The organism is Aureimonas sp. ME7, from assembly GCF_903970965.1.
Classification (GTDB): domain Bacteria; phylum Pseudomonadota; class Alphaproteobacteria; order Rhizobiales; family Rhizobiaceae; genus Aureimonas.
On record NZ_CAJCKW010000005.1, the window covers coordinates 229398 to 284625 of the forward strand.

Below are 55228 nucleotides of genomic sequence, written 5' to 3' on the forward strand. Positions count from 1 at the left end.
GAGGACGGATCGCACCGTTCAAGGTACAAAAGCCAACGCACCTACAGCGTCGACGACGCGGCATCTCTGATACGCAGGTTCGGAACGCTTCCTTTCGAGCAGGTCGAGCGTTTGATGCGGAAGGATGGGATCTAAAACAATGGCGATCGGAAGCTCTATCCTGTCCTGATGAACACCGTTTTCGTCACCATACCGACGGGTCTGATTTCGGATTGGGCCTCCTTCCACGAGGTCTTCGACCATGCCTTGGGGTTTCCATGGTTCTACGGCGCAAACATGGACGCGTGGATCGATTGCATGTCGTGTGCGGATCAGCCGAGCGCGGAGATGCTGATCAAAGCAGTCCAGCCCGGCGAACTCCTGGCCCTTCGGATCGACGATGTGGAGGACTTCGCACGTCGTTGTCCCGACCAGTTCAAGGCGCTGCTGGATGGCACCGCAGTCGTGAACCATCGGCGGATCGCGGCTGGAGAGCAGCCCGTTCTCGCCCTGCTGATCTCCGGTCATCTTCCATAGGCGGAGGTACCGCATTCGACCCTTCCACGACGTTGGTGTTGAGATTGGAGGATCCCAGAACCGGAAGTGGGCAAACGTGGTACCCTGCGTCAGCAGCACAACGTGAGGGGACTGGATGGCAGCAACGCATCGTGGGCAGATCGGAACAGCGATCGCCTTGATCCTGATCTCCGTCTTTTTGCTTTCCGGTGCCGATGCCGTCGTGAAGGCCGTTTCAGCCGACTTTCCCCTCTGGCAAATCTATGTCGCCAGATCCCTGTTCGCCGTTCCGATCCTTATCGGTCTCTCGGTACGTTCCGGGATTGCGCAAGCTGCCCGGATCGTCCAGCCTTGGATCGCCCTGCGCTCGGTCCTTCTGACAGGCATGTGGATCGCCTACTACACCGCGCTTCCGCACATGGACCTGTCGATTGCGGCGACGGCGCTCTACACGACCCCTCTGTTCATCGCGGCGTTGTCGGCTGGATGGGGAAGCGAAACTGTCTCTCGCCGAACGCTTATCGGGATCTGCCTTGGGTTCGTTGGCGTCCTCGTCATCCTGCGGCCAACGGGCAGCGACTTCACGTTCTGGACCTTGCTCCCGGTCCTGGGCGCCGTGTTCTATGCGGGCGCGGCAGTGCTGACGCGAACGCGCTGTGCAGACGAAAATCCCATCGTTCTGGCGCTTTCGCTCCATGGATGTCTGCTGGCCGCAGGCGTGCTTGGCGGTCTCATCGCAACCCTTCAACCGTTCGGCACATCCGACCCTTTCCTCTTCGGAGGCTGGAGGTCGATGGAAGGGGCGGACTGGTTGCTGATGATCGGCTTAGGCTGCGTGATGGTCGCGGTGGCGCTCGGCGTCGCGAGAGCCTACCAAAGCGCGCCTCCAGCCGTCGTTGGGACGTTCGACTACGCCTACCTCGTCTTCGCCGCAGTGTGTGGCGTATCCTTCTTCGGGGAGCGGCTCGACGCTTTTACGCTGGTCGGCATAGGGCTGATTTTTGCCGCAGGCGTGCTCGTCGTGTCCCGCTCCGAACGGAGGACGCGAATGGCAGCTACGGGCCTTTCTCGCTCCGAAGCAGACTGACGGGTTTCCACCCGATCTTGCCAACACCGCCTATCGTGCCAGATCGCCCGCATGATCACGATCCACCATCTCGAAAACTCCCGCTCGCAGCGCGTCCTCTGGCTCCTGGAGGAGCTCGGTGTTCCCTACGACGTCAAGCGCTACGAGCGGCTTCCTTCGCTTCAGGGGCCGCCGGAGCTGAGGGCCGTGCATCCGCTCGGCAAGTCGCCCGTCCTGACCGACGGCGAGTTGACGATCGCCGAGACGGGCGCGATCGTGACCTATCTCCTCGACCGCTACGGCGAAGGACGCCTCGTCCCGCCGCAGGACAAACCGGAGTATTGGCGCTACCAGCACTTCCTGCATCATGCGGAAGGCTCCGCCATGCCGCCGCTGTTTCTGAAACTCGTTCTGTCGCGCATCCCGCCCGGCGTGCCCTTCTTCGTCAGGCCTATCCTCGCCAAGGCGATGCAAGCGGTGGACGACCGGCTTCTGGACCCGCAGATCGCCAACCTTCTCGACTACTGGAACGAGGCGCTCGCCGACGGCTGGTTCGCGGGCGCCGAATTTTCCGCCGCCGACGTGATGATGAGCTTTCCTTTGGAGGCCGCCGGAGCCCGCATCGGCTTCGGCAACCGCCCGCGGCTTTCCGCCTTTCTGGCGAAGATCCACGCGCGCTCAGGCTACGAAGCGGCCCTCCAGCGCGGCGGACCCTACGCCTACGCTTGAGAGCTCACCTCCAGGCGACGAGCACCGTGCCGCCGGCGATCAGGAGAACGCCCGCCCAATTCACCGGGCTGAGGCGCTCGGCTAGGAACAGCGTTCCGAACACGGCGACGAGGACGACGGAAAGCTTGTCGATCGGAGCGACCTGCGCCGCTTGGCCCATCTGGAGCGCGCGGTAGTAGCACAGCCAGGAGGCGCCGGTCGCCAGACCCGACAGGGCGAGAAACGCGAGCGAGCGCGTCGGCACTTCGGCCGGGGAGCGCCAATGACCGCCCACCGTGACGATGCCCGCGATCAGCATGAGGATTACCAGCGTTCGCAGAAAGGTCGCGTAGTCCGACTGGATGCCAGCCACCCCGACCTTGCCGAACACCGCCGTCAGCGCCGCGAACCCGGCCGAAGCCAGCGCCCAGCCGAGCCAGCCCATCAGGCGCGCGCCAGAAGGATATGCACCGCGAAGGCGGAGAACACGCTCGCGAACAGCCAGTCGATGAAGCGCATCACGCCGGGCCGGCGCTTCAGCGTCGCCGCGATCCGGTCGGCCGCCAGGATCATCGCCACCGTGATCGGCGTCGCGACCACGAGGAAATAGACGCCTAGAAAGAACAGCTTGCCCCCTGCGTGGATGTCGCCCGCCGCCACGAACTGCGGCAGGAAGGTCACGAAGAACAGGATGATCTTGGGGTTCAAGAGATTGACGCCGACCCCCGTCATCCAGTTCGTGCGGAACGACTGGCGCGGCTTAAGGGTCCGCTCCACCGAGAACGACGATCCCTTTCGGATCGCCTGGACGGCCAGCCACACGAGATAGGCCGCGCCCACGACTTTCAGCGCCATGAAGGCTTCCGGCGAGGCCGCGATCAGCGCCGAAAGGCCGACCGCGGCCAGCGTCGTATGGATCAGCGATCCCGTGCAGGCGCCGAGATAGGCGGCAAAGCCCGCCGCGCGCCCTTGCGCGAGCGTGCGCCCCAGAAACAGCGTCATGTCCGGCCCCGGCGTGATCGTCAGGATCACGGCCGCGAGCGTGAAGGCGAGAAACGCGGGCGCGTCCGGGAGGAAGGTCATCGGGAAACTCGGGGCGAGAAGCGGCAACCTCCGATCGATACGACGATCCCGAGCCTCCGGCAATCGACGCTTGCGAACGGCGCCAAGTTCCGTCAGATCGCTCTGAACGCATCGCTCATCCAACCCGGGACCTCGATCAGCATGGCTCTTCCGCGTGACGTCAAGAAGGTCGTCCTCGCCTATTCCGGCGGGCTCGACACCTCCATCATCCTGAAGTGGCTGCAGACGGAACTGGGTGCGGAGGTCGTCACCTTCACCGCCGATCTCGGCCAGGGCGAAGAGCTGGAGCCAGCGCGCCGCAAGGCCGAGATGCTCGGCATCAAGGAAATCTTCATCGAGGACGTGCGCGAGGAGTTCGTGCGGGACTTCGTGTTCCCGATGTTCCGCGCCAACGCCGTCTATGAGGGCGTCTATCTGCTGGGCACCTCGATCGCGCGGCCGCTGATCTCCAAGCACCTCATCGACATCGCCGAGAAGACCGGGGCGGACGCCATCGCGCACGGGGCGACCGGCAAGGGCAACGACCAGGTCCGCTTCGAGCTTTCGGCCTATGCCTTGAACCCGGACATCAAGATCATCGCGCCGTGGCGGGACTGGGCGTTCAAGAGCCGCACCGACCTTCTGGATTTTGCCGAGAAGAACCAGATCCCGGTCGCCAAGGACAAAAAAGGCGAAGCGCCCTTCTCCGTGGACGCCAACCTTCTCCACTCCTCCTCGGAAGGAAAGGTTCTGGAGGACCCGAGCGTCGAGGCGCCCGAATACGTCCACATGCGCACCATCTCGCCCGAGGCGGCGCCCGACAAGGCGACCACGATCACCATCGGCTTCGAGCGCGGCGATGCGGTGTCGATCGATGGGCAGCGCCTGTCGCCGGCGACCCTCCTTGCCCGGCTCAACGATCTCGGTCGCGACAACGGCATCGGCCGTCTCGACCTCGTGGAAAACCGCTTCGTCGGCATGAAGTCGCGCGGCGTCTACGAGACGCCCGGCGGCACGATCCTGCTCGCCGCTCACCGCGCGATCGAATCGATCACGCTCGACCGGGGCGCCGCGCACCTCAAGGACGAGCTTATGCCGCGCTACGCCGAGCTCATCTACTACGGCTTCTGGTTCGCGCCTGAGCGCGAGATGCTCCAGGCCGCGATCGACCACAGCCAACGCCATGTCGAGGGCGAGGTCACGCTCAAGCTCTACAAGGGCAACGTGATGGTGACGGGGCGCTCTTCGCCGAAGTCGCTCTATTCCGACAAGCTCGTTACCTTCGAGGACGATCAGGGCGCCTACGACCAGAAGGACGCCGCCGGCTTCATCAAGCTCAACGCCCTGCGCCTGCGCACGCTCGCCAAGCGCAACGCGCTCTGAGCGCCGCGGGAGAAGGTGAAACGGAAGGCGGGCGGATCGTATGGAATGGACATGCGATCCGCACGGACGTCCCAGGCTTCCAGGCATCCACGACGCGACGCTTCGGAACCTCGATCTCGATCCCGCCGCCAACCGTCTTGCCTTTTGCCTGAACGGGGCCGCCGGCGAGCGGCTTCGCTTCACCTTCGAAGCCGTCGATACGCTGAACATCCGGCAGCTCGGGGAAGCGATGATCGTGGACACGATCTTCGTTTGGCGCGTGTCGCAGGTGCCGCCGTCCTTCGACGCGGATGCGAGCGCGGGCTGGCGGCACCTTCTGCAGGGACGCGTGCCGGAGGGCGAAGCCCAGGTGCGCGAACGCGCGCGGCTGCGGGCAAAACTGCCGAACGGCATTCTTGCGACAGTCGTCGGCAGTTACGGCGGCGAATTGTCGGTTCTCGCCGGCTCGCTGCAGATCGACGAATGGAACTGACGGTGAGCGACCCCGCATCGAACGCCGCTGCGCGCAGGAAAGGAAGCGATGGTGGCGCAGTGGAACAGTGAGGGATCGACGGCGCTCGACTGGCGCCCCGTCGCGTCCGTGGCCGTCCTCGTTCTCGTGCTTCTTCTGGGGAGCACCCTTCCCCTGCCCGGCCTCGACCCCGTCGCGTTGCAAAACTATCTGCAAGCCTCCCCGGACGGTTCGGGACGCGTGTCCGTTCTGGCTCTCGGGTTGGGCCCGCTCCTGTCGGTTCTTCTCGTGTTCGAAACGCTGAAGCTATTCAGCCCCGCATTCTCGCGGCGGATCGCGCGTTCGCCCGGTAGCAGGGCAAAAACGGCGCTGGCGATCCGGGGGGCGATGCTGCTGGTGGCGGCGCTGCAGGGGCTCGGCATCCATGCGGCGCTGGCCGAGATGGGATTCGTCGAAAACGACCCCCTCGCCAAGCTGGCTGTCGTAGCCTCGTTGGTGGCGGGTGTTGGGGTTCTCGCTTTCGCGGCCGAGCAGGTTCGCCTGCCGCTCCTTGCCGATGCGGGCTTCTGGGCGATCATCTCGCTGCCATGGGTGGAAAGCATCGTCGCGACGTTTCTCGAACTTATGGAATACGCCCGGATCGGAGCGATCGGGCCGGAGGCCGTCGTTGTCGCCGCCGCCTGTCTCGCGGCCGCCGTCGCTTCGATCGTTTTCGCCACGACATCGCTGCGCAAGCGGGTCCGGGAAGCCGGCGGCAGCATGTTGCGGTGGAGCCCGATCCTTGTTTGGCCGCCGCTCCTGGCAGGCGCGGTTGCCAACATCCTCGCCGGACTGGCCTACGAATTCGCCGTGACGCGGATCGAACCCACGGTCGCGCTGTATTCCGTCCTGTGGACGATCCTGTTCGCCCTGATTCTGCCAGTGGTTGTGTTTCTCTACGCGCGCTCGATCGCCAAAACCTTCGAGGAGCCGGATTGGCCCGGTCGCCGAGCGACGCTCGCCCTTCTCGCACTCACCCAGATCGGGGTTTGCGCGGGCCTTCTGATGGCATCGGATCAGTTCGCGGTTGCTCTGAACGGCTCCGCCCTGATCACACTCGTCGTGTTCCTTTGGGCACTCGGTCAAGCGGTCTTCGCCAATCGGGATGCGGGGCGCACCGGACTGTAGACGAGAAGGCGTCGGCGCTTGGTTCTATGCCATGATCGCCAGAACGGGCCGGTTGGCGACGAAAGGCTTCGGCTCGGGTTTCGAACTCTCGTCCGCCGTCATGTCGCGCAGCACGAGGCGCGCGATCACGGTTTCCGGCGTCACACCCATACGCATCGCCTTTTCCGACACGAACTGGTGGATCTCCTTGGAAACCCGGATCCGATAGCCACCCATTTCAACCTCGACGCGTTCCCCATATCGGTCTTCAACGAGCCGGGAAACGATTTGGGTCCCTTCAAGCGGGAACCTGCGAAACATCGTGGTGACCAAACGGTAAAGGCCTGCGGTCGCTTCCGGGTTGGAAGCCTCCCATCGCAGCCGCCGGGGGAGGTTAAGAACACCTCGCTTTCCCCCAGCCTTTCCTTTCGGCAGCGACCAGGCTTGGCCTCCCGTTCACCGCGTTGGCGGGCCCGCCGACAGCGTCGCCTCCGGCACGAGGCTCGTGAACGGGGGTACATAGGCCTGCAGCGTCACCAGCCCGCCGACGAGAAGCGCCAGCACGACGGAATGGAGGAAGACGTAGCGCAGGATCGGTCCTTCGCCGTTGCGCCAACCCGTGGCGGTGGAGGCGACCACGATCGATTGCGCGTCGATCATCTTGCCCATCACGCCGCCCGACGAGTTGGCCGAGGCCATCAGGACGGGGTTGAGGTTGAGCTGCTCGGCGGTGATGCGCTGGAGACCGCCGAAAAGGACGTTGGACGCCGTGTCCGACCCTGTCAGCGCGACGCCGAGCCAGCCCAGCATCGTGCCGAACAGCGGATAGAAGACCCCGGTGTGGGCGAAGGCGAGGCCCAGCGTCGCGTCGAGGCCCGAGTAGCGCGTGAGATAGCCGAGCGCCAGCATGATGGCGATCGTCAGGAGCGAGAAGCGGACCCGCCAGATCGTCTGGACGTAGATGCGAATGAGCTGCCCCGGGCCGAAGCCCATCGCCAGCCCGCCGACGATCGCGGCGGCCAGGATCCCCGATCCTGTCATCGACAGGTAGTTCAGGTTGAACACCGCCGCCTCGATCACCGGCTCGGCCACCACGGGGGGCACCTTCTGCACCGTGTTGTGCAGCCCCTCGAAGGGTATCTTCGGGGCGTGGATCCCGTCCAGCACCGCCTTCATCTGCGGAATGCCCCAAAGGAAGACGAAGACGGTGAGGATCGCCCAGGGCATCCAGGCGCGCAGCACCGCCGAGCGGTCCTCCATCATCACGGCCGCCCCGCCGCCCGTCACCGCGATGCCGCCGCCAGAGCCCGAGCCTCCGGTGCCGCCCGTCCCGTCCACGCCGACAGGCCCGGCCGACAAGCCCATGGAGCGGCGAGCTTCCTCCTCTTCCCTCGCCTTCCCGAGAAGCGCGGTGGAGCGCCACACGGTCTTCGGGCGCCACACGCGAAGAAACGCCACGAGCGCCAGCATCGATGAGATCGCCGCGACGATATCCACGAGCCAGGGGCCGTGGAAGTTCGAGACCAGGAACTGGGGAACGGCGAAGCTCACGCCGCAGACGAGGATCGCCGGCCAGATCTCGATCATCCCCCGCCATCCGGCGAACGCCCAGATCAGCCAGAACGGCACGAGCAGCGAGAAGAACGGAAGCTGGCGCCCGATCATCGCCGAAAGCTCGAAGAGGTCGAGCCCGGTCACGGCCGCCAGCGCGATCACCGGGGTGCCGAGCGCGCCGTAGGCGACGGGCGCGGTATTGGCGATGAGCGACAGGCCGGAAGCCGCCAGCGGCGAGAAGCCGAGGCCGATGAGGAGCGCCGCCGTCACCGCGACCGGTGTCCCGAAGCCCGCGGCCCCTTCGAAGAAGGCGCCGAAGGAAAAGGCGATCAGGAGAAGCTGGATGCGCCGGTCGTCCGAAACGCCGGCGATGGAGTTCTGCAGGATCTCGGAGGAGCCGTTCTCCACCGTCAGCCGGTGGAGGAAGATGATGTTGAGGACGATCCAGCCGATCGGCATCAGCCCGTAGGCCGCCCCGTAGCCCGCTGCCAGCGCCGCCTTGTCGGCCGGCATGCCGAAGGCAAGAACCGCGATCGCGAGCGCGGCGACGAGCCCAGCCAGCGCGGCCATGTGCGCGCGCATGTGCAGAAAACCGAGCCCCACCAGCATGACGACGACCGGCACGGCCGCCAGAAGAAAGGACAACGGCAGACTGCCGAACGGATCGTAATTCTGGCTCCAGACCGTATCCACCCCGACGCCTCCCAACATCGCCCGGCGTCCTGTCGCCGTGGGCCGAGTGTTTCGGCAGCCTTGCGAATTTGCAACCCAAGCGTGCTCACAGCCCCGTGAACGGGAAGAAGGGGCGGGTCACCACTTCAAATGCGTCCCGCGTGCTCCCAACTGACGGGAAACGATATGGAAGCCGAACCATGATCCCTTATTCCGTACTCGACCTGTCCCCCATCCCCGAAGGCGGCACGGCGGCGGACGCCTTGGCCAACTCGCTCGATCTGGCCCGCGCGGCCGAGGCGCGCGGCTACAAGCGCTTCTGGCTCGCCGAGCATCACAACATGACCGGCATCGCCAGCGCGGCGACCTCGGTGGTGATCGGGCACGTGGCGGGGGGAACGCAGCGCATCCGCGTGGGCGCCGGCGGCATCATGCTGCCCAACCACGCGCCGCTGGTGATCGCCGAGCAGTTCGGAACTTTGGCGACGCTGTATCCCGATCGCATCGACCTCGGTCTTGGGCGGGCGCCCGGCACCGACATGCTGACGGCGCGCGCCATGCGCCGCAGTCTCGACAATTCCGACAACTTCCCGCAGGACGTCCTGGAGCTGATCGGCTACTTCTCCGACGAGGCGGCCAACCAGCGCCTTCGCGCGGTGCCGGGTGTCGGCACCCATGTGCCGGTCTGGATCCTCGGCTCCAGCCTCTACGGCGCGCAGCTCGCGGCCCATTTCGGCCTGCCCTACGCCTTCGCCTCGCATTTCGCGCCCGGCGCGCTGGACGAGGCCGTCGAGGTCTACCGCGAAACGTTCCGCCCGTCGCAAACGCTGGCGGAGCCCCATTTCATGCTGGCGATCAACGCCTTCGTGGCGGACACGGATGCGCAAGGACGCCGGCTCCAGTCCTCCATGCAGCAGGCCTTCGCGCGGTTGCGCTCAGGGCACCCCGGTCCCCTGCCCCGCCCGGTGGACGATATCGACGCGGTGCTCGACGCCGGTGCGCGGGCCATGGTGGACGAGGCGCTGCGCGTTTCGGTGGTCGGCTCGCCGGCGACGGTTCGCGAAGGGCTGCGCGCCCTCGTCTCGCGCTACCGCCCCGACGAGGTCATTCTCACCGGGCAAATCCACGATCACGCCGCGCGCGTACGCTCGTTTCAGCTGGCGGCGGACGCGATGGACGAGCTGGCGGCGGGAGAGCGGGCGGTGGCCGCGGAATAGCGGCTCAGCGCTCGCCCGTCCCGCCCTCGGCGCCGGGCGGTTGCGGATGAAGGAGATCGACCGGCTCGTTCAGAAGCGGATCGCTCGTCAGGTTGCTGCGGATCTGGCGGAGCACTTCGGCGGCCGCGTCCACCGCCTCGCGCGAAAGGCCGCGGGTGGCGAAGGCGTAGATCCGGTCGAACAGCGGGTCGAGTTCCTGGAAGATCCGGAACGCGTCGTCCGTCGGCTCGATCAGCTTGGCCCGGCGGTCGCTCGGGTCCATCGTGCGCAGGATCAGCTTGCGGCTTTCCAGGCGGTCGAGATAGGCGGACAGCGTCATCGGCTCGACGCCCATCCGTTCCGCCAGGATCGCCTGGCGGGCGCCGCGAAAACGGATCACGAAACCGAGCGCGCGGATTTCGCCGGGCGTCAGCCCCAGCCCGTTTTCCGCCACCGTCTTTTCGAAATGTTGCCGAAACAGGCGCGACGTGTCGGTCAGCAGGAATCCGAACGTGTTCCCGGTTGTCAGATCTGGCACTAGGCGTCGCCTTCCTTGAAGAAACCCGTTTGCGCACGCACATCCTTCGCGATCGTCGCAAACTCACGTATCTCCAGGAGGATGTCTTTCATTTGCTGCGCATCGGCAAGGGAAGAATAGCCTCGAAAAGGTCGAACCATGCCGGAAACGTCGCTTATTTCTTTCGATTCGCGCTTTGCCTTTCCCGAAGGGAAACCCCTCCCGGACTTTTCCGCGCTGACGGCGTCGGACTACGCCGATGCGTTCGATCGCGCGATGGCAGCGCACGGCGCCGAGATCGATGCGATCGCGGGCGATCCCGAGGCACCGAGCTTCGAAAACACCATCCTCGCGCTCGAGCGCGCCGGGCGTCCGCTGTCGCGCGTCGCGTCCCTGTTCTACGCGCTGGCCGGCGCCCATACCGACGACGCCATCCAGGGCGTCGAGCGCGACGTTTCCCCTAAGCTCTCGCGCCACGGCTCACGCGTCTCGCTGAACGCAGCCCTCTTCGCGCGCATCGACGCCCTGTTCGAGGCGCGGCACACGGCAGGTCTTGATGCCGAGGCGCTTCGCCTCCTAGAGCGCACCCATGCCGGCTTCGTGCGCTCGGGCGCCCGGCTGGAGGGCACCGCGCGCGAACGCTTCGCCGACATCAACGCCCGTCTCGCCGAACTCGGCACGCGCTTTTCGCAGAACGTGCTCGCCGACGAGCGCGCCTATGCGCGGCCCGTGACAGAAGCCGAGCTGGAAGGCCTGCCGCCCTTCCTCGTCTCGGCCATGGCGGACGCGGCGGAGGAGCGCGGCCTGACGGGCCACGCGGTCACCCTGTCTCGCTCGATCACCGTGCCCTTCCTGTCCTATTGCCCGAACCGGGCCTTGCGCGCCGAGATCTTCGACGCCTGGACCCGGCGCGGCGAAACGGCTGGGGAACGCGACAACCGCCCGGTCCTTGCCGAAATCCTGGCGCTGCGGGCTGAAAAGGCTGCGCTTCTCGGCTTCCCGTCCTTCGCCCACTACAAGCTCGACGACACGATGGCCAAGACGCCGGACAGTGTCGAAGCCCTTCTGCGCCGCGTCTGGGGCAAGGCGCGCGAACGAGCGCTCGCCGACGCCGACACGCTCCGCCAGCTCGCCGCCGACACCGGCGACAACGCGCCCTTCGCCGCGTCCGACTGGCGCTTCTATGCCGAGAAGCGGCGGCAGGCCGAGTTCGCGATCGATGAGAGCGCGCTGAAGAGCCATTTCCAGCTCGACCGGATGATCGAGGCCTCATTCGACGTCGCCGGCCGCCTCTTCGGCCTCCGCTTCGAGGCCCTGTCGGACGCCAAGGCCTGGCACCCGGACGCGCGCGTTTGGCGCGTCCTGGACGCCGACGGCGCGGAGCGCGGCCTCTTCGTCGGCGACTACTTCGCCCGCGCTTCCAAGCGCTCCGGCGCATGGATGAGCGCGCTTCGCTCGCAGCACGGGATCGACGGCGGCCAGACGCCGGTGATCTACAACATCTGCAACTTCGCCAAGCCGGCGAAGGGCCAGCCCGCACTCCTGTCGGTGGACGACGCGCGAACCCTGTTCCACGAGTTCGGCCACGCCCTGCACGGCCTTCTGTCGAACGTGACCTACCCCTCGCTCGCCGGCACGGCGGTGGCGCGCGACTTCGTCGAGCTGCCCTCCCAGCTCTACGAACACTGGCTGACCGTTCCCGCCATTCTCCAAAAGCACGCCTTGCATGCCGTGACGGGCGAGCCGCTGCCGCAAGCCGAGCTCGACAAGCTTGAGGCCGCGCGCACCTTCGACGCCGGCTTCGACACGGTGGAGTTCACCTCCTCCGCCCTCGTCGACCTCCTGTTCCACAAGGAGGGGCAAGCCCCCGCCGACCCGATGGCGCGCGAGGCCGAGATCCTGTCCGGCCTCGGCATGCCGGCCGAGATGGTGATGCGCCACCGCTCGCCGCACTTCGCCCATATCTTCTCAGGGGACGGATATTCGGCGGGCTACTACTCCTACATGTGGTCCGAGGTGCTGGACGCTGACGCGTTCGAGGCCTTCGAGGAAGCCGGCGACGCCTTCGACCCCAAGACCGCCGCTCGCCTGCGCACCCACGTCTATTCCGCCGGCAACTCCGCCGATCCGGCCGCTCTCTACGAGGCGTTCCGGGGCCACGGCCCGGATCCCGACGCCCTGATGCGCAAGCGTGGATTTGCCGCCTGACCGACCTATCTTTCGCTCCCGCGAAAAATCCGCTATGGAGCGGCCCAATGACCCGCGCCGTCCTTGGGCCGTTTCCGTTGAAACGCGCCTCCAAACGCGTTTCAACCCTTCGGTGACCTTATGAAGCTTCGCAACATCGCGATCATCGCGCACGTCGACCATGGCAAGACGACACTCGTCGACAAGCTCCTGGCGCAGTCCGGATCGTTCCGCGAGAACCAGCGCACCGAAGAGCGCGCGATGGACTCCAACGACCTCGAAAAGGAGCGCGGCATCACGATCCTCGCCAAGGCCACCTCGGTGGAATGGAAGGACACGCGCATCAACATCGTCGACACGCCGGGACACGCCGACTTCGGCGGCGAGGTCGAGCGTATCCTCAACATGGTGGACGGCGCAGTCATCCTGGTCGACGCCTCCGAAGGCCCGATGCCGCAGACCAAGTTCGTGCTCGGCAAGGCGCTGAAGGTCGGCCTGAAGCCGATCGTCGCGATCAACAAGATCGACCGCCCGGACGAGCGCCACGAGGAAGTGCTGAACGAGATCTTCGATCTCTTCGTCAATCTCGACGCCACCGACGAGCAGCTCGACTTCCCCGTTCTCTACGGCTCGGGTCGCGGCGGCTGGATGGCCGAAGCCCCCGAAGGCCCGCAGGACAAGGGCCTGGAGCCCCTGTTCGACCTCATCGTCAAGCACGTTCCCGAGCCCGACACCGCCGGCAAGGACGAGCCCTTCAAGATGATCGGCACGATCCTCGAGGCCAACCCGTTCCTGGGCCGCCTCATCACGGGCCGCATCCAGTCCGGCTCGATCAAGCCGAACCAGTCGATCAAGGTGCTGAACGGCGAAAGCCAGCAGCTGGAATCGGGCCGCATTTCCAAGATCCTCGCCTTCCGGGGCCTGGAGCGCACGCCGATCGACTACGCCGAGGCCGGCGACATCGTCGCCATCGCGGGCCTCCAGAAGGGCACGGTCGCCGACACGTTCTGCGACCCGTCCGTGTCGGAAGCGCTCACGGCCCAGCCGATCGACCCGCCGACCGTCACCATGAGCTTCATCGTCAACGATTCGCCGCTCGCCGGCACCGAGGGCGACAAGGTGACGAGCCGCGTGATCCGCGACCGCCTCCTCAAGGAAGCCGAGGGCAACGTCGCGCTCAAGATCGAGGAATCGGAGGACAAGGACTCCTTCTTCGTGTCGGGCCGCGGCGAACTCCAGCTCGCCGTCCTGATCGAGACCATGCGCCGCGAGGGCTTCGAGCTCGGCGTCTCGCGCCCGCGCGTCGTGATGCAGAAGAACGAGGAAACCGGCGAAACGCTGGAGCCGATCGAAGAGGTCGTGATCGACGTCGACGAGGAGCATTCGGGCGTGGTCGTTCAGAAGATGAGCGAGCGCAAGGGTGAGATGAAGGAGCTTCGCCCGTCGGGCGGCGGTCGCCAGCGCCTCGTCTTCCACGCGCCGACGCGCGGCCTCATCGGCTACCAGTCCGAGCTTCTGACCGACACGCGCGGCACGGCGATCATGAACCGCCTGTTCCACGCCTACGCCCCCTACAAGGGCGCGCTGGCGGGCCGCACCAATGGCGTTCTCATCGCCAACGCGGCCGGCGAGTCGGTGGCCTACGCCATGTTCAACCTCGAGGACCGCGGCCCGATGGTGATCGACCCGGGCGTCAAGGTCTACGAGGGCATGATCATCGGCATCCACAGCCGCGACAACGACCTCGAGGTGAACGTCCTCAAGGGCAAGCAGCTCACCAACATCCGCGCCGCCGGCAAGGACGAGGCCGTGAAGCTGACGCCCCCGATCCGCATGACGCTCGACCGCGCCCTGTCCTGGATCCAGGACGACGAGCTCGTCGAGGTGACGCCGAAGAACATCCGCCTGCGCAAGCTCTACCTCGACCCGAACGAGCGCAAGCGCTTCGAGAAGAGCCGCAAGGTCGCCTGACCTTCGGTTCCGCCTCCCAGTCCTTTCGAAAGGCGCGGGTCCCGCAAGGGCCCGCGCCTTTTTCGTTTCGTCTCGCCCTTCTCGTCTATGTGAATGGAGCCCAGCCGTCCGTCGGCCTAGAGCCTTCGCGGCTGCTCGCCCGCTTTTCGCAGCGCACTAGTTTCCCCGGTGCGGACGGGGGGACCGGTCCGCGACAAGCGTATCCGCGTCACGACATCAGGGAGGGACGATGTCCACCATCCAACGGGAGCGAAGCGGCTCGGCCGCCGATCTCTTTCCGACCCGGCATCTCGGCCGCCCCGAGGTGCGCGAGCTGCCGCCCGCTCCCGCCAATACGGGCCGCCTGATCGGCCCGGGCATCGTCGCCGCCGGCGTCGGCCTTTCCTCGGGCGAGTTCATCCTCTACCCCTATATCGCATCCCAGGTCGGCATGGCCTTCGTCTGGGCCGCGCTCCTCGGCGTGATGACGCAGTTCTTCCTCAACATGGAGATCGAGCGCTACACGCTGGCCACCGGCGAGACCGTGCTCACCGGTTTCAGCCGCTTCTGGAAACACTGGGGCCTCGTCTTCGCCCTCATGACGTGCTTCGCCAACCTCTGGCCGGGATGGGCGACGAGTTCGGCTACCATGCTGTCCTATATCGTGGGGGGCGAGCCGCGCTGGATCGCGATCGGCATGCTCCTCGTCATCGGCCTGATCCTGACGCTCGCCCCGGTGGTCTACGTGCTTCTGGAGCGGCTGCAGATGGTCAAGGTCGCGGCCGTCGGCGTCCTCATCGTCATCGCCGCCTTCTTCGTCATCACGGCGGAGGACTGGGCCGCGCTGCCGCAGATCGTCACCGGCGCCTCCATCCCGACCGAACTCGGCTTCGCTCTGCTGCTCGGCGCGCTCGCCTTCGCAGGCGCCGGCGGGGGTCAGAACCTCTGCCAGTCCAACTGGATCCGCGACAAGGGCTTCGGCATGGGGAAATACGTGCCCCGCATCACGAGCCCGGTCACCGGCGCGCCGGAAGCCGCCCCGTCCACCGGCTTCGTGTTCGAGCCGACGGCCGAGAATCTATCCCGCTGGAACCGCTGGTGGCGCTTCGCCAACTGGGAGCAGCTTCTCACCTTCGTCCTGATCACCTTCGTCACCATCACCTTCACCTCGCTCCTCGCCTATTCCACCGTGTTCGGCGAAACGGGCCTCGCCAACTCGGTGGCCTTCGTCCAGCGCGAGGGACAGGTTCTGAGCGAGCGCGTCGGCGGTTGGTTCGGCGCCTTGTTCTGGTTCATCGGCGCCTTTTCGCTGTTCGGTGCAGCCACCGGCATCGTCGACTACACGGCCCGGCTCGTCGCCGACGTCCTGCGCACCTCGTATCTCAAAGGCCAGAACGAAAGCCGCCTCTACTTCGGCATCGTCTGGACCCTGGTGGCGATCGGCGTCGTCGTGCTTCTGGCGGGCTTCGCCCAGCCGCTGGTGCTGCTCGTCATCTCCGCCTGCACCGGCGGGTTGATGATGTTCCTCTACTCGTTCCTCCTGATCCGGCTGAACAGGACGCTTCTCGTTCCCGAGATCCGGCCGGGGGCGTTCCGGGTCGGCGCCCTGTTCTGGGCCTTCGCCCTGTTCGGCATCCTGTCCGCGATCACCATCGCCCAGCAGATCCCCAAGCTTTGGGGTGCTGGCTGATATCTTCGACCGCAGCCTGACAAGCGCCCGGCCCTCAGACGGCCGGGCGTTTTCTTTTCCGCCATCTATCCCCTCCCCGTCGCTCCTCTTCTATCTTCTCCGTCATCGCCGGCCCGTTCTGGATGGGCGCGAATGATCACCGGGATCGTTCGGAAGGGCTGGCGAGCGGTGTCCGCGACACGCATCCTGCCGGAGGATGCGCTGGCCCGGACGGTTCCTGAAGAGCACATGAGGGTTGGCTGCTCAAAACGAAGCGGCTCTTGGACAACTACGGCGTCGGAGACAGCCTCGAAGCGATGCGAGTGAGAGCGCGATCGCCCAACAGGCCGAGATGCCCTGCGTAACCCTCGACAAACGGCCAGGGCCGGCTTCGCACCCCGGTCCGGAACCGATCAACACCGCGCGGGACGCCGGAGGCGGACCACTCAACTACACTACCCACGGAGGTTCGCCTCCGGCGTCCCGTCGCCCACCATCAAAAGGGCGACACCCGCCGACCCCATCACCCCGGCCGCCAAGCGCGGTGCGGGCGCTTTTCCATGTCTTGATGCCGGGGCGCTTCGCGATAGGTCAGACAGGCCGCCAAGCTGGAGCAGACGCAAGATGAAAGCCGTCGGATACGAAACCTCGCCGCCCGACAAGGCGGTGGACCACCTCGTCGACCTCGATCTGCCCAGACCCGCGCCGACCGGCCGCGACATCCTGGTGCGCGTCGAGGCCGTTTCGGTCAATCCGGTGGACACCAAGCAGCGCGGCCCCGTCGCGGATGCCTCGCGCCTCCCCCGCATTCTCGGCTTCGACGCCGCCGGCACCGTGGAAGCCATCGGCGAGGACGCGACACTCTTCCATGTCGGCGACCCGGTCTTCTACGCCGGCGCGGTGGACCGGCCGGGCTCCAACCAGGAATTCCATCTGGTGGACGAGCGGCTGGTGGCGCGAAAGCCAGCCAGCCTCGATTTCGCGGATGCCGCCGCCCTGCCGCTGACCGCCATCACCGCCTGGGAAACCCTGTTCGACCGCTTCCGCATCGAGCCCGGCACCAGCGAGAAGGGTACGATCCTCGTGATCGGTGCGGCCGGAGGCGTCGGCTCGATCACCACGCAGCTCGCGCGCGAGCTGACCGGCCTCACCGTGATCGGCACCGCCTCGCGCGAGGAAACGCGCGCCTTCGCGCTTGCCCACGGCTGTCACCACGTCGTCGATCATTCGAAGCCCCTGAGCCAGGAGATCGAGGCACTCGGGCTCGGCCCCGTGGACTACGTCTTCGGGGTGACGCATACGCCCCGGCACATGGCCGAGATCGGCCGGCTGATCCGCCCCTTCGGGCATCTTTGCGTCATCGACAGCGCCGATCTCGACCTCTCGGCCGTGCGCTTCAAGTCGGTGTCGGTGCATTTCGAATACATGTTCACCCGGCCCGTCTACCAGACGGTGGACATGATCGAGCAGCATCGCCTGCTCGCCGAAGTCTCGCGTCTCGTCGATGCCGGCCGCATCCGATCGACGCGAACGCGAACCCTCGCCCCCATCGGGGCCGAAACCATACGCGAGGCCCATCGCCTCACCGAAACCGGCCGGACGCTCGGAAAGACCGTGATCGCCGGCTGGCACGGCCACTGAAAGGGACGAACCCGTGGGACTTCTCTCCGGCCTCCTCGGCCTTGCCAGCGACGTGGACACGGGAGCGCTCGGGCGCGAGCTCGAGCCCGTCCTCCTGCCGAACGAAACGATCGAGGTCGCCTTCCAGGTCGTCCGCGACCAGATCGCCTTTACCGACCGGCGCGTGATCCTGATCGACAAGCAGGGCATTTCCGGGCGCAAGCGGCAGTACCATTCGATCCCCTACCGCGCGATCACCATGTTCTCGGTGGAAACGGCGGGCTCCTTCGACACCGATGCCGAACTGCGCATCTGGGTCTCGGGGCAAGGCCAGCCCTTCCTTCAGAACCTGTCGCGGGGCACCAATCTCGCCGGCATCCAGAAAGCTCTGGCGGGGGGCGTTCTCGGCCGAAGCTGACGCGCGTTAACCTGTGAGGGAATCGGTGGGCGCAAGCTTGGCGAAAGGCGGTTGCCCGTCCCGTGTCCGCCGGTTACGACGTGGCATGACTCGCGCATCCTGCTTCGTCGTTCGGTTTTTTGTTCCGACCATGGATCGTCCTTTCGCGTTCATAGTTAACGCGACATGAAAACGATCGCCGCAGATGTCCGCTTAGCCGAAGCCAGGGATGCCGGCGCTCTGGCGCGCGTTCACGCCACGTCATGGCAGTCCGCTTATCGCGGGCTGATTCCCCACCGCGCCCTCACCGCCATGATCGAGCGACGCGGGATCGAATGGTGGGCCCGCGCGATCGGCAACCACGCAACGATCCTGGTTCTGGAATACGGCGGCGAGATCGCCGGCTACGCCACGGTTGGGCGCAACCGGACGCGGGGCCTCAGTGCCGAGGGCGAGGTCTACGAGATCTACATGCGGCCCGAGTTCCAGGGCGTCGGCTTCGGTCGCCGCCTGTTCGATTCCGCTCGCATGCTTCTTCGCGCCCGTGGGCTCGGCGGTCTCGTGGTCTGGGCCCTGTCCGACAACGACAATGCCATGCGCTTCTACCAGTCCGCCGGCGGCGCCGACATCGCGACCGGTTCGGAAACGTTCGACGGCGTGACGCTGCAGAAGGTCGCCTTCTCCTTCGTTTGAGGGGGCTTCCCGCGTTTACCCTCGACGAATGCGCCAGATTGCCTTGTTTTCCGCGAACGGCTAGGAACCGCCGGAGCCAGAAACCGGAGATTTCCATGCGCATCGACGCCATCGCCCGCGGCAAGAACCCGCCCGAGGACATCAACGTCATCATCGAAGTTCCGGTCGGCGGCCATCCGATCAAGTACGAGATGGACAAGGAAGCCGGCGCGCTCTTCGTCGACCGCTTTCTCTACACGCCGATGACCTATCCCGGGAACTACGGTTTCGTTCCTCACACGCTGTCGGACGACGGCGACCCGATCGACGTCCTCGTCGTCTCGACCCGCCCGCTGTTTCCCGGCTGCGTCATCAACTGCCGCCCGATCGGCGTCCTCAAGATGGAGGACAACAAGGGCCTCGACGAGAAGGTGATCGCCGTCCCCTCGCCCGAGTTGACCCAGCGCTACGTCAACGTCACCGAGCACACCGACCTGCCGGAGATCACGCTCAAGCAGATCGAGCACTTCTTCGAGCACTACAAGGATCTGGAGCCCGGCAAGTGGGTCAAGATCGGCGGCTGGGCCGGCTCGGCCGAAGCCAAGACGATGATCCTCGAGGCCGTGACCCGTTTCGACGAGGCCAAGGAGTCGGAAAAGAACCCGACGCCGGTCGGCCAGGAAAACGCTTGATCCCATGAAAAGGGGCCGAAAGGCCCCTTTATTCTATCCGCACCCCGGACTGCTTCGGATAGAACGGTCCGCCTCGCCTAGCGCTCTCGTCAGCGAACGCTCGCCGCGAGTTCCTTCGTCGGCCAGCAGGTGGCAGGCTGTCCCGCCTTTTCCTGGTAGGCACCGATGGAGCGCCGCGTCTTGAAGCCGGCGAGCCCGTCCGGCCTGCCGACGTCGTAGCCGCGCGCCACGAGCTTCTCCTGCAGCCGGCCGACGTCGCCGCGCGTCAGGCCGGACACCTTGCGCCACTCGCCTGCGAACGGTCCGGCACCGCCCATCCGGTCGGCCAAATGCCCGATGAACAGGGCGTAGAGGTCGGAATTGTTGTATTCCTTGATCGTGTAGAAGTTGGGCGTCGCGACGAAGGCCGGCCCGAAGCGCCCCGCCGGCATCAGAAGATGCCCCGTCGCGCGCATTTCGCCGGCCGGGAATGGACGGCCCGAAACGCGGGCGACGCCGGCCTTGGCGAAATCGGCGATCGGCCGTCCCTGGTCCGGCCCCTCCAGGGTGCAGGAGACCGAGGCCGGAACCTTCGCCTCGAAGCCCCAGTCGCGGCCCGGCTGCCAGCCGGACTGGCGGAGATAGTTGGCAATGGAAGCCAGCGTGTCCGGCACCGAGTTCCAGATGTCGCGGCGCCCATCGCCGTCGAAGTCCACCGCGAGCTTGCGGAACTTTGTCGGCATGAACTGCGGCTGCCCGAGCGCGCCGGCCCAGGACGACTTCATCTGCGCCGGCGTTAGGTCGCCGTCCTCGACGATCCGGAGCGCCGCGATCAGCTCGGCGCGGAACATTTCCTTGCGCCGGGACAGATAGGCCTTGGTGCCGAGCACCTCGAAGGCGTCATAGGGGATCTTCGCCGACCCGAAACCGGACTCGCGCCCCCAAATGGCGACGACGATCGGCCCCGGCACCCCGTAGCGCGCCTCGATTTGCTTGAGAACGCCCGCGTACTGCCCAAGGAGCCCCCGCCCCTTGGCAGCCGTCACGCCCATCTTCGCCTCGTCGAAATAGGCGCTGGGGCTCTGGAACTCGGCCTGACGGCTGGTTTCCTCGACCTTGGCCTCGTCGCCGGGAAGCTGAAGGTCGGGCAGCTTGGTGTTGGGCTTCACGCCGTCGAACGCGGCATCGAAGGTCCGGCGCGAAACGCCGGCGGCCCGCGCCTCCGGCCAGATCTCGTCGGCGAGAAAGGTGCGGAAGCCCCGCTCGATCTGCGTCTGGGCCAAGGCCGGCGAGCAGCCGAGGCAAACCAGCGCCAGAACGGCGCCCCATCGGATCGTCATTCGGCTCGCTCGTCCTTGAATCAGTCGGAATGGTTCGGGGGCGAAGGCTAACGCCCCCGCCTTGCCTCGGTCCTGCGCCTCGGGTCAGGCGTTGCGCAGAAGCGTCCAGGCCGCGGTCGCGGCCAGAACCGTCGCGGCGCCGCGATGGATGCGCGTGAGAATGCTCGGCCTGCGAAGCGCGTCGCGCGCCCGGGCCGCGATTCCCGCATAGGCGGTCATGATGACGAGAAGCACCAGCGTCGTCAGGCCGGCGAGCACCGCGAAGTCGGTCAGGTGAATGCGGTCGATCGGAACGATCGTCGGCAGGAGGGCCAGATAGAAGACGATGGTCTTCGGGTTGGACAGGGTGATCAGGTAGCCCGCCGAGAAGCTCGAGCCGAGCCGGCTGGAGCGTTCCGCCTCGATCCGCGACAGATCGACCGCCGAGCGCCAGAGCTTCCAGGCGAGATAGGCCAGATACAGGGACGCGCCGTAGCGGATAACCACGAAGACCTCACCGAAGGCTTCCGCCAGAACCGCAAGCCCGAAGCAGGCGGCGGCGAGATAGGTGAGGTCGCCGAGGGTGAGACCGATCGAGAAGGCGACGCCATGCCGGAAGCCCGAGCCGAGCGTGCGGGCGACGAGCGCGACGACACCGGGGCCGGGAATGGCAGCGGCGACGCCGAGCGCGAGACTGTAGGCTAGAAAGGCGGCGAAGGTCATCGAAGTCGCATTCCCTGAAGATCCCCCGCCGTTCTGCGCGCGAAGCCTCAAGCTGGCAAGGGTGCGAGAGAGCTTCGCGACCCAAATCGAACGGCCCTTACCGCCCTCGGGGCGGCGACTAAGCCATGCGGCGCCTTCCGTCCGGCGCGACGTTGCTCGGCAATCACGATGCGACCGCACCGACCATTCGAGACGATCGGCGGACGCTTCAGATCTTGGTGCGCGAACGCATGGCCGCCGACAGCGTGCCCTCGTCGAGATAGTCGAGCTCGCCGCCGACAGGCACGCCGTGCGCGAGGCGGGTGACCTTGAGATCGAAGTCGCCGAGCTGGTCGATGATGTAGTGCGCGGTGGTCTGGCCCTCGACGGTGGCGTTCACCGCGATCACCAGCTCCCGGATCTGCCCCTCCGCGACCCGCTCGACGAGGCGCCGGATGGTGAGGTCGTCCGGCCCGACGCCTTCCAGCGGCGACAGGACGCCGCCAAGCACGTGATAGGCGGCGTTCAGCGCCTTCGCGCGCTCCAGCGCCCAAAGGTCCGAAACATCCTCCACCAGGATCACCGTGGCCTGGTCGCGCGCGGGGTCGAGGCAGATGGTGCACGGGTCGCGGGTGTCGATGTTGCCGCAATTGGAGCAGACGCGCACCTTGTCGGCCGCTTCCACCATGGCGTCGCCGAGCGGGCGCAGGATCTGCTCGCGGCGCTTCACGAGATGAAGCGCCGCGCGGCGCGCCGAGCGGGGACCCAGGCCCGGAAGCTTGGCCAGAAGCTGGATCAGCCGCTCGATCTCGGGGCCGGCGATGGTCTTGGACATGGCGTGGGACGGCCCGGAGAGAACGCGAAGGTCGGACTAGAACGGCAGCTTCATGCCGGGAGGCAGCGGCAGACCGGCGGTCAGCGCCTGCGTCTTGTCCTGGATCTCGGCGTCGAGCTTGCGCTTGGCGTCGGCATGGGCGGCGACGATCAGGTCCTCGAGAATGTCCTTCTCGTCGGCCTTGAGAAGCGAAGCATCGAGGTCGAGCGAGACGAGTTCGCCCGTGCCCTTCAGCGTCACGGACACGACGCCGCCGCCGGCCTGCCCCGTGGCGGTCGCCTCGGCGATCTCGGCCTGCAGCCCCTGCATCTTCTCCTGCATGGCCTTGGCCTGCTTCATCATGCCCATGAGATCCTTCATGCGGCCCGTCCTTTCCGTGTCGTGTCGGGTTTTCAGTCGTCGTCGGGATCGGCGTCCGTGTCGAACACGTCCGCTTCCCCCATGTCGTCATCCGCGCCGCCGAAACCAAGGTCGGACGGGTCGACGTCGATCTGCTCGGGAAACCCGTCGTCCCCGCTCGCGTCCGCGACCGGCACGGGCGCTTCCTCCTCCGCCTCTTCCGGCTCGCCGCGCAGGCGCACGTCGCGCACGCTCGCGCCCGGCACGAGGGCGAGGATCGCCGCGACCTCCGGATCGGCTTCGGCTTCGGCGACGAGCCGCGCCTTGCGCGCGGCCTCCGCCTCCTCCAGCGTTTCCCCGCCGCCCGAGCCCGCCACGGTCACGACCCAGCGAATGCCGGTCCAATCGAACAGGCGCTTCATCAGATCGCCCGGCAGCACCGGCGGCGCGCCGTCGGCGAGCTGCACCTCGAGCCGCCCCTCGGCCATGCGCACGAGGCGGATGTAGCGCCGGATCCAGGCCTTCATGCGCGAATCGCGCTTCTCGCCGGCCAGACGCTCCAGGTCGCGCAAGGTGGCGGGCATGTCGCCGGGGCTGAGCGAGGGCGCAGGCGCCGCGGTCTGCTGGACCGGCTGCGCGGTGGAGGCGACCATGCGCGCGGCGAGACTCGCGCCGCCACTCGCCCGCATCTGCGGTGCCTGAGGGGGCGGGGATGCGGACGTCGTCGCCATCGCCGAAGCCGGCGCGGAGGACATGGAGGCGCCCTGCCCGCCATTGCGGACGGGAGAAGATCCCGCCGGCGCCGAAGCGCCATCGCTCCGACCAGCGTCGCCGACGCCCTGAAGCAGCTTCAGGAGTTCGTCGGGCGCGGGAAGCGTCGCGGCGTAGGCGATGCGGATCAGCGCCATTTCCACCGCCTGGCGCGGCGACGCCGCCATGCGCGCTTCCTCGATCGCCTTCAGGAGCATCTGCCAGACTTCCGACAGCGTCTTGACCGAAAGCCGCTCCGCCAAGGCGCCGCCGCGCTCCACCTCGACGGGTGAGAGCGAGGCGTCGCCCGCCGTTTCCGGCACGAAGCGGAGCGAAGTGACGAGATGGGTGAAATCGGCGAGATCGGTGAGGACCACGACCGGGTCCGCGCCGACCTCGTATTGCCCGGCGAACTCGCGCAACGCCCCCGCTCCGTCGCCGCGCATCACGAGCTCGAAGAGGTCGACGATGCGGGCCCGGTCGGCGAGCCCCAGCATGTCGCGCACCGTCTGCCCGCCGATATGGCCCGCGCCGTGGGCGATCGCCTGATCGGTCAGCGACAGCGCATCGCGCACCGAGCCTTCGGACGCGCGCGCCAGAAGACGCAGCGCCTCGTCGTCCGCCTCGATCGCTTCGGAGCGCAGAACCTTGCTCAAATGCGCGATCATCGTCGCGGGATCGACGCGGCGCAGGTCGAAGCGCTGGCAGCGCGACAGGACGGTGATCGGAACCTTGCGGATCTCGGTGGTGGCGAACACGAACTTCACGTGTTCGGGCGGCTCCTCCAGCGTCTTCAACAGGCCGTTGAAGGCCTGCGTCGACAGCATGTGGACCTCGTCGATGATGTAGACCTTGTAGCGCGCCGAGACGGGCCGGTAGCGGACTTGGGCGATGATCTCACGGATGTCGTCGATGCCGGTGTGGGAGGCGGCGTCCATCTCGACGACGTCGACATGGCGCCCTTCCATGATCGCCTGATCGTGGATGCCGGGCTCCACCATGTGGATGGTCGGCTGATGGACAGCATCGGTCTCGTAGTTCAGCGCGCGCGCCAGGATGCGCGCCGTCGTCGTCTTGCCGACGCCGCGAACGCCGGTCAGCATCCAGGCCTGCGCGATGCGCCCCGCCTCGAAGGCATTGGTCAGGGTGCGAACCATCGGCTCCTGGCCGATCAGATCGTCGAAGGATCGAGGCCGGTACTTGCGCGCCAGAACGCGGTAGGGCGTCGCTTCGCTGGTGGTCTGGATGTCCTCGGCCATCGGCTCCGGTGGTTCTGTTGGAAAGGGGCGCCCGATGCGACCGTTTCGCGTCGGCGCGACCCTACGCGGCTTTTCCCAAGATGCAATCGATGGGATGGTGGAAGGCTTGCCATCAAGTCGCCGTGATGACGCACGATCGCGGATCGTCTCGATATCCTACAGGACAACGTCCGCCATGTCGCTCGACCGCTTTCAGAGAATGCGCCGCTTCTGGCTGGCGATTGCGATCATCGCGGCCTTCGTGCTGCTCCTGACCGTTCGATCCGGCTGGAGCCACGCCGTTCACGAGCGGATCGAGGCGGTCGGGCTGGGCCTGATCATCGCGGGCATTCTGGGGCGCATGTGGTGCACGCTTTACATCGGCGACCGCAAGTCGGCCGAGATCGTTGATGCCGGGCCTTATTCGGTAACGCGCAACCCGCTTTACGTGTTCTCATCGATCGCGGCGGCGGGCGTCGGCGCGCAGACCGGAAGCCTGATCCTGGCTGCGCTCTTTGCCGCAGGCTGCGTCCTGGCGTTCCAGATGGTCATTCGGGAGGAAGAGAAGTTTCTCGCCTCCGCCTTCGGCGAACCCTATGCGAGCTACTGCGAGCGGGTGCCGCGCTTCATGCCCGACGTCAGGCTGTTTCACGACGAGGCCCGCCTGACGATCACCCCGGCCCGGCTGTATCGCACGCTGACCGACGGGCTCGCCTTTCTTCTCGCCATTCCCGCCTTCGAAGCGGTCGAGCATCTCCAGAACGCCGGATATCTGTCCGTCGCGCTGCGCCTCTGGTAAGCGCCGATTCTGAATGGGAAAAGGGTGGGAGGCTGGAACGATGACCCAAGCCGGATTCGTTGGGGCTGCTTCCTTCCGGACCTGACCCGGTTGGCGAGCGGCTCGTCCACCCCCAACCTCCCGCCGCTCATATCGTGGAGATCGCCAGAAAATGCAAGCCGAGCCCGGCACCTTCTTCCTGGACCCGCGCCTTGCGGCCGACACGAGGCCCATCGCCGACCTTCCGCTTTGCCGCCTTCTTCTGATGAACGACGCGCGCTGGCCCTGGGTGATCCTGGTTCCGCGCCGCGAAAAGCTCGTGGAACTCTTCGACATGACGGCCGAGGACCGCACGCGCCTGTTCGAGGAAGCCAACGCCGCCGCGCGGGCTCTCGCCGACTTCACGCGAGCGGAGAAAATCAACATCGGCACGCTCGGCAACATGGTGCGCCAGTTGCACGTTCATGTGGTGGCGCGCTCGACCGGCGATCCGAACTGGCACCGGCCGAACTGGGGCTTCGAAACCGCGCGCCCCTACGCCCCCGGCGAGGCGGACGCGCTTACCGCCCGAATGCAGGATCTGGCCGTATGAACGCGATTTCCCCGATGCGCCTCGGATTTGCCGGCAACCGCCTGCACCGCGGCGGTGAGCTGCGAACCGCCGCCTCGCTCGGCGAGGCGCTCGCGCATCCGGACGCGAGGGTGTACCTCGCCGCCGGCGACCAATGGGCGCTGCGGAGCGATCACGAACATTCCGACCCCGCCTTTTCCGTTGCGGAGGCGACCCGGCTCCTGGACGGGCAGCCGATCGAACTCCTCCTGGGGCACGACTCATGCGGGCGCCCGGTACTCGCAGCGAGGTCTGAATCGCTCGATACGAGGATCGCGGGCAGTGCCCTCACCTTTCTCGATCTTCGAACGCTCGGGACGGAGGAAACGCTCGACGCGGATACGGAGGGGCAGCTCGCACAGGCCGCCCATCTTCTGAACTGGCATGCGAACACGCGCTTTTGCGGGCGTTGCGGAGCGCCGACGGTCAGCGAAGCGGCCGGCTTTCGGCGGCGATGCACGGCCTGCGACCACCTCGTGTTCCCGCGCACCGACCCGGTGTCGATCATGCTGGTACATGATGGCAAGGGGCGCTGCGTCCTCGGCCGGCAGCCGCAGTTCAAACCCGGCATGTGGTCCTGCCTCGCCGGCTTCGTGGAAGCGGGCGAAACGCTGGAGGACGCGGTTCGCCGCGAAACGCTGGAGGAAGCGGGCTTGTGCGTCGACGAGGTTCGTTACCATTCCTCGCAGCCGTGGCCCTTTCCGGGCTCGCTGATGATCGGCTGCATGGCCGAGACACGAGACGAGACGATCCGCTTCGATGCCAACGAGCTGGAGAATTGCCGTTGGTTCGATCGGGAAGAGGTACGGGCCATGCTGGAGGGAAGGCATCCTGAAGGCCTCGCAGTTCCCCCGCGCTTCGCCATCGCCCATCATCTCATCAATGCCTATATTATAGGCATTTAGCTTTCTATAATCCGGTGGCGCGACGGCCGTAGAAGGGCCTGTTGGACGAGATATGCGCACGCTGCACAACAGGCGTGCAGAAGTTGCTCTGCAACGCAGCATGAGCAGGAGCTATATCTGGCTCATCGAATTCTTGCTCGTTCCGAGGCAGCCATGATCTCTTCGCTCACCAAGCGTCTTCAGTCCTACCGCACGCACCGCCGTACGATCCTCGAACTGTCCCAGATGGACGACCGCATGCTCTCCGACATCGGCGTCATGCGCGGCGACATCGACCGGATGGTTCGCGTCGGTCGCTGAACGCACCCACGTCCGATACGAAAAAGCCCCGCTTCGGCGGGGCTTTTTGTTGTACGGAGTTCGTTTCGCCGACCGGCCTTTAGAGCCGGTCCACCGGCTCGGGATGCTCCGGGCGGTCTTGGGCGGCGGGATAGACGCCCGTGATCGACACCTTCTTCGAGAAGAAGCGGAGTTCCTCCAGCGCGCGGGCGACGGGCGCGTCCTCCGGATGTCCCTCGATATCGGCGAAGAACTGCGTCGCCACGAACTTGCCTTCCAATTGGTAGCTTTCGAGCTTTGTCATGTTGACGCCGTTCGTGGCGAAACCGCCGAGCGCCTTGTAGAGGGCGGCCGGCAGGTTGCGCACCTCGAACACGAAGGTCGTGACGACACGCCCCCCGCCGGCCGGCGCCCAGAGCTCGCGGCCCTTTCCGGGGCGCGACAGGACTACGAAGCGGGTCGTGTTGTGCTCGGCATCCTCGACGTTTTCCGCCAGGATCTCCAGGCCGTAGAGCTCGGCGGCCAGGCGCGGGGCGAGCGCGGCGACATGAGCCTCCGGCATCTCGGCAATCTGGCGCGCGGCCCCCGCCGTATCGCCGGCGACGATCGGCTTCCAGCCGTTGCGGCGCAGGATGCCCCGGCACTGGCCGAGCGCATGGATATGGCTGTGGACCTCGCGGATGTCGCCGAGCGTCGTGCCGGGCTTGGCCATGAGCTGGAAGCGGATCGGCAGGAAGAACTCGCCGACGATCTGCAGGCCCGACACCGGAAGAAGGTGATGGATGTCGGCGACGCGCCCCGCGATCGTGTTCTCGATCGGGATCATGGCAAGGTCCGCCTCGCCGCGCGTCACGGCGCCGAGCGCATCCTCGAAGGTCGGGCACGGCAGAGGCTCGAGGCCGGGATACATCGTGCGGCAGGCGGTGTCGGAATTGGCGCCGGGCTCGCCCTGGAAAGAGATGCGCCCGGAGCGCTCGCTCGGCATGTAGTGCCGGCGCGCTTCTTCCAGCTGGTAGGCCGTATCGACGCCGAGCGGCACGGCATCGATGATCTCGGCGTCGATGCGCATGCCGGCTTCCAGGGCGCGCAGCTGTTCCAGCTTTTCGCGCTTTTCCAGCGGCGAAGGCGATAGCTCGACGAAGCGCTCCAGCGCCGCGCGGCGATAGGCGTAGATGCCGACATGGTGATAAAGCGGCCCCTCGCCCGTCGGCGCGCTGGCCCGCGTGAAGTAGAGGGCGTTCAGACGACCGTCGCCGATCGGCGTTCCCACGATCTTGACGACGTTCGGATCGGTGCGATCGGCGGCGCTTTCGATCTCCACCGCGACGGTGGCGATGTCGCAGGCCGGATCCTCGAAGGGGCGCAGGACAGCGCGAATCGTTTCCGGCTCGATCGTCGGCAAGTCGCCCTGGAGGTTGATGATCGTATCGACCTCGCCGCCCGGATCGACCGCGCTCAACGCCTCGAAGATGCGGTCCGAACCGGACTGATGGTGCTCACCCGTCATCACCGCCTCGAAGCCGGCAGCGCTCACCGCATCGCGAATCGCCGCATCGTCGGTCGCCACCACGATGCGGCCGATGCCCGCATCGCGGGCGCGCTCGGCCACGCGCACGATCATCGGCCGCCCGCCGATGTCGGCCAGCGGCTTCGACGGCAGGCGGGTGGAGGCCATGCGGGCGGGGATCAGGATCATCGTGGACATGGGCGAAAACTCGGAACGGCCAATCGAAATTTAGGCGAAGCTGTGACCGGAGGGCGCTTGATCGATCCCGATCGGAATGTCAGAACGCTTCCAGATTTTCGGGCTTATACGAAGGACCGTCCTTGGGAGGAACCTTCGGCTGGCGCCCGGAGCGTTGAAAGTGTGCGTCGTCGGCCCCTCGCGCCGGCTGCAGAGGGAGCCGCCCTTTACCATGGATTCATTCGAGGCCAACAAGATCTTCGGGGCCGTGCTCGGCACCGTGTTCGTTCTGTTCGGCGGCAGCCTCCTGGCTGAGGGCATCTTCCATTCCGAAGCGCCGGAACAGGCCGGCTTCGCCATCGCCGTGCCCGACGCGCCGGCTGGCGGCGGCGCGGCGCCGGCCGCCAACGAGGTGACCCCGGTCGGCCAGCTTATGCAGGGCGCGGACGCGACGGCGGGCGCCGCCATCTTCAAGCGCTGCCAGGCCTGCCATTCGGGCGAGAAGGGCGGACCCAACAAGGTCGGGCCCGATCTTTGGGACGTCGTGAACCGCCCGATCGCCAGCCACGAGGGCTTCAGCTACTCGGCGGCGATCACCGAGTTTTCGCAAGGCAAGACGGTGGTCTGGGACTGGGATCACCTGAACCACTTCCTCCACGGGCCCAAGCAGTACATCAACGGCACGGCCATGGGCTTTGCCGGCATCGCCAAGGACAAGGAGCGGGCGGACCTCCTCGCCTATCTCGGAACCCTGTCGGACAACCCGCCCGCGCCTCCCGCGCCCGACGCCGGCGCGCCCGCCGGTGGTGAAGCTTCGGCGGAAGGCGCCGCACCGGCCGAGGGGGCTGCGGCTCCTGCCGAGGGCGCCGCGCCTGCGCCGGGCAGCGAGGCTCCCGCCGCGACGACGCCGAACGCCACGACCAACAGCAACGCCCTGCCGGGCGACGCGGTGACGCAGCCGCAGGGCGCGGGCACCACGGACGCGACGACGGGTGCCGCTCCGACCGCACCGCCGTCCGGCGCGGTGCCGGCTACGGGCGACAACGCCACCAGCGCCCCGGCGGATGCGCCCAAGCCGCCGGCGACGCCCGGCGAGGCGGCTCCGGCCCAGCCCGGGACACAGGCACCTCAGGAGGCCCCGGCTCCTTCCACCCCCGCGCCATCCGCCACCCCTGCGGAAGCGCCGGCTCCGGCCGCTCCCGCTCCCGCCGGTCAGGCCGCGCCCGCGCAGTAGAAGCGCACGGTCGGACGACCATCGAAAGCCGGGCCCTCGAGCCCGGCTTTTTCGTATGGGCGCTCGCTTGGTTTCCCCCGCCGGGTGGACAGAGGGAGCGCGAGGCTTACACTTGCGTGACGAAGCCGGCTTCGCCCGAGGATGGCCACAAAGCTCGGGCGGTGTCGGAAACGTCGCCTCGGCGGCGACATCGCATCCGTTCGAAGGAGTTCGATTTGCCGCTTGCCTCGCGCGCCGCATCCGCCCTGACGCTCGCCGTTTTCCTGGGTCTTTCAACCCATCCGGCTCCGGCCCAGGAGGCTTCCCAAGGCGCGCCGGCGACGAGCCTGGAGGCGGCGAGCGCTCCCGAAGCCGGCGAATGGCTGACGTCCTCGTTCCTGATCCGGCCGACGAAGTATGGGGCCACGTTCGCTCATTACGACCACGTGGACCCGAGCGCCCCGAAGGGCGGGCGTCTCAACCTGCAGGCGGCGGGCACGTTCGATACCTTCAACCCCCTGCCGATCCGCGGCACGCCGGCCGCCGGCTTCGCCGCGTTCGGCGGCGGGATCGCCTACGACACCCTGATGGATCAGGCGCTGGACGAGCCGGGCGTCAGCCACGGCCTGATCGCCGAAGCGCTTCGCTATCCCGCCGACTTCTCCTCCGTGACCTTCCGCCTCGACCCCGACGCCAAGTTCCAGGACGGGCAGCCGATCACCGTGGACGACGTGATCTGGACGTTCCAGACCGTCACCCGCCTGTCGCCGCTCTACACCAACTACTATCGCAACGTGACGGCGGCCGAGAAGACGGGCGAGCGCGAGGTGACGTTCCGCTTCAACCAGACGGGCAACCGGGAACTGCCCAACATCATGGGTGACCTCATCGTCCTGCCCAAGCACTTCTGGGAAGGCACGGACGCTGAGGGTCGAAAGCGCGACATCGACAATCCGACCTTGGAAATCCCCGTCGGCTCCGGCCCCTACCGCGTGAAGGCCTTCCAGCCGGGATCGACGATCACCTGGGAGCGCGTGCCGGACTACTGGGCGGCGAGCAAGGGCCCGCGCGTTGGTCGCTTCAACTACGACGAAATCCACTACACCTATTTCCGCGACCAGAACTCCGGCTGGGAAGCGTTCAAGCGCGGCGGCTTCGCCGACTACCGCTCCGAGAACAGCGCTGGACGTTGGGCGCAAGGCTACACGTTCCCGTCCTTCAACGACGGGCGCGTGAAGAAGGAAGCGCTCCCGTCGGAGACCGGCGAGCCGATGCAGGGCTTCGTCATGAACACGCGGCGCGACAAGTTCGCCGATCCGCGTACCCGCCGGGCGCTAACGCTCGCCTTCAATTTCGAGGAGATGAACCGAAGCCTGTTCTATGGGCTCTACAAGCGCACGACGAGCTATTTCCAGGGCACCGAGCTCGCCTCCTCCGGCCTGCCGAGCGAAGCGGAGCTGCAACTTCTCGAGCCCTTGCGCGCTGAGATCCCACCGGAGGTCTTCACCACCCCCTTCACCCTGCCGGATTACTCCACCGCGAACGCCGATCGCACCTATCTTCGCGAAGCGTTCGAGCTTCTGACGGCGGCGGGCTGGAAGCGACAGGGCTCGCAACTCGTGAATGCCAAGGGCGAGCCGTTCCGCATCGAGTTCCTGGCCTACGACCCCTCCTCCAGCCGGACGATCGATCCGTTCGCCAACCAGCTGAAGCGGCTCGGCATCGAAACCACGACCCGCATCGTCGACGCTTCGCAGTATCAGGCGCTGTCTGACAATTTCGAGTTCGACATCGTCACCGACGTTCTCGCCCAGTCCTTGTCGCCCGGCAACGAGCAGCGCGACTTCTGGTCGAGCGCGGCGGCCTCGCAGCCCGGCAGCCGCAACGCGGCCGGCATCCGCGACCCGGCGGTGGACGCCCTGATCGAGAAGATCATCTACGCACCGGACCGCGAAAGCCTCGTCACCGCGACCCATGCGCTGGACCGCGTTCTCCTCTGGAACTTCTATCTCGTGCCGCAATGGCACAATCCGGAGATCTGGCTCGCCTATTGGGACAAGTTCGGCATGCCGGAGAAGCGCCCGGCCTATGCCGGGCTCGACCCCTATTCGTGGTGGGTGAAGGGCGAAGTCCCCGTCAATACCCCGGCCGATCAGGCGGCGGCGGGCGCGCCCGATCCGGCCGCCGGCCCCGCCATTCCCCCGGCGAAGCCATGAGCCGGGTGCGATGACGGAAAGCTTCGTCCGCATCAGCCGCCGTCACTTCGGCAAGCTCGCGCTCGGCGCGGCGGCCACCGCCGCCCTGCCCCGCCTGAGCCTCGCCGACAATCCGGTGGACACGCCGCTCCACGGCATCTCGGCCTTCGGCGACCTCAAGTACCCCGCCGGCTACACGCAATTCGACTACGCATCCCTCGATGCGCCGAAAGGCGGGCGCTTCACCTTCACCGTGCCGTCCTGGTACTTCAATCAGGCGCCCGATACGTTCGACACGTTCAACACGCTGATCCTTCAGGGCAACGCGCCGCCGCGCATGGAGATGCTCTACGAAGGGCTGATGCTCTCGACGCTGGACGAGCCGGACGCGCTCTACGGTCTCCTGGCGGAAAGCGTCAGCGTTTCCCCCGACGCGAACCGCTTCACCTTCAAGCTGCGTCCGCAAGCCCGGTTCTCCACCGGGGCGCCCGTCACCGCCGCCGATGTCGCCTTTTCCTACCGGACGCTGAAGGCGGAAGGCCATCCGAGCCTCGCGATCCAGCTCGCGGAGGTGACCGCGGTGGTGGCAGACGACGAACGAACGGTTCGCATCGTCTTTTCCGGTCGCCAGACCGTGCCGACGGCGCTGGCCGCGCTGTCGATGCCGATCGTACCGGAAGCCTTCTTCGCCAACCGGCCGTTCGCCCAAGGCGGGTTCGACGCGATCCCGGGCTCGGGCGCCTGGGGCGTCGGGCGCTACGCCGCAGGCCGCTACATCGAATACGAAAAGCGCGCCGACTACTGGGGCCGTGACATGCCGTTCGCGCAGGGGCTCGGGCACTTCCAGACCATCCGGGTCGAGTTCTTCCGCGATCGGCAGGCGGCGCTGGAGGCCTTCAAGAAGGGCGACGTGACGTTCCGCGAGGAGTTCACGACGCGCGCCTGGGCGAGCGAATACAACTTTCCCGCCATCCAGGACGGGCGCGTCAAGCGCGACACCATCCCCGGCGAGCGCTGGCCGAACTTCCAGTGCTGGGCGTTGAACCAGCGACGGGCACAGTTCGCGGACGCGCGTGTGCGCCGCGCGATCAACCTGTGCTTCGACTTCGAATGGACCAACGCCAACCTCCTGTTCGGCCTGCGCGAGCATTCCCGCTCGCCGTTCGAGCTGTCGGACTACGTGGCAACCGGGGCGCCCACCCCGGAGGAGCTTGCCGTTCTGGAGCCCCTGCGCGCCGACCTGCCTCCGGAAGTGTTCGGCGAAGTCTGGACCCAGCCCGTCAGCGACGGGTCGGGGCGCGACCGCAAGCTCCTTCGGGAAGCCAGCGAATTGCTGGCAGTGGCCGGCTGGACGCGCAAGGGCTCCGCGCTCGTCAACGGGAAGGGCGAGCCGTTTCGCCTGGAATATCTCCTGAACGATCCCGAGCAGGGCCGGGTCTACGGCAAGATGATCGAGAACATGAAGTTGCTCGGCATCGACGCCACGATGCGCGTGGTGGACGCGGCGCAGTACCAGGACCGGCAGAGCCGCTTCGACTTCGACATGATCCTCTGCCGCTTCGGCCTGAACGGCACGCCGACGCGCGAAAGCTTGTCCCTGTTCTTCGGCTCCGCCTCGCGCGACCGGAACGGCTCCTACAACTATCCCGGCATGGCGGATGCGGGCGTCGACAAGCTCCTCCAGCGTATCGGCGAGGCGAAGAGCCGCGACGAGCTGACGCTCCTGATGCGGGTTCTCGACCGGGTTCTGCGCTGGCGGCTCGACTGGATCCCCAATCTCCACGCCGAAGGCCATACCTGCGCGTGGTGGGACATGTTCGGCTATCCCGCTTCCAAGCCGGAATACGGCTTCCCGGTGGAACAACTCTGGTGGTACGACGAAGCCAAGGCGAAGGCGGTCGGTCGCGCATGATCGATCGCCCCCAGCCTCGCGCGCAACGGGACCGCTGAATGGCCGCCTATATCCTTCGACGCCTGCTCCTCATGATCCCGACGCTGCTCGGCATCATGGCCGTGTCCTTCGTGGTGATCCAGTTCGCGCCGGGCGGCCCGGTGGAGCAGGTGATCGCCGGCCTCCAGGGCCAGGGCGGCGGGGCGGCGGACCGTTTGGGCGGGGGCGGCGACGACATGGCGGCCCAGAGCGGCGACACGTCCGGCTATCGCGGCGCGCAGGGGCTCGACCCCGAGTTCATCAAACGACTGGAGGAGCAGTTCGGCTTCGACAAGCCGCCGCTGACGCGCTTCGGCGAGATGATCTGGAACTACGCGCGCTTCGACTTCGGCACGAGCTTCTTTTCCAACGCGACCGTCATCGACCTCATCAAACAGAAGCTGCCCGTCTCGATCTCGCTGGGGCTCTGGATCACGCTCCTGTCCTACGTGATCTCGATCCCGCTCGGCATCCGCAAGGCGCTGAAGGAGGGCTCGCGCTTCGACACGTGGACGAGTGCCGTTATCATCGTCGCCTATGCCATTCCCGGCTTCCTGTTCGCGGTACTCCTGATCGTCCTTTTCGCCGGCGGCTCGTTCTTCGACTGGTTCCCGCTCAGGGGCCTCACCTCCGACAACTGGGCGCAGCTCTCGTGGCCGGCGCGCATCGCCGACTACTTCTGGCACCTGACGCTGCCCCTCATCGCGCTGTCGCTCTCGGCTTTCGCCACGACGACTCTCCTCACCAAGAACTCGTTTCTCGACGAGATCCGCAAGCAATACGTGACGACGGCGCGCGCCAAGGGGCTGACCGAGCGGCGCGTCCTCTACGGCCACGTCTTCCGCAACGCCATGCTGATCATCGTCGCGGGCTTTCCCGGCGCCTTCATCTCGGCCTTCTTCGCGGGATCGCTCCTGATCGAGACGATCTTCTCGCTCGACGGGCTGGGGCTTCTTTCCTTCGAGAGCATCTACAAGCGGGATTATCCGGTGGTCTTCGCCACGCTCTACATCTTCTCGCTGATCGGGCTTCTGACCACGCTGATCTCCGACCTCACCTATACCTGGATCGATCCGCGCATCGATTTCGAGCGGCGGGAGGTCTGATCCGATGACGGACACATTGGAAAGCCGTTCGCCACAGGATCGCCCGCCCGAGCCTGCGATGCTGCGCGAAGCGCAGGGCGGGGCAAGCGGCATCGCGCAGAACGCGCCCAACATCGCCGCCACGCGTCCGCCGCGCCTGTCGCCGCTTAACCAGCGTCGCTGGCAGAACTTCCGTGCCAACCGGCGCGGCTGGTGGTCGCTCTGGATCTTCGCCGTCTTGTTCGTGGTGACGCTGTTCGCGGAAGTCGTGGCGAACGACAAGCCGATCCTTATATCTTATAAGAACGAGTACTACGCCCCGATCTTCACCGACTACCCGGAGGAGGTGTTCGGCGGCTTCCTGCCGGTGACGAACTACCGCGACCCGTTCATCCAGGACGAGATCGGCGCCAACGGTTGGATGATCTGGCCGCCGATCCGCTATTCCTACAACAGCGTCAACAACGAGATCCCGACGCCCGCCCCTTCCCCGCCCTCCTGGTCCTTCTCGAAGGAGGAGCGCTGCGCGCGCTACCCTCAAGGCGTGAACGATCCGAACTGCGCTTTGGGCAACTGGAACTGGCTCGGCACCGACGATCAGGCCCGCGACGTCCTCGCCCGATTGATCTACGGGTTCCGCATCTCCGTCCTGTTCGGACTGGTGCTGACGGCGGCCTCCGCCGTGATCGGCGTCTTCGCCGGCGCGGTGCAGGGGTATTTCGGCGGCTGGGTCGATCTTCTGTTCCAGCGCTTCATCGAGATCTGGTCGTCGATCCCGGTTCTCTACCTCCTCCTGATCGTGGCCGCGATCCTGCCGCCGGGCTTCTGGATCCTGCTCGGGATCATGCTCCTGTTCTCCTGGGTGGCGTTCGTCGGCGTCGTGCGCGCCGAGTTCCTGCGCGCGCGCAACTTCGAATACGTCAACGCCGCGAGGGCGCTCGGCGTCGGCGACTGGACCATCATGGGCCGGCACCTCCTGCCCAATGCCATGGTCGCGACGCTGACCTTCCTGCCCTTCATCCTAAACGGCTCGATCACCACATTGACCTCGTTGGACTTCCTTGGCTTCGGCCTGCCGCCGGGCTCGCCGTCGCTCGGCGAACTCCTCTCGCAGGGGCGCAACAACCTCCAGGCCCCATGGCTCGGCATTTCGGGCTTCGTGGTCCTGTCGCTGATGCTGTCGCTTTTGGTCTTCGTCGGCGAGGCGGTGCGTGACGCGTTCGATCCTCGCAAGAGCTTCCGGTAGGGCTGCCATGTCGGCACACACCCACGACCATCACGGCCATTCCCATAATGCGCATGGGCACGACCACCACGACCACGCCGGCCATGCCAGCGAGAAGCGGCTGCTGATCGCCGCCGGGCTGACCGGCACGTTCATGCTGGCGGAGGTGGCGGGCGGCCTGATCTCGGGCTCGCTCGCGCTTCTGGCGGACGCCGGGCATATGTTAATCGACTTCGCGGGCCTCGCGCTCGCCTGGATGGCGATCCGCATCGCGCGCCGACCAGCCGACGCGCGGCGCACCTTCGGCTACGACCGATTCCAGATCCTCGTCGCCTATTCCAACGGGCTCGTTCTCTTCGGCATCACGGTGGTGATCCTGTTCGAAGCTTGGCGCCGACTTGCAGAGCCCGTCGAGATCCTGGCCGGCCCGATGCTCGCCGTCGCGATCGCCGGCCTCCTCGTCAACATCGTCGCCTTCTTCACGCTGCACGGCGGCGACAAGGAAGATCTCAACGTTCGCGGCGCGCTTCTCCACGTGATGGGCGATCTTCTCGGCTCGGTCGCCGCCATCGCGGCTTCGCTCACCATCCTGTGGACGGGCTGGACGCCGATCGACCCGATCCTGTCCGTGCTGGTCTGCGCCCTGATCCTCGGCAATGCCTGGCGCCTCGTGCGCGACTCCGCGCATATCCTCCTGGAAGGCGCGCCGACCGGCACTGATGCCGGCGCGATCGGCGAGCGCCTGTCCCGCGTGCCGGGCCTTGCCGGCATCCACCACGTCCATGTCTGGATGCTGACGCCCAAGCGCCGCGCCGCGACACTGCACGCGGCCCTGACGGACGGCGCCGACGGACCGGAAACGGTGCGTGCGATCAAGGCCGAGCTGAAGGCCGCCTTCGGCATCGAGCATGCGACGATCGAGATCGAGCGCGGCATCTGCGCCGATGACGACGCGCATTCGGCCTGCGCCGGTGGGCACGACCACGGCACCCACGATCACGACCACGACCACTCGCATCATACCCACGCCCACGCGCCGCATCCGGCCTGAGGAAACCCGACGCTTGAGCCAGATCGCCCAGCCCGCCGCCCCGACCAAAGCGCCCCCGCTTCTCGACGTGCGCGACCTCAAGGTCGCCTTCCACCAGAACGGTGAAACGAGCCTTGCCGTGAAGGGCGTCAGCTTCGCCATCCACAAGGGTGAGACGGTGGCGCTCGTCGGCGAATCGGGCTCGGGCAAGTCGGTGTCCGCCCTGTCGATCCTGAAGCTCCTGCCCTACCCCTCGGCAAGCCATCCCGGTGGCGCGGTCCTCTTCGACGGGACCGACCTCATCGGCGCGGAGGACAAGGCGCTGCGCGCCGTTCGCGGCAACAAGATCACGATGATCTTCCAGGAGCCGATGAGCTCGCTCAATCCGCTGCACACGATCGAGCGGCAGATCGGCGAGGTGATGCAGATCCATCGCGGCCTGTCGGGAAAGGCCGCGCGCGAGCGCACGCTCGAGCTTCTGGCCCAGGTCGGCATTCGCGAGCCGGAAAAGCGCCTCGGCTCCTATCCCCACCAGCTTTCGGGCGGCCAGCGTCAGCGCGTGATGATCGCGATGGCGCTCGCCAACGAGCCCGAACTCCTGATCGCCGACGAGCCGACGACGGCGCTCGACGTCACCGTCCAGGCGCAGATCCTGGAACTCCTGAAGCGCCTGCAGGCCGAGCGCGACATGGGGCTTCTCTTCATCACCCATGATCTCGGCATCGTGCGGCGCATCGCCGACCGGGTCTGCGTGATGTATCGCGGCGAGATCGTGGAAACCGGGCCCACCGCCGACATCTTCGCCAACCCGCAGCACAACTACACCAAGCATCTCCTGGCCGCCGAACCGAAAGGCCGCCCACCCGCCGCCAACGGCAATGCGCCGTTGGTGATGGAAGGCCGGGACGTGAAGGTCTGGTTTCCCGTGAGAACCGGGCTCCTGCGCCGCGTCACCGACCACGTGAAGGCCGTCGACGGGATCGACGTCGCGGTGCGCGCCGGCCAGACGGTCGGCGTCGTCGGCGAATCGGGTTCGGGCAAGACGACGCTCGGGCTGGCGCTCTGCCGGATGATCGCGTCGAAGGGCGAGATTTGCTTCGACGGCCAGCGGATCGACGACCAGCCGACGCGCGCGATGCGCGACTATCGCGACCGCATCCAGATCGTGTTCCAGGACCCCTACGGCTCGCTCAGCCCGCGCATGCCGATCGCCGACATCGTGGCGGAAGGCCTGCAGGTGCATCAGCGCGGGCTTTCCGCCGCTGAGCGCGACGCGCGCGTCGTCTCCGCGCTCGAGGAGGTCGGGCTCGATCCCGCGACGCGCTTCCGCTATCCGCATGAGTTCTCCGGCGGCCAGCGCCAGCGCATCGCCATCGCCCGCGCCATGGTGCTCAACCCGCGTTTCGTCATGCTGGACGAGCCGACCTCCGCGCTCGACATGAGCGTTCAGGCGCAGGTGGTCGACCTCCTGCGCGATCTCCAGCGTCGCCACGACCTCGCCTATCTCTTCATCAGCCACGACCTCAAGGTGGTGCGCGCGCTCGCCAACGAGGTGATCGTCATGCGCGCCGGACAAGTGGTCGAGCGCGGGCCGGCGGAGGAAATCTTCGAGCGGCCGAAGACGGACTATACCAAGGCGCTGATGGCCGCCGCCTTCCGCATCGAGACGACGGCCACCGCCGGGGTTTCGCAATGAGCGCGCCGACCTATCGCAGCCGGCTGGAAGACCAGACGCTGGGCCACGCGATCCTGGAAGAGCGTCGCGTCTTCGACGGGTTCCGCCCGCTCGATGTCGTCACCGTGACGCACGAGCCCCTGGGGAATCGCAACGCCGCCAAGGTGCGGCGTGAGATCGTGCGCGGCGGGCGCTGCGCCGTGGTGATCCCCTATGACCCTGCGCGCGACGAGATCGTGGTGATCCGCCAGTTCCGCATCGGCGCGGCGCTGGCAAGCGAGAACGCCGCCCCGCTGGAACTGCCGGCGGGCGGCATCGATGAGGGCGAGGATCCGGCAACGGGCGCCGCGCGCGAGCTGGCGGAGGAAACAGGGCTCGAAGCCGCGGCCGTCGGCCATTGCTTCTCCGTCCTTTCCACGCCCGGCCTCACCGACGAACTCGCGATGATCTTCCTTGCCATCGTCGATACGTCGGCGCTGGAAGCTGAGGGCGGTAAGGCGGACGAAGACGAGGACATCCTCACCATCCGAGCGCGCTTCGACGACCTTCTTGCGGCAGTGGACGAAGGGGTGATCCAGAACGGTTTCCTCGTCTGCGCGACGCATTGGTTCGCGCGCCATGGCCGGGCACGTGCGAAACTCCTGGTGGATTCGATTCGAACGGACGCAATCTCTTGAGCATTCTCCTGTCGGTAACCGGTTTCGACGCTTCGCGCTGGATGGAGGCCCTACTCGCGGCAGCTCCCAAGGAAACGGTGGTCCTGCGCCCCGCGAGCGCGGCGGACGAGAGCATCGACTATGCCGTGGTCTGGAAGCAGCCGCCAGGCGTCCTGTCCAACCTGCCGAACCTTCGCGCCGTGTTTTCGCTGGGCGCGGGCGTCGATCATATCCTGCAGGACAAGACGCTGCCCGACGTGCCGATCGCGCGCATCGTGGCGGACGATCTGACGGCGCGCATGTCGGAATACGTGGTCTGGCGCGTCCTCGACCATCAGCGTCGGGGCATGACCTACCGCGCCCAGCAGGGCGCGCGCATCTGGAACGAGCGCCGCCAGCCGGCGGCCGGCGAGATCGAGGTCGGCATTCTCGGCCTCGGCGAACTCGGGCGGGACGCCGCCGGGAAGCTTAGGATGTTGGGCTTTCGCGTCTCGGGATGGAGCCGGCGCAAACGTCGGATCGAGGGCGTCGAGTGCTTCCACGGCGAGGACGGCCTGGAGACCGTGTTGCGGCGCTCCGACATTCTCGTCGTCCTCCTGCCGCTGACGGCGGAAACGCGGGGGTTCATCGACGACGCACTCCTGTCGCGACTCAAGCGCGAAACGCCGCTCGGCACGCCGGTCCTCATCAATGCCGGGCGCGGCGGCCTGCAGAAGGATTCGGCGATCCTGCGCGCGTTGAACGACGGGCGCCTGATGGAAGCCTCGCTCGACGTCTTCGAACGCGAGCCCCTCCCCTCGAACAGCCCGCTCTGGCGCCACCCGCGCGTCTTCGTCACGCCCCACGCGGCGGCCTCGTCCGACCCGAAAGCCTTGGCACCGATCATCATGCGCCAGATCGCGGCGCACCGGCGGGGCGAGGCCTTGTCTGGCGTCGTGGATCGGCAGGCCGGCTACTAAGCCGGAAGGCGCCGGCGCACGGTGACGGAAGAACCCTTCGCTTCCGCCCGGCGCACGGCGTCGGCCAAGGGCTCGGATGCCGTCGCCATGTGATGGGCGTTGGCATGGAGCAACGTTTCCGCATCGCGCATGATGCCGACATGGCCGCGCCAGAACACGAGGTCGCCGCGACGCAGCGACTCCCCATCCGGAATGACGTCGCCGAGCGAGGCGGATTGCAGATCGGTGTCGCGCGGCGCATCGAGCCCGCAGGCCTGCAGCGACAGTTGCACGAGACCCGAACAGTCGATCCCGAGCGCGGACTTGCCACCCCAGAGATAAGGCACGGCCAGGAACGCTTCGGCCACGGTCACGAAGTCGGCGGCGGGCGCCCCGATCTCCCGCGCATGCTGGCGCACCACCGCGCCGAACGGCTCGATCAGAAGATAGTCGGCATTGCGGTCGCTCCCCTCGCCGCGAACGCGGATCGCCGCGCCGAGCGTCAGGTCGCGCATCGGCGGCTGCTTGATGTCGGGTCCGGGGAAGACGAAGGTGCGCGGCACGCCGATGACATGAGTGGGCTCGAGCGGCGGCCCGTTCAGGATCGAAGCGCTCGGCATCCAGCCGACATAGCGGTCGCGCGCAAGCTGCACCCAAGCCCAGCCCTCGGCCGTTTCCTCGAAGACGGTGATGGCCTCGCCGAAGAGCGCCTGCGTTTCCAGCGGTGCGTCGGGCGACGGATGGCGCCGGAGATCTGCCACCGGCGCGTCCACATGGGCCGGCTGCCCCGCCACGAAACGCGCGGCCTCGACACGACCGCGTAAGGCCTCGTCCGCAAGATCAGCCCGGACGGCGTGGAGGCGCGGGTCCAAGGGCTTCGTCATCTCGGCAGCGCTCCCGCCTCGTCCACCAGCCGGTCCGCCATCTGGGACACGAACAGGCTCCCCTTCACCGTGCGGCGCACGAGGACGTTTCGAAGGTCCGCCGGGTCGCGCCGGCGCTCCAGGAGTTCCATACGGCCCATCGTGTCCAGCGCGCGCGTGACCACCGGCTTCGTCACCTTGAGGCGGTCGGCGAGACCGCGCACCGTGTGGGGCGGCGGCTCGAGATAGACGGTCAGGAGAATCGCGGTCTGACGCGTCGTCAGATCCGGTGCCGCTTCCCGCGTCTGCTTCAAGGCGTTTCCATGCAGCAGGCGGAGCGCCTGCGCCGGACGGATCTCGATGCCCATCCCTTCAACTCCGAACTCACCGTCTCATCTCGTTTCGGAGCCGGTCCGTTAGTTGAATACGGGGATTGCGGCTCTTTCAAGAGGCGCCGTAGCGCTGGGTGAGAACATGGGCGAGCGCGCGAATGCCCTGCGCTTCGCCCCCGACCGGTCCGAGCGGGCTCGCCTGCGGGCGCCAGCCGAACACGTCGAGATGCACCCACGATCCCGCCTTCTCGACGAAGCCCTGCAGGAACAGCGCAGCGGTGACGGAACCGGCGAAACCGTCGGCGGTCACGTTGTTGATATCAGCGATCTTGGAGGCGAGGTTCCGGGCGTAGGGCTTCCACAGGGGGAGGCGCCAGAGCGGGTCGTGAAGCGTGGCTGCCGCCGCGCCGATCTCGGCGGCCAGCTCTTCGTCGTCGGTGAAGAACGGCGGCAGGTCGGGGCCGAGCGCGACGCGTGCGGCGCCCGTCAGCGTCGCCATGTCGATCAGGATCTCCGGGCTTTCCTCGTCGGCAAGCGTCAGGGCGTCGGCCAGGATCAGTCGCCCCTCGGCGTCCGTGTTGCCGATCTCGACCGTCCGCCCCTTGCGGCTCGGCAGCACGTCGCCGGGGCGAAACGCGTTGGCCGAGATCGAATTCTCGACGGCGGGGATCAGGACGCGCAGGCGAACGGCCAAGTTCGAGCCCATCACGATGCGCGCGAGCCCAAGGACATTGGCCGCCCCGCCCATGTCCTTCTTCATCAGAAGCATGCCGGAGGCCGGCTTGATGTCGAGGCCGCCGGTGTCGAAGGCGACGCCTTTGCCGACCAGCGTGATTCTTGGCGCATCCTCGCGTCCCCAGCGCAGATCGACGAGCCTCGGCGCCGTCGCGCTGGCACGCCCGACCGCATGGATCATCGGAAAGTTGTCGCGCAGAAGATCGTCGCCCGTGGTCACCGAGACCTCGGCGCCGAACTCGGCGGCAAGGCTGCGCACCGCCGCCTCGATCCCGTCGGGCCCGAGATCGTTGGTGGGCGTGTTGATCAGGTCGCGGACCTGGAAGATCGAAGACGCCTGGAGGCGAACCTTCTCCGCGTCGGTGCCCGGCGGAACCACCAGTCGCGCGCCCTCCTCGCCGGTCGCCTTCGAGCGATAGCGATCGAAGCGGTAGGTGCCGAGCAGGAAGCCGAGCGCCGCCAGATCGGCGTCGAGCGCCGCGCCGTCCTCCAGCGACCATTCGCCCTTCGGCAGAGAGGCGGCTACCGCGCCCGTGAGGAGCGAGCGCTCCGCCTTCGCCCCGTCGCGCCCGCCAAGGCCGATCACCGCCGAACCTATCTCCCCGTTCGCCCCGGGAGCGACGAGGACGGCGCCGACCGCCGCCTTGTATCCGGTCGCCTCGCTCCACGCCTGCGCCGCCTCCGGCAACGCCTCGTCCTCGTGGCGAAGGTGAATCGGCCGGGCGTCGGCGCTCGAGTCCAGAAGGCGATCGGTCATTCGGATGAAAACCTCTGTCGGTCACGCTCCGACAATCAAGGGAGCGGTAAGGTTAACGATTTATCACTGGGACCAATGCCCAAGGACTGGCCGATCGGGATCCCATGCGCGCTCAGGAACAATCGAACCGGCTCCAGGCCACCGCCCGTCGCGCATCGGCCTACGCCGAGCGCTTGCCGGACGCAAGGCACGCCCTTCTGGCCGGCGGTCTCGCCGCGCTGGCGATGCTGGCCGGGTGCAACCAGACCTCGCGCATGCATACCGGCTCGATCGGCCCATCCTCCGCCTCCACGCCTGTTGCACCGCACGGCGAAAAGGCCTTGGCAGACATGTCGGCGGACGAGCTTGCGGGCGCCGTCCGCGCCTACGGCGCGCGCTACGAGGGCAATCCGAAGGATCGCGACACCGGCCTCGCCTATGCCTCCGCCCTCCAGATGACAGGGCGCAACGACCAGTCGCTCGCCGTGATGCGCCAGATGGCGATCGCCCATCCGGAGGATCGGGACGTTCTCGGGGCCTACGGCAAGGCGCTGGCGGCGGCCGGCGATCTTCCCAAGGCGCTCGAGACCGTGCGCCGCGCGCAGCGCCCGGACCGCCCCGATTGGCGCCTCCTGTCGGCGGAAGGCGCGATCCTCGACCAGCTCGGCGAGGCGACCCAGGCGCGCGCGCTCTACGAGAAGGCGCTGGTGATCCAGCCGAACGAGCCCTCCGTCCTATCCAATCTCGGCATGTCCTATCTCTTGGCGAACGATCTCGCCAAGGCGGAAACCTACCTGTCGCGCGCGGTCGCCCTGCCCGGCGCCGACCCGCGCGTGCGCCAGAACCTTGCGCTGGTGATCGGCCTCCAGGGCCGCTTCTCGGAAGCCGAAAAGACCGCCTCCGCCGTCCTCAGCCCCGAAGAAGCGCGCGCCAACGTCGCCTATCTCAAGCAGATGCTGTCCCAGATGAACACTTGGTCGGAACTCGCCGCCGAGGATCGCGGCTGACGCGGTCGCTCCCGTTCAGTGTGACCTGAACAGGATCCGGGATGCGAAGGACCGGGCGAGACGCAGCGCCTGTGGGCGATCGCGCCCTTTCGCCTCGGACGCCCCGCGCAGGTATCGCAGGAGATCGCGGAATGCGGCGCGTCGATAGGCCCAGCGACCGGGCGCGGGGATATCGATGCCGAAGCGGGACAGGCTTCCGCGCAGGGCATCCAGGTCCACGAGAGAAACGCCGAGATGGATATGCTGGAAGCCGGTGTTCCGATCGTAGTACATCGTTCCGATCTGGTTCGGCTGGCCGACCGTCGCAAAGCGGTGGGACCTTGGAGCGAGAATGCGCTCGAAGAAGCCTGCCTTGATCGACTTCGGGATCAGCAGCACGTTCTTCAGGGCGCCCGTCCCCATCAGTTCGGTGCCGTGGCAGGCAGAGCCCTGCGTGAACACCACGCATCGCGCCTTGCGATAATGGTCCATCTGCTCGGCGAAGGGATGCTCTTCGGGATAAAAGGGCACAAAGCCAGCGCGGCGAAGCCAGAGTTCGACATGGGCCTCGCCGAGAAGTCCGCCTTCCAGGGCGCGGTTGGCGCGTGAGACGTAGAGAAGCGGCGGGCGCTCGCGATCGCCGAACAGGGCATCGAGCTTGCGCTCCGTAGAGCTTCGGAGCGCTTCAAGGTACCAGCCGGGCGGATCGCCGTGATGCTCAGCCGCCTGCGGAACGAGATGAAGCCGCTCCACGACGAGATCGCGGATCGCGATCGTGACGTTGTCCGGCCCGAGATCGAGAAAGGCCAGGATGTCGCGAATGTGTTGGGGAAGCCGGTCGAAGCTCGCATTAGCCTCGTGGTCGGCGGCGCCGACGAACAGGTAGCGATCGGGAAGACCCGCCAGGCGAGCGGGGACGATCCGGTGCACCATCTCGGCCATGAAGTGTCCGAAATGGTCGTACATCGCGCCGGCATAGGTGTGGTCGCCGTTCAGCATGGCCGGATCACGCAACGCATCCCCGAAATTGTCGACGACCCCGCCTGCACGATGGTGCCGAAAGATCGCAAGTTCGGGAGCGTGGAGCAGCGGCCCGCCGCGATAGCCGATCGGGTGCTGGACAATTGGAGCGACGAAGGCTTGGACCTCCGCGTCCTTCAGGCAGACGTAGGGAATGTCGCGTTCCAACTCCGACCCTTCCCTCAGGTCTTTTCCATGATCTGGATGATGGCGGGGCCGATGATGACGGCGAAAAGGACGGGTAGGAAGAACAGGATCATCGGCACGGTGAGCTTGGGCGGCAGGGCGGCGGCCTTCTTCTCGGCCAGCGTCATGCGTGCGTCGCGGCTTTCCTGCGCCATGGTGCGCAGGGCGACGCCGAGCGGCGTGCCGTAGCGCTCGGCCTGGATCAGGGCGGTGGACACCGAGCGCACCGATTCGAGATTGGTGCGTGCCACGAGGTTCTCGTAGGCCTGCCGTCGCTCGGGCAGGTAGGACAGCTCGGCGCAGACGAGGACGAGTTCCTCGGCCAGCGGCACGGACTGGATGCCGATTTCATCGGCCACGCGGCGGAAGGCGGACTCGATCGCCGTGCCCGATTCCACGCAGATCAGGAGAAGATCCAGCGCGTCCGGCCAGGCACGGGTGATCGACAGGGTGCGCTTCGAGGCGGCGTTCGAGACGTAGAAGTTCGGCGCGTAGAAGCCGACATAGGCCGCGATGATGCAGGCGAAGATGCGGATCGGCGTCGCATGCTCGGCCAGAAGGCCGAGGCCAAAGATGTAGAAGGCGGCGACAAGCCCGAACACCATCGGCAGGGCGAAGCGGCAAAACAGAAACAGCGTCAGCGCGCGCTGGGAGCGAAGGCCGGCGATGCGAAGCTTCGCCAGCGTCTTGTCGTCCGCCAGCGCCTTGCGCAGGTCGAGCTTCTCGACGACCTTGGCGGCGAAGGACTGGTCCGTTTCCTTGCGAAGGCCCCTTCCCCGCGCGCCGTCCTTCTCGCTCGCCAGCCGCGCGCGCTCGCGTGCGCGGACCTCGTCGCGCTCCAGCGCAACCGCGCGCATGCGCGTCTTCAACTCGCGCCCCGACACGAGCGGAAGCGCGATGGTGATGAAGGTGGCGAACACCGCGACGCCGACCAGAAGCCCCAGCGCGGCTTCGCTCGACAGCCCGAGAATTTGGAGGACGGCGTCCACGCTTGGGTTCCTAGAAGTCGAAGTTGATCATGTTGCGCATGACGAAGATGCCGATCGACATCCAGAACGCGGCGCACAGGAGCACGATGTTGCCGATCTGCGTCTGGAACAGGATCATGATGTAGTCTGGTGAGCTCAGAAACACGAGGAAGCCGACGATGAACGGCAGGGCACCGATGATCGCGCCCGAGGCCTTGGCCTCCATCGACATCGCCTGGATCTTGCCCTTCATTTTCTTGCGGTCGCGAAGGACGCGCGACAGGTTGGCCAGCGCCTCGCCGAGATTGCCGCCCGCCTGGCTCTGGATCGACACCACGATGGCGAAGAAGTTCGTCTCGGGCAGCGGCATGTTCTGATACAGCCGCTCCACCGCCTCCGTCATCGAAAGGCCGATCTGCAGTCCTTCCACGACGCGGGCGAACTCGGAGCGCACGGGCTCGGCGGTTTCGGCCGCGATCATGCGAAGCGTGTCGTTCAGGGGCAGGCCCGACCGGATGCCGCGCACGATCACATCGACCGCATTGGCGAACTCTTCGGAAAACTTCTTCTGCCGCCGCTTGCGCAGGAACGACAGGACCCAGCGCGGCAGGCCGAAGCCGAAGGCGATGCCGACCCCCAGCGCGACGAGGGCGGAAAGGCCGAGAAGAAAGGAGACGAGAAAGGCGAAGACGCCGGCGCCGATGCTGAACACGACGAACTGGCGCAGCGTGGTCTTCAGCCCGGCTTGGGCGATCCGGCGATCGAGCGAGGCGTCCCTCGCCTTCTGGTTTCGCGCCTTCTGCTTCGAGTCGAGATCGTCCAGCGTGTTCTGGATCGTCTTGCGGCGCTTGGCGACCTCGTTCAACCGGTCGCGCGCGACGCGCTTGGATACGGCGTCGGTTTCGCTCTGCTTGTAGTGCCCGAGACGGCTCTTGGCGTTCTTCTCGAGCTGAAGGCGCGGCTCGACCACACCGTAAGCGAGAGCGCCGATGGCCAAGGTGACGAGAACGACGAAGGCGATCGTGATCATGCCACCCCCTCGGAGCGGACCTCCGCGGCGTCCAGCGCGCGGGCCAGCCTCTGCTCCTCGCCATAGTAGCGCGCGCGGTCCCAGAAGGCCGGGCGCCCGACGCCGGTCGACCGATGCCGGCCCTGGAGGCGGCCGCGCGTGTCTTCGCCCAGGATGTCGTAGACGAAGAGATCCTGCGTCGTGATCACGTCGCCTTCCATACCGAGCACTTCGGTGATGTGCGTGATGCGGCGCGATCCGTCGCGAAGGCGCGCGGCCTGGACGATCACGTCCACCGATCCGGTGATGATTTCCTTGACGGTGCGCGAGGGCAAGGAAAAGCCGCCCATGGCGATCATCGATTCCATGCGGTTCAGGCACTCGCGCGGGCTGTTGGAGTGGATCGTGCCCATCGATCCGTCGTGGCCGGTGTTCATCGCCTGGAGGAGGTCAAACACTTCGGGCCCGCGCACCTCGCCGACGATGATCCGCTCGGGCCGCATGCGCAGGCAGTTCTTGACGAGGTCGCGCATGGTGATCTCGCCCTCGCCCTCGATGTTGGGCGGGCGCGTTTCGAGGCGCACCACATGGGGCTGCTGAAGCTGGAGCTCGGCCGAGTCCTCGCAGGTGATGATGCGCTCGTCGGTGTCGATATAGCGCGTCAGGCAGTTGAGGAGCGTCGTCTTGCCCGAACCCGTGCCGCCGGAGATCACGACGTTGCAGCGAACGCGCCCGATGATCTGGAGAATCTCGGCACCTTCCGGCGAGATCGCGCCGAAGTTCACGAGCTGGTCGAGCGTCAGCTTGTCCTTCTTGAACTTGCGGATGGTCAGAACGGTGCCGTCGATGGCAAGCGGGGGCGCGATGACGTTGACGCGGGAGCCGTCCGGCAGGCGCGCGTCGCAGATCGGCGAGGATTCGTCGACCCGGCGCCCGACCTGGGAGACGATGCGCTGACAGATGTTGAGGAGCTGCTGGTTGTCGCGAAAGCGCACGCCCGCTTCCTGCACCTTGCCCGCGACCTCGATGAAGGTCTGGCGCGCGCCGTTGACCATGATGTCGGCGATGTCGTCGCGCGCAAGAAGGGGCTCGAGCGGCCCGTAGCCGAGAACGTCGTTGCAGATGTCGGCGAGCAGGTCCTCCTGCTCGGCGATCGTCATCGCGAAGTTCTTGATCGCGATGATGTCGTTGACGATGTCGCGAATTTCCTCGCGTGCCGCTTCGGTCTCGAGCCGGGCGAGCTGGCTGAGGTCGATCGTGTCGATCAAGGCGGCGAAGACGCGGCTCTTGGTCTCGTAGTAGGAATCGGGCCGCTCGCGCGCGGCGGCCGGCGGCGGCGGGGCCGGCTCCGGCTGCCGCGCGCGGGCTGCGGGCGCCGAGATGACGGGGGCGAGCGGAGGCGCTTCCACCGAGATCGGCGCGCGAGGCACTGGGGCGGGCTGCGAGGTTTCGGGACCGCGTTTTCCGAACATGTTGCGCTCTCCGCCCTAACCCCTCAACGCCGCCGCATCAGGCCGAACAGGCTGGCGCGGGCCGGCTTCTGATTGCGCTTGGCCGGGTTGCGTCCGGTCAGCACATGCGCGATCTCGCCGAAGGCCAGCGATGCCGCGTGCTTGGGCTCGTTCTCGGCCAGCATGCGGCCGGTGTTGGCCGCCGTTCCGAAGGCCAGCGGATCGAAGGCGATCGTGGCGAGCGGGGTGAGACCGAGCGGCTCGGAGAATTCCGTTCCCTCGATTTCCGGGCGCTTGGGAACGCCGGTCTGATTGACGACGAGGCGCGGGGGCGCGTCGTTGGGGCGGGCGCGGCGGATCGTGTCGACGAGATTCTTGGCGTTGCGCAGGTTGGCCAGATCCGGGCTTGCCACGATCACGATCTCGTCGGCGCGCTGGAGAACGCTCTGCGTCCACTCGTTCCAGGCATGGGGAATGTCGAGAACGACGGTCGGCGTGCCGCGCTGGGCGGCTTCGATCAGGGGTCCGAAGGCGTCGCCGTCGAAATCGTAGGTCCGGTCCAGCATGGAGGGCGCGGCCAGAAGCGACAGGTGGTCGCCGCACTTGGCCAGGAGCCGGTCGAGAAACACTTCGTCCAGCCGGTCGGCCGAGAACACGGCCTCGGCGATCCCCTGCGCGGGGTCCTTGTCGAAGTTGATGTTGGCGGTGCCGAAGGGCAGGTCGAGATCGGCCAGGAGCACGTCGGACGCGAACAACTTGGCGATCGACCAGGCGACGTTGTGGGCGATCGTGGACGAGCCGACCCCGCCCTTGGCGCCGATAAAGGCGAGCGAGCGCCCGAGCGGCTCGGCGTCGGGCGCGACGAAGAGCTGGGACACGAGGGCGATCACGTCCGGCAGCTGGACGGGCGCCAGCATGTATTCCGACACACCGCGCCGCGTCAGCTCGCGATAGAGCGACACGTCGTTGCAATGGCCGACGACGACCACCTTCGAGCCGGGATCGCAAACGTCGGCGAGCGATTCCAGCTCGACCAGAAGCTCGGACGGGGCGACCTGCGATTCCAGGATCACGAGGTTGGGGGTGGGCGCCGAAGCATAGTGCTCGGCCGCCGCGCGGATGCCGCCGGTGTGGACGCGAAGGTGCGCCTTCAGCATGCGCCGGTCGGCGCCGGCTGCCTCGATGGCCTCGGCCACCTCGCGCGTTTCGCAGAAGGCCTGGATCGAGATGCGCGGGATCGGACGCAGCGCGTCGAGGCGCTCGCGCAGCGTCTCGTCGTCGAGGTGATAGGCCGAATCCGGCGATGGCGAGGACATCATGAGTTCGCAGCCTCTACCAATTGTAGGTGGATTCGGTCGTCGGAGCCTCGGAGGCCGTCACTTCGCCCCGGCGATACTTGCCGATCACGTCGGTGCGCCGCTCGGCGTCGATTTCGCTCATGCCGCGGGGGCCGAGAAGGTCGCGCGGGTCCGAGATCTGGGCTGCGAGATTGCTCTGCGTCGCGCAGCCGAAGTTCTCGTAGTTCCGGTTCTGGTAGGTATCGCCGAGATCGGTCGGCCATTGGCCGCAGGCGTGGTCGAGCCCGGCCGTCACCGCGTTGAACGAAAGGCGGATGGGGAAGGCCTCGCCGTTGTCGGCGGCCCGGTAGGGCGAGACGAGCACGCGCGAACGCGCAACGCCGGAGCGCGAAAGGACCTTGAGGAGGCTGTCCGACACGATGTCGGCGGCGCGCGCGTTGCGCGTGCCCATCGGCACCTGGACGCGCAGGACGGCCGCTCTCGACGAGCGGAAGCGCGCGGCGAACTCTTCCACCCGCGTCGCGTCGGGATGGGTCAGGCGCGTGTCGGAGGAGGCGACGAGGATGTCGAGGTCCTGCGTGGATTCTCCGACGATGATAGGATGGCGTGAGCGATAGTCGTCCGGAACCGTGTTGACGGCCAGATCCCGCTGCGAGGCGCAGCCGGAAAGGCCGAGCGTGGCCAGAACCAGCCATGCGCCGGCGCAAAACCAGCCGGAGGGAAGCATCGGGCGCGCGATCATTTGTAGATGTATCCCACGGTGCCGTGATAGCGGCCGGCTGGAAGGGCGGATTCGGAATGGCCGTAGACGCGGTTGATCCGGCCGAGAAGGTTGCCCGCGCCATCGGAGGTGAAGGCGAGATTGTCGTCGGGGCGCGCGAGGTCCTGCCGCGCCACCGGCCGCACCAGATAGGGCGTGACGATCACGACGAGCTCGGTCTCGTAGCGCTGGTAGTCGCGCGAGCGGAACAGGGTGCCGAGGATCGGGATCTTTGACAGGCCGGGATAGCCGGAGATCACCTGCCGCATCTCGTCGCGAACGAGACCCGCGATCACCATGGAGCCGCCGGACGGCAATTCGACCGTCGTATCGGCGAGGCGCTTGCGGATGCCAACGAGGTTGACGCCGGGGGCGACGCCGCCGGGGATTGCGTAGGGCGACTCGAAGGTCGGTTCCGACACGGCCGTTCGGATCTTCAGGCTGATGCGGCCGGCCGACAGGACGACGGGGGTGAAATCCAGACCGATGCCGTAGTCGATCTCGCGGTGGCTGTAGTCGACGCTGGCGGCTTCGGTGTCGTAGCCGACGATGGCACCCGCGCTGTTGAGGATGGGCGTCCGTTTGGCGGGCGTTTCGCTCTTGCCGCTGGCGATCGAAAACTCGCCGCCGACCTTGAACGAGGCGCTTTCGCCCGAAATCGCCGTCAGGCTCGGTTCGGCGAGCGTGCGCATGACGCCGGCCTGTTCCAGCGCGCGAAGCTGCGCCGAGATACCGTTGTCGCTGCTGCCGCCGTTGAAGAGGTTGGCGCCGGTATTCGAGATCGCCTTGCCGAGGCCGAACGGATTGTCGGTGGCGGCCGAGAACAGGACGCCGTCCGCGGAAGCGACGCCGACACCGTCGATGCCGAGCTGCTTGACGACGGAGCGCTGCACTTCGGCGACGGTCACCTTCAGCGTCACCTGATCCTCGCCCTGGATCTGGAGAAGATTGACGATCTGGCTGCGCTGGATGGTCGGGCTGATTTGGGAGACACCGCCGACCGAAACGCCGCTGCCGGAGGAACCGGCGTTCGCGGTCTGGACGAACTGGCCGGTGGTCGCCTCGCCGCCGCGCGTGAAGACGGTGGCGAGTTCCACCGCGCGCGCGGCGTCCTGCGCGTTCTCGACCGTGCCGGTGAGGATGACGTTGTCGTTCAGCATCTCGGCGCGAACGTCGGCCGTGGGGATGAAGCGGCGGATCGTGGCTGCCAACCCGCCGATGTCGCGCTCGATCCTGAGGTCGAGGACGGCGATCTCGCGTCCGGCCGCGTCGAAGACGAAGATGTTGGTCTGCCCGATCGCCTTGCCGAACAGGTAGATGCGGCGCGAAGTGCGGGTCACCGCGTCGGCGACGCCGGGATTGGCGACGATGATGTCGTGCGCGTCGCGCGGCAGGTCCACGACCTTGGACATGTTGAGCCCGAGCGACACGGTCTCGTTCAGCCGGTTGACCGAGATCACGGCTCCGCTGCCGGAGGCGGCAGCCGCCTCCAGGCAGGGAAGACCCGCCATGAGAACGCCGAGCGTGATGTTGGCAAGAGGGCGCAGGAGGCGAGCGGCCATCGGTCAGTTCCCGGTGATCAGGTCGGTCGTCTTGCCGTAGCGGACAAGACGGATCCTGGTGGGATCGGGGTTCTTCTCCTGCTCCAGGAGAAAGGCGGCGTAGCCGGGAGAGCCGGGAACGGAGTCGGAGAGCGAGCGCAGGGACAGGACGAGCTTGTCGGTCATCTTCCCTGCCGCCGTCAGGGCCTCGGCCTGGGAGGGGTCGACCTCGAGCGTCGCGGTGGAGCCGACCACGACGCGCTCGCCGTCCTTTTCCTCCACCGTCTGGTCGACCGCCAGGACGCGCAGGTTCTTGAGGACGGTCTGGGTGTCCCAGGACGTCGGCTGGCCTTCCTGAGGCGGCCGCTCGCGCGTCATGATGACGTCGACATGGTCGTTGGGAAGGATGAAGCCGCCGGCCGACGTATCGGCGGAAATCTGAACCGCCACGGCGCGCTTGCCCGACGGGAGGATGGCGGACATGAAGCCTCGATCGGACCGGATCAGCTTGGCGTCGCGGATCGGCTCGCCGGGAAAGAAGCTCTGGCGGGCGATGTTGCCCTTCATGTCGGTCAGCGCATCGGGATGCTGGTCGCGCCGGATGAGGGTTCCCGAAACGCCGTCTTCGGGCCATTTCATCCAGTCGAGCGCGTCGTCGATCCGCGAGCCCATCGGGATCTCGCGCGCGGCGACGAGCACCTCGACGAGCTTGATGGGCGGCTGCGTCGGCTGGGCGGTGATGATGATGGGGTCGGCAGCTTCCGTCCCGGCGAGCTTGAGGGCCAGAAGGCTGGCTCCCACCGCCGCGATCGCCGCAACGCCGAAGACCGCAATGCGCGCAACCCGCATCCCCTGAAACTCCCCACCTCGACGCCGAAACCGGCGGACAGGGAATTAATGAACCATCAACCCTCAAGACATGGTTAACGGACCCGGAATCGATCGGAGACGCGGAAGGCGACAGACAACCAAAAATTCCCGGGATGGGATTGATAGCGGAATTTAAGTCCGCTCAACGATCGTCAGGATGGGACGGCTGCCCACATCGCGGGGAAGACCGCTAGTCCGGCTGTCCCTAAAGCGACACCGTACGGTACGCCGACATCGGCGCTCAACAGACGATCGACAGCCGGTATGCCCGTATTCGCTGTCAAACAGGCCCTCATCACGAGAATGGCGACAGTCAGAAGACCGCCGCCGATCGACATCCAAAACAGGAACTGCAGCAAAATTTCGCTGGGACCGATCCACAGGGCGACTACGGCGATCAACTTCGCGTCGCCGCCTCCCATCCAGCCTGCCGCGAAGCAGGCGAAGGTCACAGCAATGGCGCAGATACCTGCCGCGACGTGCAGCCAAGCCTGCGATCCAGGGATTCCACCAACCATCACGAACAAGGCGAATCCACCTGTCAGGAGGATCGTCAGGCGATTGGGAATGGTCATGCTGATCAGATCCTTGACAGCGGCAAGGATCATGACGGCCGGGAAAAGAAGAAGAACAGTCGTCGCCATTCCTGCACTCCTGCCGCCATTCGAAAGGCGAGGTTGAGCCACTCAACCTCGCCTTGGATATCATCAGGGTACGGTCGTACCGATCTTGGTGCCGATCGCACCGAACTTCGACGAAAGATTCCCACCGAGCGTCGTCGCGCCGGTGATGATCGCGACGCCGATCAGGGCGGCGATCAGGCCGTATTCGATGGCGGTCGCGCCGGATTCGTTCTTGCGGAAACGCTTGAGAAGCTTGAACATTTGGACTCCTGCCCGTTCGGTGAAACTCGTCTTCCCGATGACCCGACGTCGTCCGTCGATCGGTTGGCCCAAACTAGCCACGCCGTACTTGAAGCGGGCTTAAGGAATTCGCTTAAAAAAAACTTACATTTCCGACCCTCCGATCATGGTGAAGGAAGCGGCAATATCGAACGTTAAACCCGACCTTAATCACTGGGGTTCTAGTAACGATCCCGCCGGCATTCGGTGATCGGCGGAGATCGTCTCATGCGCCTGCTCGTCCTGGCCCTCGCCGCCCTGACCCTTTCGCCCCTCACAGCCCGAGCCGAGGAAAGCGGACTGACGGTGGAGGTCGACCACGCCAAGATCCTGCGCATTCCGCGCCAGGCGGCGTCCGTGATCATCGGCAACCCATCCATCGTCGATGTGGCGATCCACGACGCCAACACCCTGGTTCTGACCGGGCGCTCCTATGGCGTCACCAACCTCGTGGTTCTGGACGCGTCGGGCGGGATCGTCGTGGACGACAGCGTGCTCGTCTCCAGCATCGAGGCCCATTCGCTGCGCGTCTACCGGCAGGCCCGGCGCACGACCTATTCCTGCGCGCCGCAGTGCGAGCCGAAGATCGCCATCGGCGACGAGGACGATAGCTACAGGCAGGCGGTCGGGCAGTTCGCGACGCACGACGCGAGGGCCACCGGCGGCAACTGAGGAACCACGCGACGATCGCGACAATTCCTCCCGTCGGCTTTACCGCCTCGCAACGGCTTCTCGCGCAAGCTCGCGCCATGTCAGACCTCCTCGCAGA

The 55228-nt window shown here is 66.7% G+C and carries 54 protein-coding genes, 1 other RNA gene and 1 pseudogene (1 of these 56 running past the window's edge); 30 read left to right on the top strand and 26 right to left on the bottom strand.

All coding sequences use genetic code 11. From position 1 onward, the window contains the following. The 4 genes from H7A85_RS11310 to H7A85_RS11325 form a co-directional block, all read left to right on the top strand. Positions 1–135 carry the final stretch of a hypothetical protein gene (locus tag H7A85_RS11310; protein ID WP_182086033.1) on the top strand. Its footprint begins 162 nt before the window's first position, so the window shows 135 of its 297 coding nt (coding positions 163–297); the start codon falls outside the window, past its left edge; its stop codon occupies positions 133–135. 33 nt (positions 136–168) lie between these two features. Continuing rightward, positions 169–516 carry a barstar family protein gene (locus H7A85_RS11315; protein WP_182086034.1) on the top strand — a complete coding sequence of 116 codons (348 nt, stop codon included), beginning with the start codon at positions 169–171 and terminating at the stop codon, positions 514–516. A 157-nt stretch (positions 517–673) separates the two neighbouring features. Next, on the top strand, positions 674–1582 hold the full coding sequence (locus H7A85_RS11320; RefSeq protein WP_182086035.1) for a DMT family transporter: 909 nt from the start codon (positions 674–676) through the stop codon (positions 1580–1582). 51 nt (positions 1583–1633) lie between these two features. Continuing rightward, positions 1634–2290 (top strand): glutathione S-transferase, encoded by a 657-nt coding sequence (locus tag H7A85_RS11325; protein WP_182086036.1) that lies wholly within the window; start codon positions 1634–1636, stop codon positions 2288–2290. A gap of 4 nt (positions 2291–2294) precedes the next feature. Here H7A85_RS11325 and H7A85_RS11330 read toward each other — a convergent pair whose 3' ends face one another. Together H7A85_RS11330 and H7A85_RS11335 are read right to left on the bottom strand one after the other, a co-directional pair. Continuing rightward, entirely contained in the window at positions 2295–2714 is a 420-nt protein-coding gene (locus H7A85_RS11330; protein ID WP_182086037.1) for an EamA family transporter, read from the bottom strand. Next, positions 2714–3352 (bottom strand): LysE family translocator, encoded by a 639-nt coding sequence (locus H7A85_RS11335; protein ID WP_182086038.1) that lies wholly within the window; start codon positions 3350–3352, stop codon positions 2714–2716. The genes H7A85_RS11330 and H7A85_RS11335 overlap by 1 nt, the downstream gene beginning before the upstream one ends. A gap of 141 nt (positions 3353–3493) precedes the next feature. Here H7A85_RS11335 and H7A85_RS11340 point away from each other — a divergent pair, with 141 nt between their 5' ends. Genes H7A85_RS11340 through H7A85_RS11350 form a run of 3 tightly spaced genes read left to right on the top strand, consistent with a single transcriptional unit; the run spans position 3494 to position 6332 of the window. Next, positions 3494–4714: an argininosuccinate synthase gene (locus tag H7A85_RS11340; protein ID WP_182086039.1), complete on the top strand. Its 1221-nt coding sequence runs from the start codon at positions 3494–3496 to the stop codon at positions 4712–4714. A gap of 40 nt (positions 4715–4754) precedes the next feature. After that, entirely contained in the window at positions 4755–5186 is a 432-nt protein-coding gene (locus H7A85_RS11345; RefSeq protein ID WP_182086040.1) for a hypothetical protein, read from the top strand. 48 nt (positions 5187–5234) lie between these two features. After that, positions 5235–6332 carry a hypothetical protein gene (locus H7A85_RS11350; RefSeq protein WP_182086041.1) on the top strand — a complete coding sequence of 366 codons (1098 nt, stop codon included), beginning with the start codon at positions 5235–5237 and terminating at the stop codon, positions 6330–6332. Positions 6333–6356: 24 nt separating this feature from the next. On the opposite strand, the gene H7A85_RS11355 is transcribed toward H7A85_RS11350, so the two are convergent. Both H7A85_RS11355 and H7A85_RS11360 read right to left on the bottom strand, forming a co-directional pair. After that, the gene (locus H7A85_RS11355) at positions 6357–6548 is read right to left on the bottom strand and encodes a hypothetical protein (RefSeq protein ID WP_182086042.1); all 192 of its coding nucleotides are present in this window, start codon (positions 6546–6548) and stop codon (positions 6357–6359) included. 219 nt (positions 6549–6767) lie between these two features. Continuing rightward, positions 6768–8576: an L-lactate permease gene (locus H7A85_RS11360; protein ID WP_182086043.1), complete on the bottom strand. Its 1809-nt coding sequence runs from the start codon at positions 8574–8576 to the stop codon at positions 6768–6770. A gap of 161 nt (positions 8577–8737) precedes the next feature. Between H7A85_RS11360 and H7A85_RS11365 the strand changes: the two genes are divergently transcribed. Further along, the gene (locus H7A85_RS11365) at positions 8738–9754 is read left to right on the top strand and encodes an LLM class flavin-dependent oxidoreductase (protein ID WP_182086044.1); all 1017 of its coding nucleotides are present in this window, start codon (positions 8738–8740) and stop codon (positions 9752–9754) included. A 4-nt stretch (positions 9755–9758) separates the two neighbouring features. Here the strand turns inward: H7A85_RS11365 and H7A85_RS11370 are convergent, their stop codons facing one another. Continuing rightward, positions 9759–10271, bottom strand: coding sequence for a MarR family transcriptional regulator (locus H7A85_RS11370; RefSeq protein WP_244631130.1), 513 nt, complete (start codon positions 10269–10271; stop codon positions 9759–9761). Positions 10272–10409: 138 nt separating this feature from the next. Between H7A85_RS11370 and H7A85_RS11375 the strand changes: the two genes are divergently transcribed. From H7A85_RS11375 to ppa, 7 genes are all read left to right on the top strand, one after another. Continuing rightward, the gene (locus H7A85_RS11375; RefSeq protein WP_182086045.1) at positions 10410–12458 is read left to right on the top strand and encodes a M3 family metallopeptidase; all 2049 of its coding nucleotides are present in this window, start codon (positions 10410–10412) and stop codon (positions 12456–12458) included. A gap of 120 nt (positions 12459–12578) precedes the next feature. Continuing rightward, a complete protein-coding gene (typA, locus tag H7A85_RS11380) occupies positions 12579–14408 on the top strand; it encodes a translational GTPase TypA (RefSeq protein ID WP_182086046.1) in 1830 nt (609 codons plus the stop codon). A gap of 229 nt (positions 14409–14637) precedes the next feature. After that, a complete protein-coding gene (locus tag H7A85_RS11385) occupies positions 14638–16077 on the top strand; it encodes an Nramp family divalent metal transporter (RefSeq protein ID WP_182086047.1) in 1440 nt (479 codons plus the stop codon). 603 nt (positions 16078–16680) lie between these two features. Continuing rightward, complete coding sequence (locus tag H7A85_RS11390) at positions 16681–17697, top strand: zinc-binding alcohol dehydrogenase family protein (RefSeq protein ID WP_182086048.1); 1017 nt, start codon at positions 16681–16683, stop codon at positions 17695–17697. 13 nt (positions 17698–17710) lie between these two features. Continuing rightward, positions 17711–18094 carry a PH domain-containing protein gene (locus H7A85_RS11395; protein ID WP_182086049.1) on the top strand — a complete coding sequence of 128 codons (384 nt, stop codon included), beginning with the start codon at positions 17711–17713 and terminating at the stop codon, positions 18092–18094. Between the two features lie 165 nt (positions 18095–18259). Continuing rightward, a complete protein-coding gene (locus tag H7A85_RS11400) occupies positions 18260–18766 on the top strand; it encodes a GNAT family N-acetyltransferase (RefSeq protein ID WP_182086050.1) in 507 nt (168 codons plus the stop codon). A 95-nt stretch (positions 18767–18861) separates the two neighbouring features. Then, positions 18862–19437, top strand: coding sequence for an inorganic diphosphatase (ppa, locus tag H7A85_RS11405; RefSeq protein ID WP_182086051.1), 576 nt, complete (start codon positions 18862–18864; stop codon positions 19435–19437). Between the two features lie 89 nt (positions 19438–19526). Here ppa and H7A85_RS11410 read toward each other — a convergent pair whose 3' ends face one another. The 5 genes from H7A85_RS11410 to H7A85_RS11430 all read right to left on the bottom strand — a co-directional run bounded on the left by H7A85_RS11410 (position 19527) and on the right by H7A85_RS11430 (position 24620). Continuing rightward, on the bottom strand, positions 19527–20756 hold the full coding sequence (locus H7A85_RS11410) for a lytic murein transglycosylase (protein WP_182086052.1): 1230 nt from the start codon (positions 20754–20756) through the stop codon (positions 19527–19529). Positions 20757–20840: 84 nt separating this feature from the next. Further along, positions 20841–21458, bottom strand: a complete 618-nt coding sequence (locus tag H7A85_RS11415) for a LysE family translocator (RefSeq protein WP_182086053.1) — start codon at positions 21456–21458, stop codon at positions 20841–20843. Positions 21459–21666: 208 nt separating this feature from the next. Then, a complete protein-coding gene (gene recR, locus H7A85_RS11420; protein ID WP_182086054.1) occupies positions 21667–22272 on the bottom strand; it encodes a recombination mediator RecR in 606 nt (201 codons plus the stop codon). Between the two features lie 36 nt (positions 22273–22308). Beyond that, on the bottom strand, positions 22309–22632 hold the full coding sequence (locus tag H7A85_RS11425; protein WP_182086055.1) for a YbaB/EbfC family nucleoid-associated protein: 324 nt from the start codon (positions 22630–22632) through the stop codon (positions 22309–22311). Positions 22633–22664: 32 nt separating this feature from the next. Beyond that, positions 22665–24620 carry a DNA polymerase III subunit gamma/tau gene (locus H7A85_RS11430; RefSeq protein ID WP_182086056.1) on the bottom strand — a complete coding sequence of 652 codons (1956 nt, stop codon included), beginning with the start codon at positions 24618–24620 and terminating at the stop codon, positions 22665–22667. 175 nt (positions 24621–24795) lie between these two features. Here H7A85_RS11430 and H7A85_RS11435 point away from each other — a divergent pair, with 175 nt between their 5' ends. Next, positions 24796–25398, top strand: coding sequence for an isoprenylcysteine carboxylmethyltransferase family protein (locus H7A85_RS11435; RefSeq protein WP_182086057.1), 603 nt, complete (start codon positions 24796–24798; stop codon positions 25396–25398). Positions 25399–25422: 24 nt separating this feature from the next. On the opposite strand, the gene ffs is transcribed toward H7A85_RS11435, so the two are convergent. Beyond that, positions 25423–25519, bottom strand: an RNA gene (gene ffs / locus H7A85_RS11440) — signal recognition particle sRNA small type. Positions 25520–25549: 30 nt separating this feature from the next. Between ffs and H7A85_RS11445 the strand changes: the two genes are divergently transcribed. The 3 genes from H7A85_RS11445 to H7A85_RS11455 all read left to right on the top strand — a co-directional run bounded on the left by H7A85_RS11445 (position 25550) and on the right by H7A85_RS11455 (position 27192). Then, positions 25550–25969, top strand: a complete 420-nt coding sequence (locus tag H7A85_RS11445) for an HIT domain-containing protein (RefSeq protein ID WP_182086058.1) — start codon at positions 25550–25552, stop codon at positions 25967–25969. Further along, the gene (nudC, locus tag H7A85_RS11450; protein WP_182086059.1) at positions 25966–26892 is read left to right on the top strand and encodes an NAD(+) diphosphatase; all 927 of its coding nucleotides are present in this window, start codon (positions 25966–25968) and stop codon (positions 26890–26892) included. Before H7A85_RS11445 ends, nudC begins: the two co-directional genes overlap by 4 nt. A gap of 153 nt (positions 26893–27045) precedes the next feature. Further along, positions 27046–27192, top strand: coding sequence for a DUF1127 domain-containing protein (locus tag H7A85_RS11455; protein WP_182086060.1), 147 nt, complete (start codon positions 27046–27048; stop codon positions 27190–27192). A 79-nt stretch (positions 27193–27271) separates the two neighbouring features. Here the strand turns inward: H7A85_RS11455 and H7A85_RS20830 are convergent, their stop codons facing one another. Then, the gene (locus tag H7A85_RS20830) at positions 27272–28156 is read right to left on the bottom strand and encodes a prephenate dehydratase (protein ID WP_244631136.1); all 885 of its coding nucleotides are present in this window, start codon (positions 28154–28156) and stop codon (positions 27272–27274) included. Between the two features lie 12 nt (positions 28157–28168). Next, positions 28169–28876: pseudogene (locus H7A85_RS20835) on the bottom strand (3-deoxy-manno-octulosonate cytidylyltransferase); the annotation flags it as partial. Between the two features lie 211 nt (positions 28877–29087). Here H7A85_RS20835 and H7A85_RS21060 point away from each other — a divergent pair. The 9 genes from H7A85_RS21060 to H7A85_RS11505 all read left to right on the top strand — a co-directional run bounded on the left by H7A85_RS21060 (position 29088) and on the right by H7A85_RS11505 (position 40823). Beyond that, complete coding sequence (locus tag H7A85_RS21060) at positions 29088–30089, top strand: cytochrome c family protein (RefSeq protein ID WP_210270243.1); 1002 nt, start codon at positions 29088–29090, stop codon at positions 30087–30089. A 215-nt stretch (positions 30090–30304) separates the two neighbouring features. Then, on the top strand, positions 30305–32284 hold the full coding sequence (locus tag H7A85_RS11470; protein ID WP_182086062.1) for an extracellular solute-binding protein: 1980 nt from the start codon (positions 30305–30307) through the stop codon (positions 32282–32284). Positions 32285–32294: 10 nt separating this feature from the next. Next, complete coding sequence (locus H7A85_RS11475) at positions 32295–34175, top strand: extracellular solute-binding protein (protein WP_182086063.1); 1881 nt, start codon at positions 32295–32297, stop codon at positions 34173–34175. Positions 34176–34213: 38 nt separating this feature from the next. Continuing rightward, a complete protein-coding gene (locus H7A85_RS11480; RefSeq protein ID WP_182086064.1) occupies positions 34214–35299 on the top strand; it encodes a microcin C ABC transporter permease YejB in 1086 nt (361 codons plus the stop codon). 58 nt (positions 35300–35357) lie between these two features. After that, positions 35358–36524, top strand: coding sequence for an ABC transporter permease (locus tag H7A85_RS11485; protein WP_244631138.1), 1167 nt, complete (start codon positions 35358–35360; stop codon positions 36522–36524). A gap of 7 nt (positions 36525–36531) precedes the next feature. Beyond that, complete coding sequence (locus H7A85_RS11490; RefSeq protein ID WP_182086065.1) at positions 36532–37554, top strand: cation diffusion facilitator family transporter; 1023 nt, start codon at positions 36532–36534, stop codon at positions 37552–37554. Positions 37555–37576: 22 nt separating this feature from the next. After that, entirely contained in the window at positions 37577–39229 is a 1653-nt protein-coding gene (locus tag H7A85_RS11495) for an ABC transporter ATP-binding protein (protein ID WP_244631140.1), read from the top strand. Then, on the top strand, positions 39226–39885 hold the full coding sequence (locus H7A85_RS11500; RefSeq protein WP_182086067.1) for an NUDIX hydrolase: 660 nt from the start codon (positions 39226–39228) through the stop codon (positions 39883–39885). The genes H7A85_RS11495 and H7A85_RS11500 overlap by 4 nt, the downstream gene beginning before the upstream one ends. A gap of 41 nt (positions 39886–39926) precedes the next feature. Beyond that, entirely contained in the window at positions 39927–40823 is an 897-nt protein-coding gene (locus tag H7A85_RS11505; RefSeq protein ID WP_182086124.1) for a glyoxylate/hydroxypyruvate reductase A, read from the top strand. Here H7A85_RS11505 and H7A85_RS11510 read toward each other — a convergent pair. From H7A85_RS11510 to H7A85_RS11520, 3 genes are all read right to left on the bottom strand, one after another. Further along, on the bottom strand, positions 40820–41686 hold the full coding sequence (locus tag H7A85_RS11510; protein ID WP_182086068.1) for an NlpC/P60 family protein: 867 nt from the start codon (positions 41684–41686) through the stop codon (positions 40820–40822). The two genes, H7A85_RS11505 and H7A85_RS11510, sit on opposite strands and share 4 nt — an antisense overlap. Continuing rightward, positions 41683–42033, bottom strand: coding sequence for a MarR family transcriptional regulator (locus H7A85_RS11515; protein WP_182086069.1), 351 nt, complete (start codon positions 42031–42033; stop codon positions 41683–41685). The genes H7A85_RS11510 and H7A85_RS11515 overlap by 4 nt, the downstream gene beginning before the upstream one ends. 76 nt (positions 42034–42109) lie before the next feature. After that, positions 42110–43489, bottom strand: coding sequence for a leucyl aminopeptidase family protein (locus H7A85_RS11520; protein WP_182086070.1), 1380 nt, complete (start codon positions 43487–43489; stop codon positions 42110–42112). 224 nt (positions 43490–43713) lie between these two features. On the opposite strand from H7A85_RS11520, the gene H7A85_RS11525 reads away from it, so the two are divergent. Further along, positions 43714–44475, top strand: a complete 762-nt coding sequence (locus tag H7A85_RS11525; protein WP_182086125.1) for a tetratricopeptide repeat protein — start codon at positions 43714–43716, stop codon at positions 44473–44475. Positions 44476–44490: 15 nt separating this feature from the next. Here the strand turns inward: H7A85_RS11525 and H7A85_RS11530 are convergent, their stop codons facing one another. The 10 genes from H7A85_RS11530 to H7A85_RS11575 all read right to left on the bottom strand — a co-directional run bounded on the left by H7A85_RS11530 (position 44491) and on the right by H7A85_RS11575 (position 54441). Further along, entirely contained in the window at positions 44491–45642 is a 1152-nt protein-coding gene (locus H7A85_RS11530) for a glycosyltransferase family 61 protein (protein ID WP_182086071.1), read from the bottom strand. Positions 45643–45656: 14 nt separating this feature from the next. Beyond that, positions 45657–46649: a type II secretion system F family protein gene (locus H7A85_RS11535; RefSeq protein WP_244631132.1), complete on the bottom strand. Its 993-nt coding sequence runs from the start codon at positions 46647–46649 to the stop codon at positions 45657–45659. 10 nt (positions 46650–46659) lie between these two features. After that, entirely contained in the window at positions 46660–47658 is a 999-nt protein-coding gene (locus tag H7A85_RS11540) for a type II secretion system F family protein (RefSeq protein WP_182086072.1), read from the bottom strand. Continuing rightward, positions 47655–49109: a CpaF family protein gene (locus H7A85_RS11545; protein WP_182086073.1), complete on the bottom strand. Its 1455-nt coding sequence runs from the start codon at positions 49107–49109 to the stop codon at positions 47655–47657. The genes H7A85_RS11540 and H7A85_RS11545 overlap by 4 nt, the downstream gene beginning before the upstream one ends. Before the next feature lie 23 nt (positions 49110–49132). After that, on the bottom strand, positions 49133–50404 hold the full coding sequence (locus tag H7A85_RS11550; protein WP_182086127.1) for a CpaE family protein: 1272 nt from the start codon (positions 50402–50404) through the stop codon (positions 49133–49135). Positions 50405–50420: 16 nt separating this feature from the next. Further along, entirely contained in the window at positions 50421–51128 is a 708-nt protein-coding gene (locus H7A85_RS11555; RefSeq protein ID WP_182086074.1) for a CpaD family pilus assembly lipoprotein, read from the bottom strand. After that, positions 51125–52708 (bottom strand): type II and III secretion system protein family protein, encoded by a 1584-nt coding sequence (locus H7A85_RS11560; RefSeq protein WP_182086075.1) that lies wholly within the window; start codon positions 52706–52708, stop codon positions 51125–51127. Before H7A85_RS11560 ends, H7A85_RS11555 begins: the two co-directional genes overlap by 4 nt. Positions 52709–52711: 3 nt before the next feature. Next, positions 52712–53536, bottom strand: a complete 825-nt coding sequence (cpaB, locus tag H7A85_RS11565; RefSeq protein WP_182086076.1) for a Flp pilus assembly protein CpaB — start codon at positions 53534–53536, stop codon at positions 52712–52714. A 173-nt stretch (positions 53537–53709) separates the two neighbouring features. Then, positions 53710–54201, bottom strand: a complete 492-nt coding sequence (locus tag H7A85_RS11570; RefSeq protein ID WP_182086077.1) for a prepilin peptidase — start codon at positions 54199–54201, stop codon at positions 53710–53712. A gap of 63 nt (positions 54202–54264) precedes the next feature. Further along, complete coding sequence (locus H7A85_RS11575; RefSeq protein WP_182086078.1) at positions 54265–54441, bottom strand: Flp family type IVb pilin; 177 nt, start codon at positions 54439–54441, stop codon at positions 54265–54267. A 246-nt stretch (positions 54442–54687) separates the two neighbouring features. On the opposite strand from H7A85_RS11575, the gene H7A85_RS11580 reads away from it, so the two are divergent. Beyond that, the gene (locus H7A85_RS11580; protein ID WP_182086079.1) at positions 54688–55131 is read left to right on the top strand and encodes a pilus assembly protein N-terminal domain-containing protein; all 444 of its coding nucleotides are present in this window, start codon (positions 54688–54690) and stop codon (positions 55129–55131) included. Positions 55132–55228 lie beyond the last annotated feature (97 nt).

What these genes read in the sequence shown, in the direction of transcription:
- H7A85_RS11315 (WP_182086034.1), top strand. Translation starts at nt 169, where the DNA reads ATGAACACCGTTTTCGTCACCATACCGACGGGTCTGATTTCGGATTGG.
- H7A85_RS11325 (WP_182086036.1), top strand. Translation starts at nt 1,634, where the DNA reads ATGATCACGATCCACCATCTCGAAAACTCCCGCTCGCAGCGCGTCCTC.
- H7A85_RS11330 (WP_182086037.1), bottom strand. Translation starts at nt 2,714, where the DNA reads ATGGGCTGGCTCGGCTGGGCGCTGGCTTCGGCCGGGTTCGCGGCGCTG.
- H7A85_RS11335 (WP_182086038.1), bottom strand. Translation starts at nt 3,352, where the DNA reads ATGACCTTCCTCCCGGACGCGCCCGCGTTTCTCGCCTTCACGCTCGCG.
- H7A85_RS11340 (WP_182086039.1), top strand. Translation starts at nt 3,494, where the DNA reads ATGGCTCTTCCGCGTGACGTCAAGAAGGTCGTCCTCGCCTATTCCGGC.
- H7A85_RS11345 (WP_182086040.1), top strand. Translation starts at nt 4,755, where the DNA reads ATGGAATGGACATGCGATCCGCACGGACGTCCCAGGCTTCCAGGCATC.
- H7A85_RS11350 (WP_182086041.1), top strand. Translation starts at nt 5,235, where the DNA reads ATGGTGGCGCAGTGGAACAGTGAGGGATCGACGGCGCTCGACTGGCGC.
- H7A85_RS11355 (WP_182086042.1), bottom strand. Translation starts at nt 6,548, where the DNA reads ATGGGTGGCTATCGGATCCGGGTTTCCAAGGAGATCCACCAGTTCGTG.
- H7A85_RS11360 (WP_182086043.1), bottom strand. Translation starts at nt 8,576, where the DNA reads ATGTTGGGAGGCGTCGGGGTGGATACGGTCTGGAGCCAGAATTACGAT.
- H7A85_RS11365 (WP_182086044.1), top strand. Translation starts at nt 8,738, where the DNA reads ATGATCCCTTATTCCGTACTCGACCTGTCCCCCATCCCCGAAGGCGGC.
- H7A85_RS11375 (WP_182086045.1), top strand. Translation starts at nt 10,410, where the DNA reads ATGCCGGAAACGTCGCTTATTTCTTTCGATTCGCGCTTTGCCTTTCCC.
- typA (WP_182086046.1), top strand. Translation starts at nt 12,579, where the DNA reads ATGAAGCTTCGCAACATCGCGATCATCGCGCACGTCGACCATGGCAAG.
- H7A85_RS11385 (WP_182086047.1), top strand. Translation starts at nt 14,638, where the DNA reads ATGTCCACCATCCAACGGGAGCGAAGCGGCTCGGCCGCCGATCTCTTT.
- H7A85_RS11390 (WP_182086048.1), top strand. Translation starts at nt 16,681, where the DNA reads ATGAAAGCCGTCGGATACGAAACCTCGCCGCCCGACAAGGCGGTGGAC.
- H7A85_RS11400 (WP_182086050.1), top strand. Translation starts at nt 18,260, where the DNA reads ATGAAAACGATCGCCGCAGATGTCCGCTTAGCCGAAGCCAGGGATGCC.
- ppa (WP_182086051.1), top strand. Translation starts at nt 18,862, where the DNA reads ATGCGCATCGACGCCATCGCCCGCGGCAAGAACCCGCCCGAGGACATC.
- H7A85_RS11410 (WP_182086052.1), bottom strand. Translation starts at nt 20,756, where the DNA reads ATGACGATCCGATGGGGCGCCGTTCTGGCGCTGGTTTGCCTCGGCTGC.
- H7A85_RS11415 (WP_182086053.1), bottom strand. Translation starts at nt 21,458, where the DNA reads ATGACCTTCGCCGCCTTTCTAGCCTACAGTCTCGCGCTCGGCGTCGCC.
- recR (WP_182086054.1), bottom strand. Translation starts at nt 22,272, where the DNA reads ATGTCCAAGACCATCGCCGGCCCCGAGATCGAGCGGCTGATCCAGCTT.
- H7A85_RS11425 (WP_182086055.1), bottom strand. Translation starts at nt 22,632, where the DNA reads ATGAAGGATCTCATGGGCATGATGAAGCAGGCCAAGGCCATGCAGGAG.
- H7A85_RS11430 (WP_182086056.1), bottom strand. Translation starts at nt 24,620, where the DNA reads ATGGCCGAGGACATCCAGACCACCAGCGAAGCGACGCCCTACCGCGTT.
- H7A85_RS11435 (WP_182086057.1), top strand. Translation starts at nt 24,796, where the DNA reads ATGTCGCTCGACCGCTTTCAGAGAATGCGCCGCTTCTGGCTGGCGATT.
- H7A85_RS11445 (WP_182086058.1), top strand. Translation starts at nt 25,550, where the DNA reads ATGCAAGCCGAGCCCGGCACCTTCTTCCTGGACCCGCGCCTTGCGGCC.
- nudC (WP_182086059.1), top strand. Translation starts at nt 25,966, where the DNA reads ATGAACGCGATTTCCCCGATGCGCCTCGGATTTGCCGGCAACCGCCTG.
- H7A85_RS11455 (WP_182086060.1), top strand. Translation starts at nt 27,046, where the DNA reads ATGATCTCTTCGCTCACCAAGCGTCTTCAGTCCTACCGCACGCACCGC.
- H7A85_RS20830 (WP_244631136.1), bottom strand. Translation starts at nt 28,156, where the DNA reads ATGCCGAGCGAGCGCTCCGGGCGCATCTCTTTCCAGGGCGAGCCCGGC.
- H7A85_RS21060 (WP_210270243.1), top strand. Translation starts at nt 29,088, where the DNA reads ATGGATTCATTCGAGGCCAACAAGATCTTCGGGGCCGTGCTCGGCACC.
- H7A85_RS11475 (WP_182086063.1), top strand. Translation starts at nt 32,295, where the DNA reads ATGACGGAAAGCTTCGTCCGCATCAGCCGCCGTCACTTCGGCAAGCTC.
- H7A85_RS11480 (WP_182086064.1), top strand. Translation starts at nt 34,214, where the DNA reads ATGGCCGCCTATATCCTTCGACGCCTGCTCCTCATGATCCCGACGCTG.
- H7A85_RS11485 (WP_244631138.1), top strand. Translation starts at nt 35,358, where the DNA reads ATGCTGCGCGAAGCGCAGGGCGGGGCAAGCGGCATCGCGCAGAACGCG.
- H7A85_RS11490 (WP_182086065.1), top strand. Translation starts at nt 36,532, where the DNA reads ATGTCGGCACACACCCACGACCATCACGGCCATTCCCATAATGCGCAT.
- H7A85_RS11500 (WP_182086067.1), top strand. Translation starts at nt 39,226, where the DNA reads ATGAGCGCGCCGACCTATCGCAGCCGGCTGGAAGACCAGACGCTGGGC.
- H7A85_RS11505 (WP_182086124.1), top strand. Translation starts at nt 39,927, where the DNA reads ATGGAGGCCCTACTCGCGGCAGCTCCCAAGGAAACGGTGGTCCTGCGC.
- H7A85_RS11510 (WP_182086068.1), bottom strand. Translation starts at nt 41,686, where the DNA reads ATGACGAAGCCCTTGGACCCGCGCCTCCACGCCGTCCGGGCTGATCTT.
- H7A85_RS11515 (WP_182086069.1), bottom strand. Translation starts at nt 42,033, where the DNA reads ATGGGCATCGAGATCCGTCCGGCGCAGGCGCTCCGCCTGCTGCATGGA.
- H7A85_RS11520 (WP_182086070.1), bottom strand. Translation starts at nt 43,489, where the DNA reads ATGACCGATCGCCTTCTGGACTCGAGCGCCGACGCCCGGCCGATTCAC.
- H7A85_RS11525 (WP_182086125.1), top strand. Translation starts at nt 43,714, where the DNA reads ATGCTGGCCGGGTGCAACCAGACCTCGCGCATGCATACCGGCTCGATC.
- H7A85_RS11540 (WP_182086072.1), bottom strand. Translation starts at nt 47,658, where the DNA reads ATGATCACGATCGCCTTCGTCGTTCTCGTCACCTTGGCCATCGGCGCT.
- H7A85_RS11545 (WP_182086073.1), bottom strand. Translation starts at nt 49,109, where the DNA reads ATGTTCGGAAAACGCGGTCCCGAAACCTCGCAGCCCGCCCCAGTGCCT.
- H7A85_RS11550 (WP_182086127.1), bottom strand. Translation starts at nt 50,404, where the DNA reads ATGTCCTCGCCATCGCCGGATTCGGCCTATCACCTCGACGACGAGACG.
- H7A85_RS11555 (WP_182086074.1), bottom strand. Translation starts at nt 51,128, where the DNA reads ATGATCGCGCGCCCGATGCTTCCCTCCGGCTGGTTTTGCGCCGGCGCA.
- H7A85_RS11560 (WP_182086075.1), bottom strand. Translation starts at nt 52,708, where the DNA reads ATGGCCGCTCGCCTCCTGCGCCCTCTTGCCAACATCACGCTCGGCGTT.
- cpaB (WP_182086076.1), bottom strand. Translation starts at nt 53,536, where the DNA reads ATGCGGGTTGCGCGCATTGCGGTCTTCGGCGTTGCGGCGATCGCGGCG.
- H7A85_RS11570 (WP_182086077.1), bottom strand. Translation starts at nt 54,201, where the DNA reads ATGGCGACGACTGTTCTTCTTCTTTTCCCGGCCGTCATGATCCTTGCC.
- H7A85_RS11575 (WP_182086078.1), bottom strand. Translation starts at nt 54,441, where the DNA reads ATGTTCAAGCTTCTCAAGCGTTTCCGCAAGAACGAATCCGGCGCGACC.
- H7A85_RS11580 (WP_182086079.1), top strand. Translation starts at nt 54,688, where the DNA reads ATGCGCCTGCTCGTCCTGGCCCTCGCCGCCCTGACCCTTTCGCCCCTC.